The sequence below is a fragment of the Lactobacillus apis genome (genome assembly GCF_002837055.1).
Classification (GTDB): Bacteria; Bacillota; Bacilli; order Lactobacillales; family Lactobacillaceae; genus Lactobacillus; species Lactobacillus apis.
This window is the reverse complement of the sequence record NZ_PDKP01000001.1, coordinates 692,055-749,069: the sequence shown is the minus strand read 5'-3', so window position 1 is coordinate 749,069 and position 57,015 is coordinate 692,055. Positions and strand designations below refer to the sequence as shown.

General features: G+C 37.0%; 62 protein-coding genes and 2 other annotated features (2 of these 64 running past the window's edge). Of the genes, 54 read left to right on the top strand and 8 right to left on the bottom strand.

Annotated elements, in window-relative coordinates:
- Positions 1 to 384: the end of a 3'-5' exoribonuclease YhaM family protein gene (locus tag CRG87_RS03615; RefSeq protein ID WP_046307314.1), read on the top strand. 594 nt of this gene lie to the left of the window's left edge; only the last 384 of its 978 coding nucleotides appear in the window; its start codon lies off the left edge, out of view; its stop codon occupies positions 382 to 384.
- A 42-nt stretch (positions 385 to 426) separates the two neighbouring features.
- Here CRG87_RS03615 and CRG87_RS03610 read toward each other — a convergent pair whose 3' ends face one another.
- The 3 genes from CRG87_RS03610 to CRG87_RS03600 all read right to left on the bottom strand — a co-directional run bounded on the left by CRG87_RS03610 (position 427) and on the right by CRG87_RS03600 (position 2,220).
- Positions 427 to 1,326, bottom strand: a complete 900-nt coding sequence (locus CRG87_RS03610; RefSeq protein ID WP_074425028.1) for a peptidylprolyl isomerase PrsA — start codon at positions 1,324 to 1,326, stop codon at positions 427 to 429.
- A gap of 126 nt (positions 1,327 to 1,452) precedes the next feature.
- Positions 1,453 to 1,779 carry a hypothetical protein gene (locus CRG87_RS03605; protein WP_074425030.1) on the bottom strand — a complete coding sequence of 109 codons (327 nt, stop codon included), beginning with the start codon at positions 1,777 to 1,779 and terminating at the stop codon, positions 1,453 to 1,455.
- A 9-nt stretch (positions 1,780 to 1,788) separates the two neighbouring features.
- Positions 1,789 to 2,220 carry an HIT family protein gene (locus CRG87_RS03600; RefSeq protein ID WP_074425032.1) on the bottom strand — a complete coding sequence of 144 codons (432 nt, stop codon included), beginning with the start codon at positions 2,218 to 2,220 and terminating at the stop codon, positions 1,789 to 1,791.
- Positions 2,221 to 2,310: 90 nt separating this feature from the next.
- Here CRG87_RS03600 and CRG87_RS03595 point away from each other — a divergent pair, with 90 nt between their 5' ends.
- The 31 genes from CRG87_RS03595 (at position 2,311) to CRG87_RS03445 (ending at position 31,382) form a co-directional block, all read left to right on the top strand.
- A complete protein-coding gene (locus CRG87_RS03595; RefSeq protein WP_074425034.1) occupies positions 2,311 to 3,051 on the top strand; it encodes an ABC transporter ATP-binding protein in 741 nt (246 codons plus the stop codon).
- Entirely contained in the window at positions 3,044 to 4,243 is a 1,200-nt protein-coding gene (locus tag CRG87_RS03590; protein WP_074425035.1) for an ABC transporter permease, read from the top strand. Before CRG87_RS03595 ends, CRG87_RS03590 begins: the two co-directional genes overlap by 8 nt.
- A 2-nt stretch (positions 4,244 to 4,245) precedes the next feature.
- The gene (trmB, locus tag CRG87_RS03585; RefSeq protein ID WP_074425037.1) at positions 4,246 to 4,905 is read left to right on the top strand and encodes a tRNA (guanosine(46)-N7)-methyltransferase TrmB; all 660 of its coding nucleotides are present in this window, start codon (positions 4,246 to 4,248) and stop codon (positions 4,903 to 4,905) included.
- Between the two features lie 36 nt (positions 4,906 to 4,941).
- On the top strand, positions 4,942 to 5,262 hold the full coding sequence (locus CRG87_RS03580) for a thioredoxin family protein (RefSeq protein WP_074425038.1): 321 nt from the start codon (positions 4,942 to 4,944) through the stop codon (positions 5,260 to 5,262).
- Positions 5,263 to 5,283: 21 nt separating this feature from the next.
- Positions 5,284 to 5,931, top strand: coding sequence for a YtpR family tRNA-binding protein (gene ytpR, locus CRG87_RS03575; protein ID WP_074425039.1), 648 nt, complete (start codon positions 5,284 to 5,286; stop codon positions 5,929 to 5,931).
- Positions 5,932 to 6,096: 165 nt separating this feature from the next.
- The gene (gene murC, locus CRG87_RS03570; protein ID WP_074425040.1) at positions 6,097 to 7,407 is read left to right on the top strand and encodes a UDP-N-acetylmuramate--L-alanine ligase; all 1,311 of its coding nucleotides are present in this window, start codon (positions 6,097 to 6,099) and stop codon (positions 7,405 to 7,407) included.
- 96 nt (positions 7,408 to 7,503) lie between these two features.
- The gene (locus CRG87_RS03565) at positions 7,504 to 8,745 is read left to right on the top strand and encodes an SLAP domain-containing protein (RefSeq protein WP_074425042.1); all 1,242 of its coding nucleotides are present in this window, start codon (positions 7,504 to 7,506) and stop codon (positions 8,743 to 8,745) included.
- Between the two features lie 151 nt (positions 8,746 to 8,896).
- Positions 8,897 to 10,171: an SLAP domain-containing protein gene (locus tag CRG87_RS03560; RefSeq protein ID WP_074425044.1), complete on the top strand. Its 1,275-nt coding sequence runs from the start codon at positions 8,897 to 8,899 to the stop codon at positions 10,169 to 10,171.
- Between the two features lie 160 nt (positions 10,172 to 10,331).
- Entirely contained in the window at positions 10,332 to 13,007 is a 2,676-nt protein-coding gene (polA, locus tag CRG87_RS03555; protein ID WP_074425045.1) for a DNA polymerase I, read from the top strand.
- A gap of 12 nt (positions 13,008 to 13,019) precedes the next feature.
- Positions 13,020 to 13,850: a DNA-formamidopyrimidine glycosylase gene (gene mutM / locus CRG87_RS03550; RefSeq protein ID WP_074425047.1), complete on the top strand. Its 831-nt coding sequence runs from the start codon at positions 13,020 to 13,022 to the stop codon at positions 13,848 to 13,850.
- Positions 13,847 to 14,449, top strand: a complete 603-nt coding sequence (gene coaE, locus CRG87_RS03545; protein WP_074425048.1) for a dephospho-CoA kinase — start codon at positions 13,847 to 13,849, stop codon at positions 14,447 to 14,449. Before mutM ends, coaE begins: the two co-directional genes overlap by 4 nt.
- 1 nt (position 14,450) lies before the next feature.
- Positions 14,451 to 14,918, top strand: coding sequence for a transcriptional regulator NrdR (nrdR, locus tag CRG87_RS03540; RefSeq protein ID WP_046307290.1), 468 nt, complete (start codon positions 14,451 to 14,453; stop codon positions 14,916 to 14,918).
- 2 nt (positions 14,919 to 14,920) lie between these two features.
- Entirely contained in the window at positions 14,921 to 16,267 is a 1,347-nt protein-coding gene (locus tag CRG87_RS03535; RefSeq protein WP_074425049.1) for a DnaD domain protein, read from the top strand.
- Between the two features lie 8 nt (positions 16,268 to 16,275).
- Complete coding sequence (gene dnaI, locus CRG87_RS03530) at positions 16,276 to 17,178, top strand: primosomal protein DnaI (protein WP_074425051.1); 903 nt, start codon at positions 16,276 to 16,278, stop codon at positions 17,176 to 17,178.
- Positions 17,179 to 17,522: 344 nt separating this feature from the next.
- A complete protein-coding gene (gene thrS, locus CRG87_RS03525) occupies positions 17,523 to 19,460 on the top strand; it encodes a threonine--tRNA ligase (protein WP_074425053.1) in 1,938 nt (645 codons plus the stop codon).
- 198 nt (positions 19,461 to 19,658) lie between these two features.
- On the top strand, positions 19,659 to 20,396 hold the full coding sequence (locus tag CRG87_RS03520) for an amino acid ABC transporter ATP-binding protein (protein ID WP_046307278.1): 738 nt from the start codon (positions 19,659 to 19,661) through the stop codon (positions 20,394 to 20,396).
- A 10-nt stretch (positions 20,397 to 20,406) separates the two neighbouring features.
- Entirely contained in the window at positions 20,407 to 21,228 is an 822-nt protein-coding gene (locus CRG87_RS03515) for a transporter substrate-binding domain-containing protein (protein ID WP_228150045.1), read from the top strand.
- Complete coding sequence (locus CRG87_RS03510; RefSeq protein WP_074425057.1) at positions 21,225 to 21,863, top strand: amino acid ABC transporter permease; 639 nt, start codon at positions 21,225 to 21,227, stop codon at positions 21,861 to 21,863. The genes CRG87_RS03515 and CRG87_RS03510 overlap by 4 nt, the downstream gene beginning before the upstream one ends.
- 13 nt (positions 21,864 to 21,876) lie before the next feature.
- Positions 21,877 to 22,533, top strand: a complete 657-nt coding sequence (locus CRG87_RS03505) for an amino acid ABC transporter permease (protein WP_074425058.1) — start codon at positions 21,877 to 21,879, stop codon at positions 22,531 to 22,533.
- A gap of 102 nt (positions 22,534 to 22,635) precedes the next feature.
- Positions 22,636 to 22,746 (top strand) — a sequence feature (ribosomal protein L20 leader region).
- Positions 22,747 to 22,783: 37 nt separating this feature from the next.
- Positions 22,784 to 23,293 carry a translation initiation factor IF-3 gene (gene infC, locus CRG87_RS03500; RefSeq protein ID WP_046307269.1) on the top strand — a complete coding sequence of 170 codons (510 nt, stop codon included), beginning with the start codon at positions 22,784 to 22,786 and terminating at the stop codon, positions 23,291 to 23,293.
- Between the two features lie 26 nt (positions 23,294 to 23,319).
- Positions 23,320 to 23,520 (top strand): 50S ribosomal protein L35, encoded by a 201-nt coding sequence (gene rpmI / locus CRG87_RS03495; protein WP_046307267.1) that lies wholly within the window; start codon positions 23,320 to 23,322, stop codon positions 23,518 to 23,520.
- Positions 23,521 to 23,556: 36 nt separating this feature from the next.
- A complete protein-coding gene (rplT, locus tag CRG87_RS03490; RefSeq protein ID WP_046307264.1) occupies positions 23,557 to 23,913 on the top strand; it encodes a 50S ribosomal protein L20 in 357 nt (118 codons plus the stop codon).
- Positions 23,914 to 24,019: 106 nt separating this feature from the next.
- Complete coding sequence (locus CRG87_RS03485; RefSeq protein WP_046307262.1) at positions 24,020 to 24,544, top strand: YqeG family HAD IIIA-type phosphatase; 525 nt, start codon at positions 24,020 to 24,022, stop codon at positions 24,542 to 24,544.
- Complete coding sequence (gene yqeH, locus CRG87_RS03480; RefSeq protein WP_074425060.1) at positions 24,537 to 25,652, top strand: ribosome biogenesis GTPase YqeH; 1,116 nt, start codon at positions 24,537 to 24,539, stop codon at positions 25,650 to 25,652. Before CRG87_RS03485 ends, yqeH begins: the two co-directional genes overlap by 8 nt.
- 8 nt (positions 25,653 to 25,660) lie before the next feature.
- Positions 25,661 to 26,302: a nicotinate-nucleotide adenylyltransferase gene (locus CRG87_RS03475; RefSeq protein WP_074425062.1), complete on the top strand. Its 642-nt coding sequence runs from the start codon at positions 25,661 to 25,663 to the stop codon at positions 26,300 to 26,302.
- Positions 26,295 to 26,894 (top strand): bis(5'-nucleosyl)-tetraphosphatase (symmetrical) YqeK, encoded by a 600-nt coding sequence (gene yqeK, locus CRG87_RS03470; RefSeq protein ID WP_074425064.1) that lies wholly within the window; start codon positions 26,295 to 26,297, stop codon positions 26,892 to 26,894. The genes CRG87_RS03475 and yqeK overlap by 8 nt, the downstream gene beginning before the upstream one ends.
- A gap of 9 nt (positions 26,895 to 26,903) precedes the next feature.
- On the top strand, positions 26,904 to 27,251 hold the full coding sequence (gene rsfS / locus CRG87_RS03465; RefSeq protein WP_074425066.1) for a ribosome silencing factor: 348 nt from the start codon (positions 26,904 to 26,906) through the stop codon (positions 27,249 to 27,251).
- 6 nt (positions 27,252 to 27,257) lie between these two features.
- Entirely contained in the window at positions 27,258 to 28,412 is a 1,155-nt protein-coding gene (locus tag CRG87_RS03460; RefSeq protein WP_074425068.1) for a nucleotidyltransferase, read from the top strand.
- Position 28,413: 1 nt separating this feature from the next.
- On the top strand, positions 28,414 to 28,980 hold the full coding sequence (locus CRG87_RS03455; RefSeq protein WP_074425069.1) for a DUF177 domain-containing protein: 567 nt from the start codon (positions 28,414 to 28,416) through the stop codon (positions 28,978 to 28,980).
- 142 nt (positions 28,981 to 29,122) lie between these two features.
- Complete coding sequence (locus tag CRG87_RS03450) at positions 29,123 to 29,836, top strand: response regulator transcription factor (RefSeq protein WP_046307250.1); 714 nt, start codon at positions 29,123 to 29,125, stop codon at positions 29,834 to 29,836.
- Positions 29,814 to 31,382, top strand: coding sequence for a HAMP domain-containing sensor histidine kinase (locus CRG87_RS03445; protein WP_074425071.1), 1,569 nt, complete (start codon positions 29,814 to 29,816; stop codon positions 31,380 to 31,382). Before CRG87_RS03450 ends, CRG87_RS03445 begins: the two co-directional genes overlap by 23 nt.
- A gap of 143 nt (positions 31,383 to 31,525) precedes the next feature.
- On the opposite strand, the gene yidC is transcribed toward CRG87_RS03445, so the two are convergent.
- Positions 31,526 to 32,497 (bottom strand): membrane protein insertase YidC, encoded by a 972-nt coding sequence (gene yidC / locus CRG87_RS03440; protein WP_074425073.1) that lies wholly within the window; start codon positions 32,495 to 32,497, stop codon positions 31,526 to 31,528.
- A 36-nt stretch (positions 32,498 to 32,533) separates the two neighbouring features.
- Complete coding sequence (locus CRG87_RS03435) at positions 32,534 to 32,863, bottom strand: acylphosphatase (protein WP_046307244.1); 330 nt, start codon at positions 32,861 to 32,863, stop codon at positions 32,534 to 32,536.
- A 103-nt stretch (positions 32,864 to 32,966) separates the two neighbouring features.
- On the opposite strand from CRG87_RS03435, the gene CRG87_RS03430 reads away from it, so the two are divergent.
- From CRG87_RS03430 to greA, 5 genes are all read left to right on the top strand, one after another.
- The gene (locus CRG87_RS03430) at positions 32,967 to 33,734 is read left to right on the top strand and encodes a TrmH family RNA methyltransferase (protein ID WP_074425075.1); all 768 of its coding nucleotides are present in this window, start codon (positions 32,967 to 32,969) and stop codon (positions 33,732 to 33,734) included.
- Between the two features lie 76 nt (positions 33,735 to 33,810).
- Positions 33,811 to 34,161 carry a winged helix-turn-helix transcriptional regulator gene (locus CRG87_RS03425; RefSeq protein ID WP_046307240.1) on the top strand — a complete coding sequence of 117 codons (351 nt, stop codon included), beginning with the start codon at positions 33,811 to 33,813 and terminating at the stop codon, positions 34,159 to 34,161.
- A 48-nt stretch (positions 34,162 to 34,209) separates the two neighbouring features.
- Positions 34,210 to 34,417 (top strand) — a binding site (T-box leader).
- Positions 34,418 to 34,456: 39 nt separating this feature from the next.
- Complete coding sequence (pheS, locus tag CRG87_RS03420; RefSeq protein WP_046307238.1) at positions 34,457 to 35,506, top strand: phenylalanine--tRNA ligase subunit alpha; 1,050 nt, start codon at positions 34,457 to 34,459, stop codon at positions 35,504 to 35,506.
- On the top strand, positions 35,506 to 37,923 hold the full coding sequence (pheT, locus tag CRG87_RS03415) for a phenylalanine--tRNA ligase subunit beta (RefSeq protein WP_074425076.1): 2,418 nt from the start codon (positions 35,506 to 35,508) through the stop codon (positions 37,921 to 37,923). The genes pheS and pheT overlap by 1 nt, the downstream gene beginning before the upstream one ends.
- A gap of 77 nt (positions 37,924 to 38,000) precedes the next feature.
- Positions 38,001 to 38,477: a transcription elongation factor GreA gene (gene greA / locus CRG87_RS03410; protein WP_046307234.1), complete on the top strand. Its 477-nt coding sequence runs from the start codon at positions 38,001 to 38,003 to the stop codon at positions 38,475 to 38,477.
- Between the two features lie 54 nt (positions 38,478 to 38,531).
- Here the strand turns inward: greA and CRG87_RS03405 are convergent, their stop codons facing one another.
- Positions 38,532 to 39,446 carry an N-acetylglucosamine kinase gene (locus CRG87_RS03405; RefSeq protein ID WP_046307233.1) on the bottom strand — a complete coding sequence of 305 codons (915 nt, stop codon included), beginning with the start codon at positions 39,444 to 39,446 and terminating at the stop codon, positions 38,532 to 38,534.
- A 302-nt stretch (positions 39,447 to 39,748) separates the two neighbouring features.
- On the opposite strand from CRG87_RS03405, the gene CRG87_RS03400 reads away from it, so the two are divergent.
- The 12 genes from CRG87_RS03400 to CRG87_RS03345 all read left to right on the top strand — a co-directional run bounded on the left by CRG87_RS03400 (position 39,749) and on the right by CRG87_RS03345 (position 51,167).
- Entirely contained in the window at positions 39,749 to 41,776 is a 2,028-nt protein-coding gene (locus tag CRG87_RS03400) for a peptidoglycan D,D-transpeptidase FtsI family protein (protein ID WP_222710185.1), read from the top strand.
- 84 nt (positions 41,777 to 41,860) lie between these two features.
- The gene (gene rpmG / locus CRG87_RS03395; RefSeq protein WP_046307229.1) at positions 41,861 to 42,010 is read left to right on the top strand and encodes a 50S ribosomal protein L33; all 150 of its coding nucleotides are present in this window, start codon (positions 41,861 to 41,863) and stop codon (positions 42,008 to 42,010) included.
- Positions 42,011 to 42,063: 53 nt separating this feature from the next.
- On the top strand, positions 42,064 to 42,636 hold the full coding sequence (locus tag CRG87_RS03390; protein ID WP_074425080.1) for a 5-formyltetrahydrofolate cyclo-ligase: 573 nt from the start codon (positions 42,064 to 42,066) through the stop codon (positions 42,634 to 42,636).
- 10 nt (positions 42,637 to 42,646) lie between these two features.
- Entirely contained in the window at positions 42,647 to 43,327 is a 681-nt protein-coding gene (locus CRG87_RS03385; protein ID WP_074425082.1) for a rhomboid family intramembrane serine protease, read from the top strand.
- On the top strand, positions 43,327 to 43,545 hold the full coding sequence (locus CRG87_RS03380) for a YqgQ family protein (RefSeq protein WP_074425084.1): 219 nt from the start codon (positions 43,327 to 43,329) through the stop codon (positions 43,543 to 43,545). The genes CRG87_RS03385 and CRG87_RS03380 overlap by 1 nt, the downstream gene beginning before the upstream one ends.
- A 59-nt stretch (positions 43,546 to 43,604) precedes the next feature.
- Positions 43,605 to 44,009, top strand: coding sequence for a rhodanese-like domain-containing protein (locus CRG87_RS03375; RefSeq protein WP_074425086.1), 405 nt, complete (start codon positions 43,605 to 43,607; stop codon positions 44,007 to 44,009).
- An 83-nt stretch (positions 44,010 to 44,092) separates the two neighbouring features.
- Positions 44,093 to 45,013 (top strand): tRNA (adenosine(37)-N6)-dimethylallyltransferase MiaA, encoded by a 921-nt coding sequence (miaA, locus tag CRG87_RS03370; protein WP_074425087.1) that lies wholly within the window; start codon positions 44,093 to 44,095, stop codon positions 45,011 to 45,013.
- Positions 45,006 to 46,256, top strand: coding sequence for a methionine gamma-lyase family protein (locus tag CRG87_RS03365; protein WP_074425089.1), 1,251 nt, complete (start codon positions 45,006 to 45,008; stop codon positions 46,254 to 46,256). The genes miaA and CRG87_RS03365 overlap by 8 nt, the downstream gene beginning before the upstream one ends.
- Positions 46,257 to 46,449: 193 nt before the next feature.
- Complete coding sequence (gene glnA / locus CRG87_RS03360; protein ID WP_074425091.1) at positions 46,450 to 47,787, top strand: type I glutamate--ammonia ligase; 1,338 nt, start codon at positions 46,450 to 46,452, stop codon at positions 47,785 to 47,787.
- Between the two features lie 165 nt (positions 47,788 to 47,952).
- The gene (locus tag CRG87_RS03355) at positions 47,953 to 48,972 is read left to right on the top strand and encodes a linear amide C-N hydrolase (RefSeq protein ID WP_074425093.1); all 1,020 of its coding nucleotides are present in this window, start codon (positions 47,953 to 47,955) and stop codon (positions 48,970 to 48,972) included.
- A 268-nt stretch (positions 48,973 to 49,240) separates the two neighbouring features.
- The gene (locus CRG87_RS03350) at positions 49,241 to 50,425 is read left to right on the top strand and encodes an MFS transporter (protein ID WP_074425095.1); all 1,185 of its coding nucleotides are present in this window, start codon (positions 49,241 to 49,243) and stop codon (positions 50,423 to 50,425) included.
- A 46-nt stretch (positions 50,426 to 50,471) separates the two neighbouring features.
- Complete coding sequence (locus tag CRG87_RS03345; RefSeq protein WP_074425097.1) at positions 50,472 to 51,167, top strand: CPBP family intramembrane glutamic endopeptidase; 696 nt, start codon at positions 50,472 to 50,474, stop codon at positions 51,165 to 51,167.
- A gap of 95 nt (positions 51,168 to 51,262) precedes the next feature.
- On the opposite strand, the gene pyrE is transcribed toward CRG87_RS03345, so the two are convergent.
- Together pyrE and pyrF are read right to left on the bottom strand one after the other, a co-directional pair.
- Entirely contained in the window at positions 51,263 to 51,898 is a 636-nt protein-coding gene (gene pyrE / locus CRG87_RS03340) for an orotate phosphoribosyltransferase (protein ID WP_046307214.1), read from the bottom strand.
- Positions 51,899 to 52,606, bottom strand: a complete 708-nt coding sequence (pyrF, locus tag CRG87_RS03335) for an orotidine-5'-phosphate decarboxylase (protein WP_074425099.1) — start codon at positions 52,604 to 52,606, stop codon at positions 51,899 to 51,901.
- Between the two features lie 244 nt (positions 52,607 to 52,850).
- Between pyrF and CRG87_RS03330 the strand changes: the two genes are divergently transcribed.
- From CRG87_RS03330 to CRG87_RS03310, 5 genes are all read left to right on the top strand, one after another.
- Complete coding sequence (locus CRG87_RS03330; protein WP_074425101.1) at positions 52,851 to 53,774, top strand: dihydroorotate dehydrogenase; 924 nt, start codon at positions 52,851 to 52,853, stop codon at positions 53,772 to 53,774.
- Between the two features lie 236 nt (positions 53,775 to 54,010).
- Positions 54,011 to 54,550 carry a bifunctional pyr operon transcriptional regulator/uracil phosphoribosyltransferase PyrR gene (pyrR, locus tag CRG87_RS03325; protein WP_074425102.1) on the top strand — a complete coding sequence of 180 codons (540 nt, stop codon included), beginning with the start codon at positions 54,011 to 54,013 and terminating at the stop codon, positions 54,548 to 54,550.
- A gap of 159 nt (positions 54,551 to 54,709) precedes the next feature.
- Positions 54,710 to 55,666, top strand: coding sequence for an aspartate carbamoyltransferase catalytic subunit (locus CRG87_RS03320; protein ID WP_074425104.1), 957 nt, complete (start codon positions 54,710 to 54,712; stop codon positions 55,664 to 55,666).
- The gene (locus CRG87_RS03315; protein WP_074425106.1) at positions 55,666 to 56,940 is read left to right on the top strand and encodes a dihydroorotase; all 1,275 of its coding nucleotides are present in this window, start codon (positions 55,666 to 55,668) and stop codon (positions 56,938 to 56,940) included. The genes CRG87_RS03320 and CRG87_RS03315 overlap by 1 nt, the downstream gene beginning before the upstream one ends.
- Positions 56,941 to 57,015, top strand: partial view of a carbamoyl phosphate synthase small subunit gene (locus tag CRG87_RS03310; protein WP_074425108.1) — the start only. Its footprint extends 1,011 nt past the window's final position; 75 of the gene's 1,086 nt are visible here — the first part of the coding sequence; it begins with the start codon at positions 56,941 to 56,943; its stop codon lies beyond the right edge, outside the window.

The window sequence follows — 57,015 nt, the reverse complement described above, 5'->3', positions numbered from 1 at the left end:
TTGGAATTGTCTGGTCCAGTGGCAACCCAATATACTACGGAAGGTAACTTGATTGGGCATTTAGTTTTAATTGATGAGCAAATAATGCTTGCTGCAAGAGAACTAAATTTTGATCTTGAATCAGAAGATGTTTTGTTGTTACGCCACATGGTATTGTCGCACCACGGTAAATTTGAATATGGTTCACCAAAATTGCCGGCTTTATTAGAAGCTGAGCTATTACACAGAATTGATGACCTAGATGCATCGCTTTATGCAATAACGAACGCGCTGCAAAATACGCGTCCTGGTAATTTTACAGATAACATTATGAGCCAGGGTGGAAGACGCTTTTATCGGCCGAAGAATGATGAGGCGCTGACGAAGTTTAAAAAATTAGAGTAAAAAAAGAAGTTCATTTTCTAATGAACTTCTTTTTTATTGCTTTTATTTCTTAGAATCTGAAGTAGAAACGTAAGATGATAAGACGTTCTTCAAGTCGTTATCCTTAATTGAAACGTCAGCCTTCTTTAGAACAGTTGAAATAACGCTACGCATTGTTTCCTGATCTTGGGACATTGAACGATAAATTTCATCATCAATTTCCTTCTTGTGAGAAGCAAATGTACCCTTAGCTGGGTGTTTAATCATTCTAATTACGTGGTAACCAGATTGAGATTTAACTGGGCTACTAGTAGTTTCACCAGTCTTAAGCTTAAATGCTGCTTTCTTGAATGCAGGATCTAAAGTTGCATCAGTTGAATCAAATGCAGGAAGCTTACCTTCATCAGCCTTAGTACCAGGGTCTAATGAGTACTTCTTAACTAAGCTCTTGAAGCTCTTACCATTCTTTAATTCTTTAATGATGGTGTCAGCCTGTGATTTCTTAGAAACCAAGATGTGTTGAACAGTAACCTTAGGTTGATATTCTTTCCAAGCCTTGTCTTCTTGACTCTTGGAAATTTTCTTAACATCTTTTAATGCAGCTTCACTGAGCAAATTAGTCTTTAAGTTTTGCTTGAAACTTGAAACTGTCATGCCATTTTGTTGTAAAACGGCATTAAATTGAGAACCATATTGCTTTTTGTAGCTGTTGAATTGTTTATCAACTTGTTTCTTAGAAACTTTACTACCATATTGTTGTTCTAAAACATGGTTAATAATCATGTTTGCAAGAGTAGTTTGACCCGCTTGTGATTTCTTCATTTCGTCGTAGTAATCATTTTGGGTAATCTTGCCACCCTTATAGGAAGCAACTGTTTTACCACCGTTAGAACAAGCAGTGGTTGATAGTGCAATACCAGCTACAGCAGCTACTGTAGCTAATTTTTTAATATATTTTTTCATAAAATATTTCTCCACATCCTTAATTAAATAAGTCACCGACAATTAATATAACATAAACTCGCAGAACAAGTTTTTAAATTTACAGAATTCATTCAAAAAACAAACTTTCTTTAACAATTTTTAGAATTATTTGTTCTTTGGTGTACTTTGAACCAGTTTATCAAGTTCTTGCTGTAAACTATCAACTATGCGAGAAACACTAAGTTGGTAATACTCAATTTCTTTTTCTACTTCAGTCAATCCCTGTTTAGCAATCGGCGTTGCATCTTTTAGTTCTTGTTGAGCGGTTTTTAAATCAGCGATAGCATTAGTCAGACTCGTAACATCATCTTTCACACCACTAAATTGCTTTTGAACTGGTTTAGCTAAGCGATTGCCATTTTTATCTTCAAAAAGAGAGAGGACCATCCCGAACCCTGCACCTACGGCAAGTCCTAGGCTAAAATGTTTCATTTTTTCTCCTTAAAATTGTGCTTTAATCTGATCAGCAATCTTTTGATAGTCGTCAGGAGTGTATTTATCTTCATTATTCCGAGTGGCAAGTTTTAAGCCATCGCCTTCAAAACGGGGAATGAAGTGAATATGTGAGTGCATTACAACTTGACTAGCACTTTCACCATTATTGGTGGTAATGTTCATTCCAGTAATCTTAGGATCAAATTTCTTAATTGCGTTGGCAATTGCCGGAATGTACTTTAAGTATTTTTCTGCATCTTCGGCAGTATAATCAAACAAGTTTGTGAGATGTTTTTTGGGCACCATTAAGGTATGTCCTGGATTAACCTGTGATAAATCTAAAAAAGCTTTAACGTCATCATTTTCGAAAACGGTATAACTAGGAACTTCACCACGAATAATTTTGCAAAATAAACAGTCTTTATCTAATTCATCCATTTTTAAACCTCTTGATTTTGAAATTTAGTTTCCATTAATATCATGCTATCATATAAAATAAGTAAATTCACTAAAAGAAAGATAGGAATTATGGTTCTAAAAATAGAGCATTTGACTGGTGGCTACACTGGTGTGCCAGTCATTAACGATATTAATATTGAAATCAAACCAGGAGAAGCATTAGGCATTATTGGACTTAATGGTGCTGGAAAATCTACTACAATTAAACATATTTTAGGATTGTTACGTCCGCAAAAAGGGAAAATTAGTTTAAATGGAATAGAATTAACTAAACAACCAACTGAATTTAAGCGACAAATTGCTTATATTCCGGAGATACCAGTTTTATATCCTGAACTGACCTTAAAAGAGCATCTAGATTTAACAATTTTAAGCTATCAACTGGATGAAGATAAGGCTTGGCAAAGAGCGAATAAGCTGTTAACGATATTCAGGTTGGAGGACAAGCTAGAGTGGTTACCAATTCATTTCTCCAAAGGGATGAAGCAAAAGGTGATGATTGTCACTGCATTTCTAGCAGACACACCACTCTTAGTGATTGACGAACCATTTACTGGTCTGGACCCACTTGCTGTAGCTAATTTAATTGAACTGATTAAAGCAGCGATAAGTGACGGTAAAATGATTTTGATGTCGACTCATATCCTAGCTGATGCGGAGCAAGCAATTTCAAATTATGCGGTATTAAACAATGGTGTAATTGATGTTGTAGGTAATCTGACTGAGATTAGGCAGCATTATGGTCTAAACGATAGCGATTCTTTCGACAAGATTTACCAAATCTTAAATCAGGAGCAACGTCATGCGTGAGTTAGCTCAAAAAAGATTACGCAAAAATTTACAGCAGTCGCTTAAGTACTTGGTGTTAGTTTTTAATGATTTCTTTATTCTGGCTCTGATTTTTCTATTCGGCGCCTTAATGTTTTGGTACGCCCAGAGTATGAAAAAGATGCCAACCGGATTATGGTTTTACCGCCCGCTAGTTGGAGTAATTATTTGGTTGCCCTTAATTTCTGGAAAACTAGTAACTTTACTTGAGCCAGCTGATTTGCATTTTCTCTTACCGCAGGATAAGCAAATGCGTGACTATTTAAAACCAATGCTAAATTATAGCTTGATTGTACCCACAATTATTTTGGTACTTATTGCGGGAATCTTGTTTCCCTTCGCGACACTTAAAGCTGAAATATCTCCAGTAGCATATGTTGTACTTGCAGTAGTAGTTTTATTGGCAAAAGTTCTTCAGTTGAAATTAGAAGAATATAATTTATATTCGAGTCATAAGCTTTCATTGCCACTACTCAGCTTGCTACTTTTACTTGGCTTAATTTGCAGTGCAACTTGGACAATCTGTAGCTATATTGCTGTCATCTTGATTTTAGGTGCTTTTTTTATGCTTGCACAAAAGCAAAAAAATGTTGCGTTATTTGATTGGCAATATGCGGTTAACCAAGAACAAGGTAGGAAAAATCGTGTTTATAGTGCCTTTAGCATGTTTACTGATGTAAAAGAAAAGAAAATCAGTATAAAGCGACGTAAATATTTAGACTTTTTGCTACCTAAATCATTGGCAAAAGAAAAACCAAATCGCTTCTTATACCGTCGTTCTTTATTGCGTAATCCGGAGTACCTTAATTTACTGGTAAGAATGACTGCATTTGCAATTTTAATCTCATGGTTAGTTCAGAACTGGCTTTGGGCGTTTGGTTTGTCATGCTTAGTTATTTTTCTGACCGTTTACCAGTTATTACCCTTGGTATCTGAATTTGATGATAACGTTATGTATCGAATTTATCCGATTGAACGCGAAAAAAGGGGCCAAGATTTAGTAGCAGTACTTAAATTGGCGCTAGGCCTGCAATGGCTTATCATTAGCTTATTTTGGTTAATTATCTTGCCAATTAATTTGCAGCTAGCTGAGGCAATCATTGGTCTATTAATTTTTAGTATAATTATTTTGTGGTTATACTTACCAATCAAAATCAAGAAAAGGAAGATTTAAAAGTGAGATTACGGAATAAGCCGTGGGCAGTTAAGTTGGTACAGGAGCATCCAGAAAGTGTATTAGATCGTCCTGATCCTGAAAAACAGATTGATTGGTCACAGCGTTTTGCAGACTGTTCTAGACCGTTGGAAATTGAAGTTGGGTCAGGCAAAGGACATTTTATTACCACTTTGGCTGAACAAAATCCTGATAAGAATTTTGTTGCACTTGAACTGCAAGTGACAGCTGCCGGAATGATTTTGCGAACCAAACTTGAAAAGAAGCTGGATAACTTGCAAATTTTATGTGCTGATGCAGCTGACATTACGGCATTTTTCGCTGCAAATAGCGCTGATACACTATACTTAAACTTCAGTGATCCATGGCCTAAAACAAAGCATGAAAAAAGGCGTTTAACTTATAAAACCTTTTTAGAAAAGTATAAAAAGATTTTGAAGCCTGTAGGTCAAATTGAGTTTAAGACTGATAACTCAGGATTATTTTCATATTCAGTCGCCAGCATGAACAATTATGGTATGCATTTTGACTTTGTCTCTGTTGATCTTCATCATGAAAATGAGGAGATTGTAGCAAAAAACATTGAAACTGAGTATGAGCACAAATTTGCTGCTAAAGGTAATCCAATTTACGCTCTTCATGCAGATTTTGGAGTAGAATAGATTAGATATTTATCTAGATGAGTGAGGCTTAATGATATGGAACAAATTAAAGAATTAAACAAAGAAAAACTATCAGAGATAACTAAAAGTGGTCGAGTAGTTTTAGAATTTTCAGCTGACTGGTGCCCTGATTGTCACTTTTTAGATCCATTTTTACCTGAAATTGAACAAGACTTTTCTGAAAGTAAGTTTTACCAAATTGACCGTGATGGTTCAATTGATGTGGCTAAAGAGTTAAATATTATGGGAATACCATCATTTGTGGTCTACCAAGATGGCGAAGAAATTGGTAGACTAGTTAATAAGGATCGTAAAACCAAAGACCAAGTTGAAGACTTTTTGAGGTCATTGGACTAAGTGAAAGAGGATTGAATTTTGATGATTACTAGTATTAATAAACGTAGCTATCCCAATACTTTGATTGTTATTTTAGGTCAAGATCAAGGTAAGAGTGAATATGAAGAAAAAGGTGATATTACTCGTATCACTGATGAAAAAGGGAACGTCACTGGCTTCAACTTTTTCAACGTTGATAAAGTTATTGACTACGATAAGTTACCAGACGGTCAAGTTAAATTATCCGATGCAGATTTAAGTGCATTGAATAAAGCATTAGCAGATGCCGGTTTTGCTGAGGAACTTGCATATGGTAAACCAACATTGGTTTACGGCTATGTTAAGACTTGTGATAAGCACCCTGATTCTGATCATTTACATGTCACTACAGTTGAAGTTGGTAACGGCGAAGAACATCAAATTGTTTGTGGTGCTCCTAATATTGCTCAAGGACAAAAGGTAGTTGTTGCCTTACCAGGAACTTTAATGCCTAACGGACAAATGATTTGGCCTGGTGAATTACGTCATGTTGATTCATACGGAATGATTTGTTCAGCACGCGAATTAGGCCTTGAACATGCTCCAGAAAAACGTGGCATCATGGTTTTACCAGATGATTTTCAAGTTGGAGACGAATTTGATGCTGCTAAATGTGATGAATTATTAGCTAGCGGTAAAATCAGCCTATAAATAAACATAAACTTCACGGTTAACGTGAAGTTTTTTATGGTTAAAAACGTACAACGGTAATTTGAAATTTATTTTTTATAATTAACTGTTTATTTGAATTCTGCTTTTTTTACTGCAACAATGGTAAAATAATAAACGATGAAAAATAGATTTTGGAGCTAAGATATGTTAGACAAGAACAAGCAAATATGGTTTATTGGAATTAAGGGAACAGGAATGGCTGCCCTAGCATTATTACTTAATGATCTAGGTTATGAAGTGAGCGGTAGTGATATTGAAAAATATACATTCACGCAGGAACCACTCGCAAAAGCTGGGATTAAAATTGCTCCTTTTAGTGCTGACAATATCAAAACTGAAGGTCAAGTAATTGTTAAAGGGAATGCGTTCAAAAACGATAATGTTGAAGTTAAGGCTTGTGAGGACAAAGGGATTAGCTGGCAAAGCTATCCTGATACGGTTGAAGAAGTTGTTGCGATGCATACAAGTATTGGTGTTGCAGGAACTCATGGCAAGACCTCAACAACCGGAATTCTTGCTCGCGTAATGAGCGAAGCAGCGCTAACTTCATATCTAATTGGAGATGGTGAAGGAAAAGGAATCAAGAATTCACGCTTTTTTGTCTACGAAGCTGACGAATATCGCCGTCACTTTTTGGCCTACCATCCTGACTATCAGATTATGACAAATATTGATTTTGATCATCCTGACTACTTTAAGGATCAAGCAGATTATACTTCCGCCTTTCAAACTGCTGCAGATCAGACAAAAAAAGGTTTATTTGTTTGGGGTGGAAATGAACGTTTACGTGAACTCAAAACAGCAGTCCCTAAATATACTTACGGGTTTGAAGCTAATGATGATTTTCAAGCAGTAGACGTCAAGCGAACAACAGAAGGATCCACCTTCAGTGTTTTGGATCACGGTCAAATGATTGGTGAATTCACAATTCATTTGTTTGGCGATCATAATATCTTGAATGCAACGGCTGTTATTGCTGTTGCTCACACAGAGAAGATACCTTTGGAAGATATCAAGCAAGGGCTCCTTACGTATCAAGGTGCTAAACGCCGCTTTTCCGAAAAGGATTTTGGCGATATTAATATTATCGATGATTATGCTCACCACCCAACTGAAATGCGGGCAACGATTCAAGCAGCTAGACAGAAGTTTCCTGATAAGAGACTTGTAGTTGTCTTCCAACCGCATACTTTTTCGCGAACCAAGAAGTATGCACATGATTTTGAAGAAATTTTAAGTGGTGTTGATAAAGCATACGTTACCCCAATTTATGCTTCTGCCAGAGAAGCAAGTGGCGACATCTCGAGTGAGGATCTAGTAGCTAAGATTCCTGGATCCGAAGTAATCAACCTCGACAACATTGCTGACCTGGCTCAAAATAAAGACAGTGTGATTGTCTTTATGGGTGCAGGTGATATTCAAAAGTATGAAGACGCTTTGGAAAAATTGATTTAATTAAAAAATGGCCGTTACTTATTAGGTAATGGTCATTTTTTATTTATTAAAGTCGTAAATAGTATTTAGGACTATAATTAATAATGAGGTGATATTATGAAGTTAAAGAAAAGAATTGCATTAGGTGCCATAGCAAGCGTTTTGGCGTTAGGATCTTTTGCAACAGTAAGTTTAAGTCAAACAAATGAAGTGTTTGCAGCAACGACAACTACGAATACAATGAAATTAGTGCATGGCGCTTACGTTTATAATAAAAATGGTAAACGACTCAAGAGATTTCAGGGCAGTAGATACAAGACTCATTTGTATAAAGGAACAACTGTAAAGTTTGCTGATAAGCTTGAATCAATCGAGCCCAATACTAAGCAGTACTTCCTTTTAGATGATGATAATTATCACCAAACATGGTTACCATATACTAAGATTGGCAAAAGCTATTATTACAATATAGGTTCTGGTGGTTATATTAATGCGGCCAATGTTGGCCAGATTAATCAAAAACCGCTTTATACTGCTGAAGCAACCGTTAAGGTAAAAACTCCTAATTCTTTTCCTGTTGGTCGCGGAAAAGACAGCATGATGATTAAGAATAAGCAAAATATCAGGGTAGATCGTACCACGTTAAAGCAGGAGGATCCATCTGCAGTTCCTTCTTACCGTATTAGTGGTACAAAGACTGGCTTTTTAGCAAAATCAGTTGTAGTAACGCCACCAAGACAGAAATTACTGACTTTTAGTGGTTACACCTATGTTTTAATTAATGACAGTATCAATACTTTTAACAATAAAGGTGAAGTTAGAGAAAATCAACAGCCACCATTTGAAGCCTATAGACCTTTTGGTAAGGGTGATAAACTACCAGTAGATGAATTACTTTATATTTGGTTACCAAAAGAAAATAAGGCTGAGTTGTTTTATCATTTGCTAGGTGATTCAGGTATGGGTGATATTGTTTACGTGGACAATTCTAAAGATAATTTGAGCTATCTTAAAGCAGATGACTGTAAATATATCGGTGGGCCATTCTTGACACCAGTTAATACGCCTGAGCAGGCTAAAGATGATACCCAGCTAGCAACAAGCACTGAAAAATCAGACTTGCAGAAACTAATTGATCAAGAAAATGTAGTTAAGAATTCAGAATCTTACAAGGAATTTAAACATGACGGTTATGATGCAGCGTTAGCAACTGCCAAAAAGCTTGTTACTTCAGATACTGCAACTGTAATGGAAGTCAAACAAGCAACCTTTGTCCTAAAAGGACAGCAAGAAAAAGAATTGAAGTCGCCTGACGAACTTAGTCTTCTAGATTATGTAACCGATACGAAGCCATATTAGGTGTTGATTTAATAGTTTTTATTAAGCATTAGAAATTCTGTAGTTAATTTATGAACCAAACTAAAAATTTTAGTTTGGTTTTTTCTTTATTAATTTTATTTTTCAGCTAAAATAGAGATTAAAATTTTAAAAAAAGTAGTTTGAGGTAATTATGAATTTACAAAAAAAGATGCTTAAAGGCGCAGTAGCTGGAATGATAACGCTTAGGCTTGTAAGCCAGTTAGCAAGTTTTAACGCTGCAACTGTTAAAGCAGCAACAAAAAATAACAGTCTTGAATTAGCGCATAATGCCTATATTTTTAATCAAAAGGGTAAAAGGATTAAAAATTATCATGGGCAAAAGAATAATGCATATTTGAAAAAGGGCACGAGTATAAACTTTTCTGGTTCTATTAAAGAAGTTAAGCCTAACACTAAAAATTTCTATTTGTTAAATGAAGATCGTGAAAAGCAATCTTGGTTACCATATAAGATGATTAAGGGCCAATGCTATTACAAACTTAGCTCCGGTGGATATGTTAAAGCAAACAATGTTTATCGAATTGCTGGCCAACCCTTATATACTGATCAAGCAACTGTTAAAATTGCCAATTTAAAAAAGAACGAATCATACAAAATCGGTGTTGGGAAAGACAGTATTAACTTAAAAAATGGTAAAATCTATCAAGTTGACCGTGTGACTGGTATGCCAGGCCAATCAGGTCTTTCGATTGAATATCGTGTTCGCGGAACTAAGACTGCCTTTATTCCAGAAACCAAAATAAAGGCTAAACCTAAGCAACAGTTGCAAACTTATACGCAAGCTAGTTACATTATATTTACCCAAAAAGCTGGAACTTATAATGTGGATGGTTCAGCTCGTCCTACAACTGATCCTAACTCAACTTTTGCTGCTTACGATGTTTATCCAGTTGAAAGTGCAACTTATTTGTGGAATGCTAATGACAATAAGGCAGAACTATTTTACTTGTTAAAGGATTCCTGGAACGAGCCTCGTTTTTATTCATTAGCTAATTATCATGCACAAGATTTTGCTGGGTTAGTTTATGTTAAGGCAGATACAACTGAATATGAATCAGGTCCAGTTTTAAAACCAATTAACACACCTGAGCAGGCTCAAAAAGATGCTAAGATAGCAGTCAAAGAAGACAAACAGGAATTACAAGATTTAGTAGATCAAGAAAACATTACGCCATACCAAAGCTCGTCTTTGAGTAATCTTGAAAATCGCTTTAAGGCTGCACTGAAGTTAGCTAAAACTACACTAAACTCTGATAAGGCAACAATTTCAGAAGTCAAAGCGGCAAAAGCAATCTTGGTTAAGACCCAAAATGATTTATCTCATTATGATAAGTCACAAGCCGAAAGTGATGCTATTTTAGGTGCTACTACACCATGTATTATATGGATTAGTACAATGAACTAAATAGAAAACAACAAAAAAGACTGAGTTTTCAGTCTTTTTTTGCTGTTCAAAATTAATAAGTAAAGTAAATTGCAAGATAGATCAGTATTGTGCCAGAAAAAAGGAAAAACTGGTAAAATGATTAATGAATACTAGACTAGTTTAACTGTGAGGAGATCTAATGGCTAACCAAAAACTACTTTTAATTGATGGTAATTCTGTTGCCTTTCGCGCTTTTTATGCATTATACCGTCAGCTTGAGAACTTCAGAAATCCTGAGGGATTACATACTAATGCCATTTATACATTTAAAAACATGCTCGATGTCTTACTTAATGATGTTAAGCCTGACCATGTGTTAGTTGCTTTTGATGCGGGCAAAACTACTTTTAGAAATAACATGTACGCTGATTATAAAGGGGGACGTCAAAAAACACCAGGTGAATTGTCCGAGCAATTACCGTATATTCAAGAATTGCTGCATGACTTAGGTATATCGACCTACGAGCTGGAAAACTATGAAGCGGATGATATCATCGGTACTTTTTCTAGAATCGGTGAAGAAAATGGTTTCGATGTAACAATTGTGACTGGTGATAAAGATTTAACCCAATTAGCTACTGAAAAGACTACGGTCATGGTGACTAAGTCAGGTGTGATGAACTTAGAAGCTTACACACCGGAACACATGAAAGAAGTTAATGGTGTTACGCCAACTGAATTTATCGATATGAAGGCCTTGATGGGCGACAATTCCGATAATTATCCTGGAGTAACCAAGGTAGGTCCCAAAAAAGCTTCGCAATTGGTCCAAGAATATGGTTCAGTTGAAAATCTTTATGATCATATCGACGAAATGAAGCAGTCAAAATTAAAAGAAAACCTGCTGAGCGATAAAGACAAGGCTCTTTTGGGTAAAAAACTTGCGACTATTGATTGTCAAACTCCAGTTACGATTGGAATTGATGATATTAAGCGTAAGGATATCGACTATCCAAAATTACGACGTTTTTATGAAAAAATGAATTTTAGAAAGTTTTTAAGTGAACTTGATCCTAACGCTGCAGATTCAGAAAATCAAAATGATGAAAATGAAAAAGTTTTGATGGAATACACAGAATTGACAAAAGATAATTTGGCAAAAGTTGATGCTAAAGAAGGCGACACCATTGTCTTTTACCTAGGGATGCTCGGACCTAATTATCATTTAGCTGATTTTGTTGGTTTTGCATTTAAAATTGCTGGTCAAATTTATGTCAGTCGCGATGTTGACCTATTAAAAGAGCAAAATCTGCAACATCTATTAGAAGATGAAAAAATCAAAAAGGATGTTTTTGATTTAAAACGTACGACAGTTGGACTTAACCGACTTGGAATTCATGCACATGGAATCGATTATGATATGCTCCTTGCTTCATACTTGATTAACAATGAAAATAATTCGGATGACATGGCTGAAGTTTGCCGGATGTATGGTAATAACTCTGTTAGAAGTGATTTGGACGTCTACGGCAAAGGAAAAAGTGAACAAATTCCTGAAGATGATAAGGTTTTGTTTAATCACCTTGCAACCAAGGCTGAAGCAATCGAAAGCTTGAAGGAAACCTTACTTGCTAAACTTAAGGAGCATGAACAGGATGATCTTTTTGCTAGCATCGAGATTCCCGTTGCGCGCGTTTTAGCAAAGATGGAAATTAATGGTATCAAGGTATTACCTGATACATTAACCCAATTGCAAGATGAGTTTGCTGGCGAATTGTCCAAAATGGAGAAGGAAATTTATGAAGAAGCTGGCGAAGAGTTCAATATTAATTCGCCAAAACAGCTTGGTCATATCCTGTTTGAAAAAATGGGCCTTAAACCAATCAAAAAGACCAAAACTGGCTATTCAACTTCAGTTGATGTTTTAAATCAACTTAAGGATGAGAATCCAATTATTGAAAAGATTCTTTCTTATCGTCAAATTGCAAAAATCCAGTCAACTTATGTTAATGGTTTGCTCGATGTCATTCAAAAAGACGGACGTGTACATACACGTTATTTGCAAACTTTGACCGCAACAGGACGTCTTTCTTCAGTGGATCCTAACTTACAAAATATTCCAACTAGGACAGAGGAAGGAAAGCAGATTAGAAAAGCGTTCGTTCCTAGTCAACCTGATGGTTATATTTTCTCTTGTGACTATTCACAAATTGAATTGCGGGTTTTAGCTCAGGTTTCAGGTGACGAGCAGATGCAAGAAGCATTTAGAACGGGTTACGATATCCACGCTCATACTGCAATGAGAATTTTTCACTTAAAGTCAACCGATGAAGTAACACCATTAATGCGTCGCCGTGCAAAGGCAGTTAACTTTGGTATTGTTTATGGTATTTCAGATTATGGTTTGTCAAAAAACTTAAATATTAGTCGTAAGCAGGCAAAAGAATTTATTGATAACTACTTTGAACAATATCCACAAATTAAAGATTATATGGATAAAGCGGTGAAAGTTGCGCGTGAAAAGGGTTATGCGGAAACCATTATGCATAGACGTCGGTATCTTCCTGACATTCATGCGAAGAATTTTAATGTCCGTTCTTTTGCAGAAAGAACTGCAATCAACTCACCAATTCAAGGATCTGCCGCAGACATTATTAAAATTGCAATGATTAATATGCAGCAAAAGTTAGATGAAATGCACTTGAAGACTAAGATGGTTGTCCAGGTTCACGACGAATTGATTTTTGATGTTCCAAAAGATGAACTTGAAACAATTAAGAAGATTGTGCCTGAAGTAATGCAATCAGCAGTTAGATTAGATATTCCTTTAGTTGCTGATTCAGGTTATGGTCACAACTGGTTTGATGCCAAATAAGGAGTATAAGTAATGCCAGAAATGCCAGAGGTTGAAACGGTACGTCGTACCTTATTACCACTGATTAAAGGAAAAACAATAAAAAAAGTTACGTTGTGGTACCCCAAAATTATTGCCAGTGATCCGCAAGAATTTGAACAGCAATTAGTTAATAAAAAAATAGAAACGATTGATCGCTATGCGAAGTACTTGTTGATTAGGTTGAGTGGGAATTTGACGGTAGTTTCTCATTTGCGCATGGAAGGCAAGTATCGCTTAGTTAAAGAAAATACGAAAAAAGATAAGCATGATCATGTTCAGTTTGTTTTTACTGATGGTTCAGCTTTGAGATATAACGATGTTCGTAAATTCGGTAGAATGCAGTTAGTTAAAACTGGAACGGAAAAAGAAGTAACTGGTATCAGTAAACTTGGCCCAGAACCTAATTCACCAGATTTTACAGTTGCTGTTTTTACTAGGGGACTGGCCCGCAAGAAAAAGAGTATTAAGAACACGCTTCTTGACCAGTCTGTGGTTGCCGGACTAGGTAATATCTATGTTGATGAAGTTTTATGGGAAACCAAAATTCATCCTTTGAGTATGGCCAATGCTCTGCCCAAAACTAAAATCAAACAGCTTCACGATAACATTAATTCTTTAATTGAATTGGCGATTGAAGAACGAGGAACTACGGTTCATACATACCTTGATGCTAATGGAAAAACCGGTGGTTTTCAGGAAATGCTCAAAGTTTATGGTCATAAGGGAGAGCCATGCGTTCGTTGTGACGCACCACTAGAAAAAATAAAAGTTTCGGGCCGAGGGACTACATTTTGTCCCCACTGTCAGGTAATTTATAAATGACTTTAGTACTTGGCTTAACAGGTGGAATTGCAAGTGGGAAAAGCACGGCAGATGCTTTTTTCCTTAAGCGCAATTTACCTGTTATTGACAGCGATGTGATCGCAAATGACATTTTAAATATCGGTCAGCTAGGTTATAAAAAAGTGATTAGTTACTTTGGCCAAGATATTTTAAATTCTGATCGGACACTTAATCGCAAAAAGTTAGGACAAATTGTTTTTAATGATCAAAGTAAGTTAAATGTGCTTAACCAGATAACACATCCATTGATTTTTAGCGAAATTGAAGATAAAATTACGCAAAATAAACTTTTAAAGAAACCAGTAGTTATTGTAGATGCACCTTTGCTATTTGAAACTAAAGTAAAAGATTATTGCGATAAAACCTTGTTAATTGCGGTTCCAGAGGAGTTGCAATTGCAGCGATTAATGGCACGTGATCGCCTAAATAAAACTGAGGCTTTAAATAGAATAAAAACACAGATGCCACTATCGCAAAAGGAAAAATTAGCAGATTATGTCATCACAAATACTGGTACAATAAAAGGGCTAGAAACTAAATTAGCAAACCTGCTATGTGAACTAAAAGAGGAGGACTAAGATGGAATGTCCTAATTGTCGGCAAAATGCCTCACGTGTAATCGATTCGCGTCCAAGTGATGAAAATCGTGCAATTAGACGCAGAAGAGAATGTGAAAACTGTGGCTTTCGCTTTACTACTTTTGAGCGAATTGAAACAACGCCATTATTAGTAATTAAGAATGATAATACCAGAGAGCCGTTTAATCGTAAAAAGATTCTGCATGGTGTAATGGCAGCTGGACAAAAGCGTCCAATTACCAGCGCACAATTTGAAGAACTAGTTGATCACGTTGAAAACAAGGTTAGACAGCAAGGTGTAAGTGAAATATCTTCGAAAAAAATTGGTCAGTTGGTAATGGATGAATTAGCTGAACTAGATGATGTTGCTTATATTCGTTTTGCATCGATTTACCGCGAATTTAAAGATATGTCGAGTTTTATGAAGACAATGGAGGATATGATTGCTAAAAGAGAGAAAGGAAATTAGAAATGTTTGAGACAGATAATCCCAAACAACCTTTTTTTATTGCTAATCATATTGACCTATATCCAGCTGATCTTCGCATTTTAGTAAAGCTTTATCAGCCTTTAATTGGCTCTCTTGCTCTTTCCATGTACCTTAGTCTGAATGAAGACTATAAATCTGGTGCAATGCTATCTGATTCAACCGGCTTATACACGTTACAAGAACAGCTTGATTGCAACCTTAAAAGTCTTTTTATTGCGCTGCATAAGCTTGAAGGTACTGGTTTGATTCAAACACGCATGATTGAAAATGAAATTATGGGTCAGGTACTAGTTTTTCAGCTAGCAAAGGTGCCAAGTAGTAATGAATTTTTTGCTACTCCTCTTTTAGCCAGTTTGCTTAAGGAAAAAATTGGTGTTAGCGCATTTCAAAAACTGGGTCATGTCTTTGCCCAAGAAGGTAGTCAGAACTTAAACCAACCTAATGGCTTAGCGACCGCAACTGATGTTTCTGCCTCATTCATGGATGTCTTTCGTTTACCCGATCAAGAAGCAATTGAACCTTCAATTGAAGTGAAACAGGCTGCTCAAGAAAACCAGATTCCTAAACCTGTTCAGGCAAGTATCAAACAAGATGACAAGATTGACTGGGATTTTATGAAGCAGCAGTTTGAGATTTATCAGATTCCGGAGACAGAAATTGATCGCAACCGCCAAGCAATTCGGGCCGTTATGCGCACCTATGGTTTGTCCGAACAAGAATTTGTTGATGAGGCTTTGTCGTGCTTACACGGAGACTATCAGCTTGATATGTCCTTAATTAAAAAGACAATCGCAAACAGTATCCATGCTCAAACAACACGTGATCAACTTAAAAGAGTTACGCGTACTGAAGAAACTAGTCCTTCAAATGCGCATTTTAGTGAACAAGAACAAAAACTTTTACAACTTGCGAAGAGTAAATCTCCAGCTCAGTTTTTATATTATCTAAAAACTGAACGTCATGATTATGTTGATGCTAGCGAATATCATGTCCTTGACAGTTTATATAATGAAAAAGGGATACCAGCTGAATTGCTGAATCTTTTGACCTACGCTTGTCTAAAAAGCGCACCGAATATTTCCTATCGTTTAGCGAATAAAATCCTGCATGATTGGTTGCAACATGGTGTCAAGACAGGTGAGCAAGCACTTGACTATATGAATAAACGTGAGCAAAATAAAGGAAAATATCCTCGTTATACTCAGGCAAAAAGGGTTGAAAAAGCAACGGACTGGAGCAAGAAAAAAGCTACAGTTAAATCAGACGTTTCTTCGGCAGATTTAAAGAACTTTTTCAAGAACTTTGAAGACCAAAATGGCATGAAGTAGGTGAATCTATGGAACCGATTAATAAATTTATTTCTGGAAAGAATCATCCAGCAGCTAAAAAAATTGATCCAGCTCAGATTAGGCAACAAGTTTTAGCTGAACCGGCTGTCAGTCAGTTCATTAGCGCTCATCAGGACAAAATAACGGATGAAATGATTGATAAGAGCATGTCTGCTCTTTTTGAATTTTATTTGTTTCAACAAAATAAAAAGGATCCAGTCACACAGGGTTTTAAACCGAAATTGATTCTAAATACTAATGCGATTGATATTACTTACGTTCCTGAAGACAGTAAGATTGAACATGATCGGGAAATTAGTGCCAGAAAGAATCTGCGTTTAATTGATCTGCCAACCAGTTTGCATGATATTAAACTCAGTCAAGTTGAGATAACGCCTGAAAGAAAGCAAGCAATGGCTGATATTAGTCAATTCTTGAGTGCGTACTCTAAGAATATTCAGCAAAAAGGTCTATTTTTATCAGGTAGTTTTGGAGTAGGTAAAACTTTCATTCTTGCTGGCTTGGCAAATTCGCTTGCAATGATGAATAAGCGTGTTGTTTTCATGCATGTGCCTAATTTCATTGCCGGTCTTTCAAGTCATTTTAATGATAATAGCCTGCCGGAAGAGGTACAGCGAATTTCAAATTGTGATGTACTAATTTTGGATGATATTGGTGCTGAAAATCTCAGTCAGTGGTCTCGTGACGAAGTTTTAGCAGTAATCCTGCAATCACGGATGGACAATCAATTGCCGACTTTCTTTTCTTCCAATTTCTCGATGAACGATTTGGAAGAACATTTTAAGGAGACTAAAAATGCAATAGATCCAGTTAAAGCTGCAAGACTAATGGAAAGAGTACGGACTTTGGCTAAAGAGGTCGTTGTTTCTGGTCCTAATAGACGACGCTAAATTAAAAATAAGTTAAAACAAAAAGCACTTAACTAAAAAGTGCTTTTTGTGATTTTTATTAAAAAAGTTCTTGCAAAAAAATGTTAGATATGTATAATTATCTTAATTGAATGAACATGATGCAGCTCAAGTCAGAGAGAATCACATTATTCTGGAAGTGGTTCAATGTAGATGTACCCCACTCATTCAAACTTAAAAAGTAATTAAAATGGGTGAGTTCCATTATCAACTTAATTTGAGAAGTTAGATTCGTATATCTGACTTGAAATTTGGGTGGAACCACGCTAATAACGTCCCAGTGCAGTGATGCACTGGGGCGTTTTTTTATATTTTCGGAGGTATAGATGAGTTTTTCAGTTATTTTGCCAGATGGATCAAAACGTGATTTTGATCAAGCAATTACAATTAGTGATTTGGCACATGGTATTTCAACATCACTAGGAAAAGCAGCACTTGCTGGTAAAGTAGACGGACAATTACAACCGGTTGATTATCAACTCGATCGTGATGCTAATGTAGCAATTATTACTGATAAAGATGAAGAAGGCTTGAACGTCTTACGTGATACAGTAGCATTTGTTTTTGAAGCAGTTGCTAAAAAAGCATATCCAGAATTACGTTTTGGTGAACATGCTGCAGGCGAAGATGGCTTTTTTGTTGACACCGATAAGGAAAATCAAATTAAAGTCAATGAATTACCTGAACTTGAAAATGCTGTTAAGAAAGCAGTTAAAGCAGGCGAAAAAATTGAAAGTGTTGTTATGCCTAAGGCTGAATTGGAAGAAATCTTTAAAGATGATCCATTTAAGCTTGAGCTATTAAATCAAGAAACTAGCGACGAAGTTAAGGCCTACAAGTTAGGTGACTTTGTTGACTTTGGGTTTGCCGCACTTTTACCAAACACTGGCAAAATTAAACAATTTAAGCTTTTATCTGTTGCTGGTGCATATTGGAAGGGCAAGTCATCCAATCCAATGCTGCAAAGAATCTCAGGTACAGCATTCTTTAAGAAAGCAGACTTGGATGCAGATATTAAACGCCGTGAAGATATTAAAGAACGTGATCACCGGACAATCGGACGTGATCTTGACTTATTCTTCGTTGATCCTAAAGTTGGTGCTGGCTTACCATACTGGATGCCAAAGGGTGCAACTATTCGCCGTGTTGTTGAACGTTACATTATTGATAAAGAAGTTGCCGATGGCTATCAACACGTATATACCCCAGTTTTGATGAATGTCGATGCATATAAGACTTCTGGACACTGGGCACACTATCGTGATGATATGTTCCCACCAATGGATATGGGTGATGGTGAAATGCTCGAATTACGGCCAATGAACTGTCCTTCACATATTCAAATTTACAAGCACCATATTCGTTCTTACCGTGAATTACCAATCAGAATTGCTGAATTAGGTATGATGCACCGGTATGAAAAATCAGGTGCCTTATCTGGACTGCAACGTGTTCGTGAAATGACTTTGAATGATGGTCATACTTTCGTTGCACTTGAGCAAGTTCAAGAAGAATTTACTAAGATTCTGAGACTAATCATGGAAGTATATAAGGACTTCGATATTACTGATTACTACTTTAGACTTTCATATCGTGATCCAAAGAACACTGAAAAGTACTTTGCAAATGATGAAATGTGGGAAAGAAGTCAATCAATGCTTAAGAAGGCAATGGATGACATGGGACTTGAATATGTTGAAGCCGAAGGTGAAGCAGCCTTTTACGGTCCTAAACTTGATATTCAAACCAAGACTGCTTTAGGTGCGGATGAAACCATGTCAACCATTCAACTTGACTTCATGTTGCCAGAACGCTTCAACTTGTCATACGTTGGCCAAGATGGTGAAGAGCACCGTCCGGTTATGATTCACCGTGGAATTGTTGGAACAATGGAACGTTTCATTGCTTACTTAATTGAAATTTACAAGGGTGCGTTCCCAACTTGGTTAGCACCAGTACAAGTAGAAGTGATTCCAGTTAACCTTGATGCACACTCTGAATATGCGAAAAAGGTACGCGATGAACTTAACAAGCGCGGCTTCAGAGCTGAAGCAGATTTAAGAAATGAAAAATTGGGTTACAAGATTCGCGAGTCTCAAACCCAAAAGATTCCATATACCTTAGTTTTAGGTGATGAAGAAATGTCTTCTAACAGCGTTAACGTTCGTCGTTACGGAACTGAAGAAGAAATTGTAAAGAGTTTTGACGAATTTATTGCAGAAATTGATCAAGATGTTAAGTCATACTCAAGAAAAAATAGGTAGTTAGAAATTGAAAAAGTATTTATCGATAAATCAAAGATTATAGGGTGACAACATAAACATTTAATTTTTAATATACTGGAACTTTGCAAGTCGGGTAACAAACGTAGTGTTGACGGGGATGCACTTTTGATTTTTTAAATCAATTGATAAGAAAAGTATGATGTGTTTTTTGTTGATCGAACACAAAGGAGCATTTATATGTCAATGATAGAATTCCACGACGTGCAAAAATATTATGGTAAATTTCACGCCTTACACGATATTAATTTAGAAATAGACAAAGGTGAAACGGTCGTTTTAATTGGTCCTTCGGGGTCAGGTAAGAGTACGCTAATTCGGACAGTAAATCGATTAGAATCGATTCAAGGTGGAAAGTTGATTGTTAATAATCAAGATTTATCCAATCCTAAAACGGATTCCAATCGTTTACGTCAAGATGTCGGGATGGTTTTCCAACACTTCAATCTTTATGCAAACAAAAATGTACTAGAAAACATTATGTTGGCACCAAGAATAGTTAGTCATATGCCTGAAGAGGAAAACAAAAAGCAGGCGATGGAGCTATTAGACATGGTTGGTCTTGCAGATAAGGCCCAAAACATGCCTGCACAAATTTCTGGTGGACAGAAGCAGCGTGTTGCAATTGCTAGATCCTTGGCAATGAAACCTAAGTTATTGCTGTTTGACGAGCCAACTTCTGCACTTGATCCTGAAATGATTGATGACGTTTTGCAGGTTATAAAAAAGGTAACCTCTGCAAGTGAAATGACATCATTGATTGTTACGCATGAAATGGGTTTTGCTAAAGAAGTAGCTAATCGCGTGATTTTTATGGATCAAGGACATCTTGTTGAAGATGACGAAAGTATAGCCTTCTTTAAGCAACCTAAGACAGTACGTGCACAACAATTTTTGAGTAAAATCATTTCGCACTAAGGAGGTTGGCATGATGAAAAAAATTATCTGGCCAATTGCTCTATTATTCAGTGCATTAATGCTCACTGGTTGCGGGAAAAGCGTAACAGATCAATCCGCTTTAAAAAATGTCCGTTCATCTAACACAATTACATGGGCCGTCGAAGGTGACAAAAAGCTTTTCAGTCTAATTGATATTCGTGATGACCAGGAAAAAGGTTTTGATATCGATATGGCTAAAGCCATTACTAGAGAGATTTTGGGACCGAAGGGCCAAGCAAGATTTACTTTAGCAACATCGCAATCAAGAATCCCACTTTTGAAAAACGGTAATGTTGATGCAGTAATTGCAACTTTGACGATTACGCCTGAGAGAGCAAAAATCATTAGTTTTTCTAAGCCATATTTTAGGGCTGGTAAATCATTGCTAGTTAATAAGGACTCTGATGTTAAAAGTGTGCGTGACCTAAATGGTAAAACTGTGATAGGAATCGTCGGTGACAACTCGGTTGAAGTAATTAAAAAAGTTGCACCTAAAGCTAAAGTTGTTGCAATGCAAGATTACGGTCAAGCTGTTTCTGCCCTTAAATCACATCAAGGTGACGCCTTAACTAGTGATAATGGTATTTTGTATGGACTTGCTGCGCAAAGTGCAGGGAGTTTAGAAGTAAGAGGTGGAACTTTTACGAAAGAACCTTATGGTATTGCGGTTAACCAAAATCAGGAACCTTTTCATCGCGCAATTAATCGCGCAGTTGATAAAATCCAACGCAGTGGTGAATATAATCGCTTAATTAAAAAGTGGTTTGGCCAAGTTCCCGGTTTCAACTATAAGGAGATGTATTACAAATGATTAACATATTAAATCACTTTAGTAACGAACTTTTTGTGGGTTTTGGCTGGACACTTTTAGCTAGTTTTTTAACCTTAGTTTTCAGTTTGATTTTCGGTATATTTATTGCTTTATTAGAAGTAATTCCTCATAAAGTTGCTAACAAAATTGGACGTGGTTATGTAGAAATTTTTCGTAATATTCCTTTGTTGATTATTGTGATGTTTTTCTATCTAATAGTTCCAAAGTATATTATTCAATTAAATGGTTTTACAGCAGGTACAATTGGACTGTTCCTTTACACTTCAGCTTTTATTGCTGAAATAATTCGTTCAGGTATTCAATCAGTATCTGGTGGTCAAATGGAAGGTGCCAGATCGACTGGCATGACTTATAAACAGGCAATGCAGTACATCATCTTGCCGCAAGCAATGAAGATTGTCATTCCACCATTAGGTAATCAGTTCGTTAACCTTATTAAGGATTCCTCAATTTTAGCCTTTGTAGCTGGCTTTGATTTAATGTATCAAGCCAATGCAATTGCATCCGTAACTTTTGACACAATGAATAGTTACTTCATTATTGGAATCCTATATTTAATCATCACGATGCCGTTAAGTTACTACATGCGGTATCTTGAAAAGAAATTAGCGTAGGGAGGCGACTGATATGCAAACATGGATAGACGCATTATCTTGGCTAAACTTTGGCTTCTTGCTTAAAGGTTTGGCTGTTACATTATATATTTCATTAGTATCGATTGTTTTAAGTTTTATTTTGGGTTCGGTATTAGGGATAATACGGTATTCAAAAATCAAATTTATTTCAGCCGCTGTTGGTTTTGTAATTGATCTGGTTCGTAACCTTCCTTTATTGTTAATTATTTTCTTTACTTATTTTGGAATGCCTAAAATTGGCTATCGCCCTAGTGCAATTACTTCGGCAATCATTGCAATGACAATTTTTGAATCAAGCATGCTAGCTGAAATTGTTAGATCTGGTATACAGTCAGTTTCTGAGGGGCAAATGGAAGGAGCAAGATCGACGGGGATGAGTTTTGTCCAAGCATTGTGGTACATCATACTGCCACAAGCATACCGCCATATGATCCCAACGATTATTGGTCAATTTGTATCTTTAATCAAGGACACTTCTCTTGCTACAATTATCGTTGTTCCAGAATTGATGCAACATGCTCAAGTCATCTATGGTCAAAATGCTAATTACATTGTTCCAATGTTTGCAGCATTAACCTTGCTGTATTTTATTATTTGTTTTACACTTTCAATGGCAGGAAGCTATTTGCATAAGCACATGGCTAGTTAACAATTTTGATTTTTTGATAAAAGGTCTTTCCTCAAGACTAAGAACATTTTTAGACAGATTATATTGACTAATTGAATACTAACGCGTATAATCACATTAGTTGAGAACAAGAAGAAGCTCCCGCTTCTCGCCTATGTTAAGTTGACCTCTGGGCTAATCGATATTTTCTGTTGATTAAAGGCGGGTACGTTTTACCCGCCTTTTTCTTGTCCTCAAATTAACACGGAGGTGAAGAATTATACCAAAGAATTTGATATTAAACGATCAAATACGTGCTCGTGAAGTTCGTTTAATTAATGAAGATGGTGAACAAGTTGGTGTTGTAACAAAGACTGAGGCTTTACGCCAAGCCAGTGCTGCAAGTTTAGATTTAGTTCTAATTTCGCCTAATGCCAAGCCACCAGTTGCCCGCATTATGGATTACGGTAAATACCGCTTTGAACAACAAAAGAAGGTTAAGGAATCTCGTAAGAAATCTAAGACCGTCAGTGTCAAAGAAATCCGTTTGAGCCCAACAATTGAAGGCAATGATTTTAACACTAAATTAAAGCACGCTCAAAAATTCCTCACTAAAGAGGGAGCAAAAGTTCGTGTTTCAATTAGGTTCAGGGGTCGAGCTATTACTCATAAGGAATTAGGTCGCGAAGTATTGGAAAAGATGGCTGAAGCCACTTCGGATATTGCTACTGTAGTAAGCAAACCGAAAATGGAAGGTCGTTCAATGTTCTTAATGCTTGCTCCCAAGAGTGATAAAAAGTAAATTAGTTAATTTGGAGGAATTAGAAAATGCCTAAAATGAAAACCCACCGCGCTTCTGCAAAGCGTTTCAAGAGAACAGGTTCTGGTCAATTAAAACGTCATCACGCTTTTACTGGACACCGTTTCCACGGTAAGACAAAGAAGCAACGTCGTCATTTGAGAAAGGCTGCATTAGTTTCACGCAGCGACTTGAAGCGCATCAAACAGATGCTCTCTCAAATGCGTTAATTAATTGTAAGAGACGATATTTAGGAGGAATTTTAGATGCCAAGAGTTAAGGGTGGAACTGTTACACGTAAACGTCGTAAGAAGGTTATGAAGCTTGCCAAGGGTTACCGTGGCGCAAAGCATATGCAATTTAAGGCTGCAAGTACACAATTATTTGTATCTTACAGATATGCATTCCGTGACCGTAGAAGACGCAAGAGCGACTTTAGAAAATTATGGATTGCCAGAATCAATGCAGCTGCAAGACAGAATGATATTTCATATTCTAAGTTAATGCACGGCTTGAAAGTAGCTGGTGTTGACATTAACCGTAAGATGTTAGCTGATATTGCTTATAACGATTCAAAGACCTTTGCACAATTAGCTGAAACAGCTAAGAAGGCTTTAAATTAATTTAAAAATGGCGCATTGGCGCCATTTTTTTATGTCAAAAATTATCACTTTACTGAGTTTTTTTGATATATTAGATGAGTGAAAACTTAAATAAAGGGGAAGTTGAATGTTATTCAGGCCACGTTATACAATTGATACGATTTATCATTTAGATACTGATGTGCTTCAACAAATGAATGTCAAAGCAGTTTTTTCAGATTTGGATAATACATTACTTGCATGGAATGAATTTGAGACTGCCAAAAAAATGGATGAACTCAATCAACGTTTGGCCAAAGCTGGCATCAAATTGGTTGTAATATCCAATAATAATGCAGAAAGAATCGGTAAGGTTCTGAACCCATATCAAATTGACTTCGTTGCGAAGTCAAGAAAGCCGCTTCCTTTTGCAATAACTAAAAAAAGAGAACAACTTGGTTTGGCAAAAGATCAGGTAATGATGGTTGGCGACCAGTTGATTACTGATATTCAGGCTGGAAATTTGGCTGGTGTAGAGTCAGTTTTGGTGAAACCATTGGTTGAAACGGATAAATGGAATACTCGCATTAATCGCTTCTTAGAAAAAATAATTTTTTTCTTTTTAGCAATTTCGCATAGAGTTACCTTTAAGGAGACATTAGAAAATGGATGATGAGTTAATTTGTATCGGTTGTGGAGCAAAGCTGCAATCAACTGATCCGGAAGAAGCAGGCTTTTTACCAGCTCAACGTTTGAAGAAAGCTATCGAAAATCAAGACGAAGATAATGATACATATTGCCAACGCTGTTTCCGCTTGCGTCATTATAATGAAATTATGCCTGTTAATGCGGATAACGATGACTTTTTAGCACTGCTAAATTCATTGGCAGAAAAAAAGGCGTTAATTGTTAACGTGGTGGATTTATTTGATTTTACTAATTCATTATTATCTTCTCTCAAACGTTTTATCGGCGATAATGACTTCATTTTAGTAGGAAATAAATTTGATTTATTCCCGCTAAATTCTCGCCAAAGCAAAATTAAAGATTGGATGCGTCAAGAGGCTAATCGAGTTGGCCTATTTCCAAAGAAAATCTTTTTGGTTAGTGCCAAAAAACAAAAGAACTTAGAAACTTTAATTTCGTATTTAGATAAAGCTTCTAGAACAGAAGATGTATACTTTGTTGGTATGACTAATGTTGGAAAATCAACTTTGTTAAATGCAATTATTGACCAAATGGGTGACATTAAGAATCTGATTACAACTTCTCGTTTCCCTGGAACTACATTAGATAAAATTGAAATTCCGTTGGAAAATGGACACTTTTTAGTTGACACTCCAGGTATTATGACTGAAAATCAGTTGGCAACGCGATTAAATGCTAGTGAATTAGCAGTTATTTCGCCACAAAAGCCATTAAAACCTATGACATACCAATTAAAGCCAGGTAATACATTATTCTTGGGAGGACTTGGGAGAATAGACTTTATCAAGGGTGATCCGGCTAGCTTTACAGTATATGCGGCGCGTGGATTATACATTCATCGCACCAAGACTGAGAATGCTGATACTTTTTACGAAAAGCATGTTGGTGAATTGTTGAATCCACCAGAAAAAGAAACAGATCTTCCCGAACTAAAAGGGCAAGAATTCCATACTTCAAGTAAAAGTGACTTGCTATTTGGTGGTATAGGCTTTGTAACAGTGCCAGCAGATTGTTTGGTTAAGATTTATACTCCTGATAAAATTGGTTTAGGTATTAGACGCGCACTAATTTAGAGGCAAAAATGATCGCTATTGCTAAGGATTTAGGAAAAATTCCGTCAGTTGAAATTAAAGAAGAAAAAATAGAGCCTAAGAAGGGTAAACAAATTGGAATTTTAGGCGGAACGTTTAATCCCGTTCACTCGGCTCATTTAATAGTAGGTGAACAGGTATATAATAAGCTTCATCTCGATGAAGTTTGGTTTATTCCAACTAATATTCCGCCTTTGAAGGATTCCCCAACTGTTTCACCGCAAGATCGTGCTAATATGTTAGAATTAGCAACTCAGGACAATCCTCATTTTCAGGTGAAGTTATTTGAACTCTATCGAGGTGGAGTTTCATATACAGTCGATACATTGCGATACCTACATGAAACTCAACCTGAAAATCATTATTACTTGATTATGGGCAGTGATCAGGTAAATAATTTCAACGAATGGAAAGAACCGACTAAAATTGCGCAATTGGCAACCTTGGTTGGAATTAAACGCGCGGGCTATCCCACTAAAGCAGAATTGCCAATGATCTGGGTTGATGTGCCAAGCTTAGATGTCAGTTCGACCTCAATACGCCAAACTATTGCAATGGGTGGCTCAATCAGGTATCTTGTACCTGACACAGTGAGAAACTATATACAAAAAAAGGAACTATATCATGAGTGATTTATTTTTTAATGAAACGTACTCACCGCTATCTAGCGCTGAAATAGTTGCTAAAGAAAGAAGCAATATGGATCAAAAGCGTTTTACCCACTGTGTAGGAGTGAGTGAGACGGCTCGTAAGCTTGCTAAACTAAATTGTTATGATGAGGATAAAGCCGCACTTGCTGGCTTTATTCACGATTATGCCAAGCAAGTGCCAGTAGAAGAATTTCGTCAAGTAATTAAAACCCAGGGATTTGATCAGGATTTACTTAATTGGGGTCCTGCAATCTGGCATGGAATAGTTGGTACTTACTTTATTGAACGTGATTTAAAAATTACTGATGCGGAAATATTAACCGCTGTACGACGTCATACAACTGCTGATACAGAAATGACCACCTTAGATAAGATTGTTTATATGGCTGATTATATTGAGCCTGGACGAGATTTTGCGGGTGTTGAACAAGCACGTGATGTCACCTATGCCAACTTAAATGAAGGTGTAGGCTATCAACTTGCACATACACTTGAATATTTAGTCCATAACAGAAGTAAAATTTATCCACGCACTTTAGAAGCATACAATGTGTGGAGTGTCAAAAAGCAATAAGGAGAAAAATTGACTAGTAAAGAAATCTTAGCTTTTACATTAAAAGCAATCAGTGACCGCCATGGTGAGGATACTGCTGCATATGACATGCAAGGATACAGTATTTTAGCTGATTATTACGTTGTTACCAGTGCAGGTTCTAATAGACAGTTGCACGCAATTGCTAATGCAATTATTGATGAGGCACATAAGGCTGACTTCTATGATTATCGAGTTGAAGGAAGTAGCGAATCAAATTGGCTGCTTTTAGATTTAGGTGATGTAGTCGTCAATGTCTTTACTGAAGAAGCCCGAGACTTTTATAATGTCGAAAAACTATGGGCAGACGGTAAAAAATTAGAGTTAGAGGAAGATTAGCTGCTAATGAGTGTTGTTGGGATCATTGCTGAATACAATCCCTTTCATAGTGGACACGAGTTTTTGATGAATCAGGCTCGCTATCTGGCAGGAGACAAAGATCCAATCGTGATTGTTATGTCAGGTAACTATGTTCAAAGGGGCGAAATGGCAATTATGGATAAGTGGTCGCGTGCTAGGGCTGCACTTGAAAGTGGTGCGGATTTAGTATTTGAACTACCATTTTCAACTGCGGTTCAACCAGCAGACCTCTTTTCGCTTGGAAGCATCGACCAATTAGTTAAAGTTGGTGTTACTGACTTAGTTTTTGGCGTTGAAGATGCAACCCAAAATTTTGCTTACTTAGGAAGCAAAATTGCAGAAATTCCACAAAGTCATATGGACTTTAATGATTATAGTCAGACATATTCAACACAGTATAATCAAATGGTTGCACGTGAAGTTGGGCATGAAGTTAATGAGCCTAATGCAATTTTGGCGTTGGCCTATGCTGTTGCAAATCACAATTTAGGTACACCTTTAGCACTACATCCAGTTAATCGAATTGGTGCTGGGCATGATGATTTGTTACAAAATAATGGTGTAGTTCAAAGTGCGAGTGCAATTCGCAATATTATTTTGCATAACAAAATAGATTCGGAATTAGAGCAATGGCTGCCCAAAAAAGAAGTTCAAATGCTTGATGCCCAAAGCGAGTATCCAAACTGGAATATATTGTTCCCATTTTTAAAGTATCGACTTGAATCTACTAGTGTAGAAGAACTACGTCAAATATATCAAATGAGTGAAGGCCTTGAATATAAAATGAAACAAGAGATTCACTTGGCCCATGACTTTACTGAGTTTTTACGTAGAATCAAGTCGAAACGGTATACCTATGCGCGTTTGAGAAGATTATGCTTGTATACTCTACTGAATGTAAGTCAAGACGATATGATTGAAAGCTTTAACCATGAGTCGTTGTTACTATTGGGTTATAGTAAGCTTGGGCGCAATTATTTGAAGCAAATTAGAAAAGATACTTCTGCCAATATTATTTCAAAGGTTGATCAGAACAATGCTAAGCATGGTTCATTGGGCTTACAGGTTCGCGTTGATCGTTTATTTGAACAAATAATGCAGAAGGATCAAAATTTTGGCCGTCGTCCGTTGGAGGTTTAGAATGCTATCAATTAACTTTTCACAAATCAAAAATAGTAATGAAGTTTTGACGAAGATTGATCAGGAAGTTCAAATGAGGCCAGAATTTTTTGACCGGAGCAAAAACTTAGTTGATCAAGTAAAAAAGGTGCAGTTAACTGGTTCACTTTTTTACAATGAACCATATGTAACTGGCGATTTTCATGTTAAGGCTTCCTTGGTTGTTCCGTCGAGTCGAAGTTTAGAACCTGTCGATTACCAACAGGACTTTCGGTTTACGGAAAACTATACTGATGAAGAAGTACCGAAGGAAAAGATTGATGAAAGTGAAATTCCAATCGTTAAGGTTGAAGATGATTTAATCGATTTGCAGACTGCAGTCGAAGATAATATTATTCTTAATATTCCAATCACAATTTTGACACCTGAAGAAGAAAAAGAAGATATCTATCCTCAAGGCAATGGCTGGTCTGTTATTTCAAAAAGTGATTATGACCAAGGAAAGAAAAATCAAGTTAATCCCGCACTTGCCAAGCTTAAATCCTTGCTTGAACAGGATGAACATGATAAAAATAATAAGCAAAAATAAAAATAAGTAATGCAAAAACTTTGAGTTATTCTTAACTCAGTTTTTTAATCTTGTTTTAAAACCTCTTTTAAAGTATGCTTATCTTAATTAAAAGGTTTTAACTTGATTTAGCATTTGATAGTTAATATAAAGGATGATAAAAATGGCAAAAATTTTAATTGTTGAAGATGAAAAGAACTTAGCTCGCTTTGTGGAGCTAGAATTAAAACATGAAAAATATGATACTGTTGTTGAGAGCAACGGTCGTAAAGCATTGGATTTGGCTTTGAAAGAAGACTTTGATGCTATTTTACTCGACCTAATGTTGCCTGACTTAAATGGTCTTGAAATTGCTCGTCGTGTTCGTCAAGTTAAGAGTACACCGATAATTATGATGACTGCACGTGATTCTGTAATTGATCGTGTTTCTGGTTTAGATCATGGTGCAGATGATTACATTGTTAAACCTTTTGCCATTGAAGAATTGTTAGCTCGTCTACGTGCCGTTTTACGTCGTGTCAAGATTGAAAAAGATGCGTCAGATGATACAGTTGAAAAGAAGGTAGTTAAGTTTAAGGACTTAACAATTGAAACTGCAAATAGAATTGTTCGTCGCGGGGATGGTAAAGCAGTTGACTTAACCAAACGTGAATACAATCTCTTAATGACTTTAATTAAGAACAAGAACAATGTTGTTAGCCGTGACCAACTACTTTCTAAGATTTGGGGACCAGGTTCAAACATTGAAACTAATGTTGTTGAAGTTTATGTTCGTTACTTGCGTAATAAGATTGACATCCCAGGTCAACAATCATATATCAAGACTGTTCGTGGTACCGGATATATGGTAAGAGATGAAGATGATGAAAAGAAGTAAAGTCAAAGGTAAAAAAGAGACCAAGCACTCATCGTTAATTGTACGCTGGGTCAGTATCGTTGCTTTAACGATCATGGTCTCTTTTATTGTATTTTCAGTTGTTATTTACTCTGTTGTTGGACAGCAATCATTCGTGCAGCAGAAAAAGACCTCAACTGAGATGGTTGTTAAGCTAAATGAAAGCTTAAATAGAATTCCACATGAATTACAGATTTCTAATGTAGTTCCTGCTCTAACGCCATCAACCAGAAATGTTTTAGAAGGCAATCCGCCTATTACTAATGATGACCATCCTGGAAGTGCATTTAATGATGACCTCCTTTCATCACTAACAAACCCTGATTTGAGTGTTGTTGTTTATAACTTGGAAAAAGAAGACGTTTTTGATAACGGTGGACCAATCCCTAAGTTTAAGCATATTAAGGGTGATTATTCGATGGAGAGCGTCTATGTTAAGGGCCATCGGCGCCAAATTATTACCTATCAGAAAGTTAGAGCAGCACATAGTGGCAAACTCACAGGCTACATTGTTGTTGCCAACAAGATGTCCTACTACAATGAGTTGATGCACGATCTACTTAAATGGATGGTACGGATTTCTGCTATTGCGATTGTGGTCTTTATTTTGATTTCGTATATGATTGTGCGCGGCGTTGTTCGGCCAATCAAAGAAATGTCTAAGGTTGCCCGTGAAGTTAATGCAGATCCAAACAGTACTGCTCGAATAAGAAGATTTCACCGAAATGATGAGCTGCAAGAGCTTGCAGTTTCTCTGAATCAAATGCTTGATCGAATGCAGCGATACATTGACCAGCAAAAAGAATTTGTTGGCGACGTTTCACATGAGTTGCGCACACCAGTTGCGGTAATCGAGGGACATTTGAACTTGTTAGAACGATGGGGCAAAGATGATCCAGAAATTCTGGAGGAATCGATCAATGCTTCATTACAAGAAGCCAACAGAATGCAGCATCTAATTCAAGAAATGCTTGACTTAACCCGTGCGGAACAAATCAATGTGCAGTATCCAAATGCTGTAACAAACGTTGCGGATGTTTTGAAGCGTGTCGCTGGAGATATGGCAATGGTCCATCAGGACTTTTCAATCGGTTTGGAAATGGATGATTTACCTCAGGATACTGAAATTCAAATCTACCAGGGGCACTTGGAGCAGCTACTTGTAATTTTGGTTGATAACGGAATAAAGTATTCAACTACGCGAAAAGAAATTAACATTTCTGCTGGGTTGGCTCAAACTGACGTACACATCATCGTACAAGATTTTGGTGAAGGAATATCTAAAGAAGATCAAAGCAAGATTTTTAACCGTTTCTACCGTGTTGATAAAGCGAGAACACGTGAAAAGGGTGGTAATGGTTTAGGTCTGTCGATTGCACAAAAACTGGTTAACAGCTATCATGGTAAAATTAGTGTTGAATCAGTCGAAGGTCAGGGTAGTCAGTTCATTATTGAGTTCCCAGCCCTCACAAAGAAGCAGGCACAAACTTTGCGTGAACGTGCTCAAAGTCAAAAAGAAGCAGAGTAATAGAGGAATATATGAAACAGCAAAAGAAAAGCTTTTGCTGTTTTTGTTTTAGCTTAATTTAGGTAAGTAAAAAGGCTAATTCTATGTACTGGAATTAGCCTTTTAGGAGTTCTATATTATTCAGTAAAAATCTTGAGTGATCATTATTTATGATGCTTTTGTTGTTTACCTTTATTACGGTTGCGCAAGTTTTCGTGCAATTCCTTTTCTTTTTCAGAGACAGCTGAACCTGAAGTTTTTTGATTTAGTAATTCATCAATTTTCTCTTTCGTTACAATCGCCTTAATTGGTTCGTTCTTAAGGTGTTCATCAACGTCCCTCTTAACTTTTGGCATGATGATAAAAGTAACGATCAACTGTTGAATGACCGAGAAGAAGTTTCCGGCAGCCCAGTATAAAGCTACTGAACCAGAAACGGATAGAGAAATAAACAAAGTCATGATTGGGTTCATCAACATCATTGATTGCATTTGTTTCTTTTGCTCTTTAGGGACACCGATAATTGACAGGTACCCTTGGATGAAAGCAAACAGTGTTGCAATGATGGTAACCGAAATGGATCGTTCACTAAGTGAGATACCAAAGAAAAACGAGTTTGCCAGTGGTTTGGAATACATTACGGCTTGATAAATTCCAATCATGATTGGAAACTGAATAATCAAAGGCAAGCAGCCCATACCGCCTGTTAAAGAAATGTTGTTTTGCGAATAAAGTTCTCTTTGCCAGCCTGCCAAAGTCATTTGTTGGTCTTGAGTTAAATCTTTACGCTTCATTGCGTCCTGGATTAACAGCATTTGAGGCTGAACTCGCGTCATTTTTTCCTGTTGTGTAGTTGATTTCTTTTGTTGGCTTAGCATTAAAGGCAGAAGAACTACTCTAACAACTAACGTCATTAAAATGATTGCCCAACCTGCGCCATTTGCTCCACCAATCATGTGCGAGAACGACAACATGATATTTTGAAGTGGTTTCCCAATAAAGCGATAGATATTGCCATAGAAAAAGCCTGTAGGGGGCTTAGTAGCAGCATTACCATTTTGGGCACATGCTGTAACAGTTAGCATGACCACAAAACAAAGAGCAATTAATCCAATATATTTACGAAATTTTTTCATTAAATTCACCAAGTTATTTTTTTAAAAAGTCAATACTTAATATAATACATGAAAACCATGGAGTTTGGCTACATCTGTCAGTTTTTCTTTTTTTATTGTAGAAATACGTGCAGAAGGTGAAACATTACGAGGCAGTTCCTTGATAAATTGATTGACGCAATCAAGGTTAGTCTGTAAAGTAATGGTGACTGTGCTGTCGCTATTATTACATACGTTACCAGCAATATTCATCTGCTTGGCAAGGTTCATAACACTCCAGCGAAAGCCAACACCTTGGACAATACCAGAGGCAGTTAACTGCCACGTTTCAACTGGTGAGTCAGTCGTTTTTTCACTATTGTGGTTGTGATGATTAAATAAGCCCATAATGATTTTCCTTTCTAAAAGCATATCATCTTGATTTTACCATTTTCTTCATCGAATATTACAATTGGCGGGTACTAAATCTAAATAAAAAGAGGACAAATAAATGGAACAAATTACTTCGGTAAATAATCAACTTATTAAAAGTTTAGCTAAACTAAAGCAAAAAAAGTATCGTGAGCAAACCGGTACTTACATGATAGAAGGTTTTCACTTAATAGAAGAAGCACTTAAAGCAAAGCTAAGTTATGTTTATTTACTAGGAACAGAAGATGCTTTGGAACGCGCAGAAGAGGAATTAAATGTAGATTTAAGCGCCAAAAACGTTTTTTTGATAAATACAGCAATTACACGAAATTTAACTAGCACTAAAAATTCACAAAGTATTTTTATGGTTCTTAAGATGACTCAGCCGAAGAACTATTCATTTAACTTTGGTAAGTGGGTATTGCTTGATAATCTTTCTGATCCTGGAAATGTGGGGACAATTATCAGAACTGCCGACGCTGCCGGCTTTGATGGTGTTATTTTGTCACCTGAAAGTGTTGACCTATATAATCCTAAAACGCAGCGTGCAATGCAGGGTAGCCAGTTTCACCTTAATTTAATAGTTAAACCACTATCCGAAGTAATTAATGAATTGAAGTTAAATTCTATCCCTGTCTACGCCAGCTTATTAGACAAAAATGCGAAGCAATTACCAGAATTTGAGCATGTTGCTCAATTGGGCTTGGTAATTGGGAATGAAGCACACGGTGTAAGTGAAGAAGTTGCTAATATTTGTGATGAAAAGCTCTATATTCCGATTAAAGGGCAAGCAGAATCACTTAATGCTGCAGTTGCGGCTGGAATTATGATTTATTATTTTGCCTAGGTCTGGTACTTGTTTCTAGTAAGTGTTTTTTTTATAATAAATTCATGACATTGCTTTGCTGTAGGAGGAAAGTAGGATGGCTTCAAGTAGTAAAACCAAGGAAGGTACTGACTATATTGGCACAGACAACGAGATGTGCCAGCACTATATAAATGCATTTCAAATAATTGGTAAAAAGTGGAATGGCTTAATAATTAGTTCCCTCTGTGCCGGAAATTACATGCGCTTTAAAGACTTAACACGTTGTGTCAGAGCCTGTTCCGATCGTGTTTTGGTTGAACGTTTAAAAGAACTAGAAAAAGAAGGAATTGTTAAGCGATCAGTTGATAGTGATACTAAAATTATTTCTTATGGTTTAACGAGAAAGGGTGCAGATTTAAAGCCAGCTTTAGACAAAATACATGATTGGGCCGACAAGTGGGTCTAATTTTTAATAATTGCTTGCATGTTTTAGCAAAAAGAATTATTCTAATAGTTAATTACATGGAGTAAGACTAGTAGCAGTAATCGTTTATTGCAGAGAGACTTTTTTATTAGCTGAAAGAAAAGTCTAAATAGAGCTGTGAATTTCATCTTACTAGTAGGATTTAATCAATTCCGGTATTCACCGTTATCGAAGACTTGAGTGTAGACTCTCTTTGTGAGTCTAAACCAGGGTGGTACCGCGAAGCTTCGTCCCTTGATATTGGGGGATGAAGCTTTTTTGTTTGAAAGGAAAAATTATGGATTTGTTTGAGAAGCTGCAAGAACTTCGCGACCAAGGATTATCAGAAATTGATAAGGCAAAAACCGAAGAAAAGCTAAACGATGTACGCGTTAAGTTAGTAGGTCGTAAAAGTGAATTAACCGAAATTTTGCATTCAATGAAAGACGTTGAACCTGAAAAAAGACGTGAGATTGGTCAAAAGGTCAACAAAGTGCGCGATCTGTTTAATCAAAAATTAGATGATGCCAAAAATGAAATTGTTGAAAAATTGGTTAAGGAACAACTGGAAAAGGAAGCAATTGACGTGACGCTTCCTGGACGTGAGGAGCATCTTGGCACTAAGCACCCAATCAATATTATTTTGGATGACTTAGAAAAATACTTTATTGGCATGGGTTTCAAGGTAGCACAGGGTCCTGAAATTGAAACTGATCACTACTGTTTTGAAATGATGAACTTACCAAAGGATCATCCAGCACGTGACATGCAGGAAACCTTTTATATTGATTCAGAGGATTTGCTTCGCTCGCAAACTTCAGGTGATCAAGCCCGTGAATTAGAGAAGCACGACTTTTCAAAAGGTCCACTAAAGATGGTCGGGCCTGGTAAGGTATATCGTCGTGATGATGATGATGCAACGCACTCACACCAATTTATGCAAATGGAAGGCTTAGTAGTCGATAAAAATATTACAATGGGCGACTTAAAAGGCACATTGGAGTTAATGGCTAAGCATGTTTTTGGTCAAGACCGCGAGACACGCCTTCGTCCTAGTTACTTCCCATTTACTGAACCATCAGTTGAAATGGATGTTTCTTGTTTCAACTGCAATGGTAAAGGCTGCTCAATTTGTAAATATACTGGCTGGATTGAAGTTTTAGGTGCCGGAATGGTTCACCCTAATGTTTTGGAAAATGCTGGGGTTGATTCTAATGTCTATGGTGGTTTCGCCTTCGGTGTAGGATTAGACCGCTTTGCTATTCTTAAATATGGCATTGATGATATCCGTGACTTCTATACTAATGATGTTCGTTTCTTAGAACAATTCAGCAAGGAGGAAAGATAATGTTAGTTTCATATCAATGGTTACAGGATTTTCTTAAATTAGATCAAGAGCCACATCAATTAGGCGAAAAAATCACCCGTACTGGGGTTGAAATTGCTGAAGTAAAGCATCCTGAAGAAGGACTTAAGAAAATCGTTATCGGTCACATTATCGACTGTGAGCCAATTGAAGGCACACACTTGAACCTAACTCATGTTGATGTTGGTGACGAAGAACCCCATCAAATCGTCTGTGGTGCTCCAAATGTTGCTGCAGGTGAGGACGTTGTAGTTGCATTGCCAGGTGCGCGTATTGCGGATAACGTTAAAATTAAAAAGGGTAAATTGCGTGGATACGAATCCAATGGCATGATTTGTGGCTTGCAAGAGATTGGTTTTGCCGACAATCTCGTTCCAGAAAAATACGTTGATGGTATTTTTGTCTTCCCTCAAGATGCTGATGTAAAACCTGGTCAGGATGCTTACGAACCTTTAGGAATGGATGACTATATTTTTGATTTTGATATCACACCTAACAGGGCAGATACATTATCAATGGAAGGTGCTGCTTATGAAGTAGGTGCAATCGTTGATGAACCAGTTAAAATTGAAAATGTCGCTTTAAAAGCAGACGGCGAATCTTGGACTGACAATTTCACTGCCGAAGTTGACCCTAAGCTCGCACCAAAATTTAATTTGCGTAAAATCAGTGGTGTAAAGGTAGCAGATAGTCCTCTTTGGATGCAAAAGAGACTTTGGAATGCTGGTATTAGACCGATTAATAATGTCGTTGATGTGACAAACTACATCATGCTTTTAACTGGTCAACCTATGCACACTTATGACGCTCGTGCATTTGAAAACAACAAGTTAGTAGTAAGAAAAGCAAATCAAGGTGAAAAGTTAACTCTTCTAAATGACAAAGAGATTGACCTTGATGAAAATGATATCGTTATTACTAATGGTGAACGTGTTGTCATGATGGCCGGTGTTATGGGTGGCCTTAATTCAGAAATTGAGGATGACACAACCGATGTTATTTTGGAATCAGCAATTTTTGATCCAACTCTAATTCGCAAAGCAGCTTTACGTCATGCTAATAGAACTGAAGCTTCAAGTCGTTATGAAAAAGGTGTTAACTGGGATGCTACTGAGCGTGCGCTCGACATGGCAGCTTTACTTCTTCGTAACAATGCTTCTGGTACAATTGACGAAGGTGTGATTACTGCGGCTGATGAAAAACGTCAACCTGATGTTATTCACACTACTGTTTCTTATTTAAATAAAGTGCTGGGAACAGAAATTTCGAATGATGAAGTAGGTCATATCTTCGATCGACTTAACTTTGAATACGAACTTGATGGTGATAATCTAACAGTCAATGTACCTGCAAGAAGATGGGACGTTTCTATTCCAGCAGATTTGGTTGAGGAAGTTGGTCGGCTTTATGGTTATGACAAGATTAAATCAACTCAACCAGTTTTAGCGGAAACACATGGGGGTTATTCTGAAACAGAGGAAGCAATTAGGAGAATTAAAGCAATTGTTCAAGGTCAAGGACTAATTGAGGCAATTTCATATTCACTGACTTCCCCTGAAAAGGCTGTTTCATACACTCACAATCCCAAAAAATTAGTTCAAGTACAAATGCCATTAAATTCAAGTCGTTCAACTTTACGTCAAAACTTAATGACTGGACTAGTTGATGCAGCAAGTTATAATATGGCACGTAAACAAAATCAGCTTGCACTTTTTGAACAGGGACGAGTATATGATTTTGAAAACGACACATATAATGAGCACGAGCATTTAGCAACGCTATATTCTGGGAATGTCTATTTTGATAACTGGCAACATGAAGAAGAACAAATCGACTTCTTCTATGTCAAAGGACAATTAACCAACTTGTTTAAAGCCATTGGTGTTAATTTAAGTAAAGTTGAGTATAAAGCAGAAGAAATCGAAGGAATGCATCCAACAAGAACAGCTGGTATTTATATCGATGGTCAATACGTTGGAATGATTGGAATGATTAGTCATGCTATAACCAGAGCAAGCAAGGCATTAAACGGCAGTGAGATTTACGGCTATGAAATCGATCTTGATACTTTAGTTCCAATGATTATTAGTCCTAAGACTGTTTCTAAAAATGCACCTAAGTTCCCTGCAATTGAGCGTGACCTATCAATCTTGGTTGAAGAAAGTGTCTCTAATCAAGCCATTGAAAATGTCATCAACGATAATGGTGGCAAGTTCTTAGTTAATTTACGTGTTATTGATGTATATCAAGGTGCTCATATTGATGAAAATAAGAAGAGTCTGGCTTACCGTCTTACTTTCCTTAATGAACAAGACACCTTGACTGATGAAGTAGTTAACAAAGCGATGGCTGCGATTGATGCAGAACTGAAGGAGCAACTTGGTGCTGAAATTCGGTAAAGGTTGACTTTAGAAGTAGAAATCAATATCATAAACCAGTGCAAATAGAATTTTAACTTTAAGGAGTAGAAAATTTCATGCCTGAGAAATCATATCCAATGACTGCTGAAGGAAAAGAAAAACTTGAAGCAGAACTTAAGAATTTAAAATTAGTAAAACGTCCTGAAGTAATTGAACGAATCAAAGTTGCTCGTTCATACGGTGATTTATCTGAAAACTCAGAATATGATGCCGCTAAGGATGAACAAAGTCACTTAGAAGACCGAATCAATGTCGTTGAAGAAATGTTGAAATATGCACACGTTGTTGATGCGAATTCAAGTGACCCAGATGAAGTTGCTGTCGGAAAGACTGTTACTTATACTGAAGTTGGTGAAGATGATCCAGAAACATATACTATTGTTGGTAGTGATGAATCTGATCCAATGAATGGTAAAATTTCTAACGATTCACCGATTGCTCAAGCCATTCTTGGTAAGAAAAAGGGTCAAACAGTGACCATTACAACACCAGGTGGTAAATTTGACGTTGTTATTAACAAAGTTGAAGAATAATTATAATAAAAAACCAGTTACATAGAAGTAACTGGTTTTTTGTATGGTAAATTACTAGTGACTAGTAAAGTAACGATAATCTTTACTCTTATCAAAAACAACACCGCGGGCATTTTCTCCATTAGAGATTGAAAATACAGCTTTTGGATAGCGCTCATGAACTTTAGCTTCCAAGTAATTTCGCATCATTTCATTGTTTGCAAGAACTGAACCTGTCAGAGCAATGCGCATTGGCTTTGGTTCCTCGTAGCGATCCATACCAATGATAATATCGCGGGCGAGTAACTCAGCCTGTTCTTTAATTACTGCAGTTGCATTTTCATCGCCACTGTCAGCTAATTTTGCAACGCTAACAGCCATTGAAGCAACTTCTGGATTAGTCATTTGGTAGAACTTGGCAGTCCCATCAACGATGTTATCAGTCTTAAATAAGTCATTAAACATTGGAATAAGTTTGTTATCTTCGCGCTTATCCCAGCTTAATAAGGCAGACTTAAGTGCAGTCAAGGCAATTGCATAACCGGAGCCTTCATCTCCCAAAGTGGCACCGTATCCGCCAGTAGTGATGATTCGCCCATTTTGTAAACCGTTAAATACTGAACCGGTTCCTGCAATAACCAAACCGCCGTCTTCGCCTTCAAGACCACTATAAAGTGCTAATAATGAGTCTGTAACTGCACGCGTTGGTAAGTTATTAACTTTAGCAGAAATTTCTGCAGCCACTTCGGAGGCATGTCCAATAACTGATAGGCCTGCCATACCGCACAAAATGCGTTGGCAATCACCATCAATTTCATCAATTAGGTGGTTAATGGCACTAGTGATGTTCTTGATTGCAGTGTCGTAATCTGTATTGACTTGACCCGGGCCAGCTTCACTACGTTTAATTTCGTTACCGGTTAGATCATAAGCAATTGCGGTAGTATGTGTACCACCAGCATCGACACCAATTTGGTATTCAAGTGTCATAGTTTTATCTTCCTTCCATTAATTACTCTTTTCACTATCTATTCTATTACAAAAAGCTTAAATGCAGAAGATGTTTCAGTAAATAAAGAAGTAGATAATTGCTTTTTAAAAAGAGTGATTCAGCAAATTTACTATTTTGCTGTTCTCTTTTTAAATTTTGTCAAAGCAACAAGCAAGTGATGGAATTACAACACTGCATTTGATAAAATAGCCTTAGTTTAGTGAGGTTGGATTACGTGAAATTTTTTAAAAAGGATCAAAAATCAAATAGAAATAAGACAGAATCGTCAACACCACTCAGAATGAAGTTAATTCTGGGCATTATTTTTGTGCTTTTTGCTACATTAATTGGTCAATTAGCTTATTTACAAATCGGTTATGGGTCCCGGTTTAAAGCAGAAGTACAAAAATCAAATTCTGCTGTTGTCTCTAGCCAGGTTCCGCGTGGTGTGATGTATGATAATAAGGGACGAGTTTTAGTTGGTAACACCGCCAAAAATGCGATTACTTATACTAAGAGCGTTTCAACGACTATTGATGATGTCTACTCAATTTCTAATAAGCTCAGCAATTATATTTTGATTAAGAACGAGAAACCAACTGAACAACAAATCATTGATTACTATTTGGGTAATAAGGAGAATAGTAAGCGAGAAGCTGCTAGAGTTCCTAAATCTATCCGTGCTACCGAAGATGATGAAAAAATTAATAAAAGTATTCAACAACAGGTTCAAGCAAAGCATTTAAAACTATCTAAACGGCAGGAAACAGCAGCGTTAATTTATAACAAAATTTCCGGTGCGTATACACTGTCAACCATTTACGTCAAAAATGATGGTTTAACCGATAAGGAAATTGCTGAAGTAGGTGAGCACTTATCTGAATTGCCAGGAGTTGGAATTGGAACTGACTGGCAAAGATCATATCCTAATGGTTCTTCTATTCAAAGTATTATTGGCTCGGTTTCCACCCAGAAGGCTGGTTTGCCGAGTGATAACTTGCAATACTATTTGACCAACGGTTATTCAAGAAATGATCGGGTTGGTACTTCATATTTAGAAGAAGAATATGAGCCACTGTTAAAAGGAACAAAATCAACCAGTAAAGTTTCAACGACAAGTTCCGGTAATATTGAGCAGACTAAATCAGTTTATTCTGGTCAAGCTGGAGCAAGTTTGGTTTTAACGATTGATGCACGCTATCAAAAAGAAGTACAGAAATCACTTGAACAGATTTATTCTTCCGCGATTGCATCTGGAGCTGCTCATTATTCAAACGGTGCCTATGCCGTTGCAATGAATCCTAAAACGGGTGCACTTCTAGCAGTTGCTGGAATTAGTCGAGATCCAAAGAAAAATAAAACAACTAATAATGCCTTAGGCGTCATCAATCAAGCCTTCGTTATGGGATCTGCCGTTAAGGGAGCAATGGTTAGTGGTGGCCTAATTAACAAGATTATTACGCCAACAGACAACGTGATGCCCGATGTTCCAGTTTATCTACCCGGAACACCGATTAAGAAATCAGTATATCCAGTGGGAACGTTTGGCTCATTGGATGCCTCAACAGCACTGGAAGTTTCTAGTAACATTTACATGATGCGTTTGGCAATGAAATGGGTTAACGCTAAGTATGTTCCTAAAGAATTTATTAGTATGCCTAATACTGCCTTTGATACAATCAGACATAATTTTAATATGTTTGGCTTAGGGCAGAAAACTGGTGTTGATTTACCAGGCGAAATTTCAGGTATTCAAGGTAAGTCCTTTAATGAACACGGGCAGATTTTATCAGGGTCAGTTCTAGACTTGTCTTATGGTAACTATGATGCATATACACCAATTCAAATGGTGCAATACGTTTCAACAATAGCTAATGGCGGCTATCGAATGCAACCATATATCGTCCAGTCAATTGGTCGAACTTCCAGAAATGGTAAAAAGGTTTATATTGATTATGACAAAAAACCTAATGTTCAACTAAAAATTCCATGGACACCAAGTGAACTGGATGTAGTTCGGCAAGGATTTTGGCGTGTTGTACACGGTACTAACTCATGGGGTACTGCGCATAAGATAAAGAATGTTAAACCGTCAATTTCCGGTAAATCTGGAACAGCGCAAACCTTTTATTATGATCCAGATAACCCTAATCAAAAGAATCCACCAGAGTTAGTCAATGCAACGTTTGTAGGATATGCACCATCGGACAATGCAAAGATTGCGACTGCCGTTGTTTTCCCAGGTTTAGACCCTGATTTGGAAGGCTCTTACACACTGCAAATGACTAAAGCAATGGTTCAAGATTACTTTAAACTCTATAAAAAATAGAAAAAAGATAATAATTACTGGTAAAAGTGAAAGAGAAATGCTAAACTTATACAGTCAGAATAAAGAATTTAGGTGGTGAAAGAAATGGCAGATAACATCATTTTGGAATGCACCGAATGTGGCGATAGAAGTTACTTATCTAAGAAAAACAAGCGTAAGCATCCGGATCGTTTAAGTTTGAAGAAGTATTGTCCAGTTGAAAGACACACTACTCTTCATCGTGAAACTAAGTAATAAACCAATATGGCAGGAGCCTATGCTCCTGCTATTTTTTGTATAGGGAAGACATGGACAAAAAAGAATTTAGGCAACAACAAATAAAGATTTTAGGTGAATATGCGGACAGTGAGCAAAAGATAAATGAAGATCAAGCTTTGCTTGAGAGCTTTATTAATACTGAGCTATTAAAAAATAGTCGTAGTATTGGAGTCACTTCTTCTCTATCCTATGAAGTAGATACTGCTAAGCTGATTGCTTATCTGTGGGATTTGGGCAAAGAAGTTTATCTTGCACGTGCGAATAACGATAAAGAACACACGCAAGATTTTGTTCTATATAACTATATGACAAGAGTTTCGCGCTCAAAATTTGGTGTAGAAGAAGTAAGTGATCCGCACGCTAAAATTAATAATGAACTCGATTTGTTGATTGTTCCTGGATTAGCTTTTGCCGAAGATTCCCATCAACGTTTAGGCTTTGGTGGAGGCTATTATGACCGTTTTTTGGCTAAACATACTGCCACTGAGACTGTTGCCTTAGCGAATACAAAAATGATTTTTAGTTCTGCTCAGTGGGAAATTGAGGCAACAGATATTCCGATTGAAATGATTATTACGCCTACTTCAATTTTACAAAATTAACGAGGTTAAGATGGATCAACGACAATATTTAAAAAATTGCTACGTAACTGTTGGCATTTTGGTAGTACTACTACTTACCTTTATTGTAGAAACAGCTCTTGGTGGCTCTGAAAATACGGCTGTTCTGGTTAAAATGGGCGCCATGAACAATTATGCTGTAGTTGGTGGAAACCAATGGTGGCGGCTCTTTACAGCCCAATTCTTACACATTGGCATTATGCACTTGGTTTCAAATGCGGTAATGATTTATTATATCGGTTACTACATGGAACCACTTCTTGGTCACTGGCGCTTTTTATTGCTTTACCTGCTTTCAGGTATCGGTGGTAATTTGTTAAGCTTGGCTATGGGAAGCGACAGTTCTCTTAGTGCCGGTGCTTCAACAGCATTGTTTGGCTTGTTTGGTGCAATGACTGCGGTGGCTTTAAAAAATCGTGCTAATCCAGTTATTTCATATTTGGGCCGCCAGGCTTTCTGGCTAGCAGCCATTAATATTGGATTGGATTTATTTGCTCCTAATATCGATATTCAAGGTCATATTGGCGGTTTTGTTGCAGGAGTACTTGTGGCAATTATCTTAGGAGACCACACGACACATCATTACTCGGTTAAAGAAAGAACTGTTGCTGCAGCTGTCTTAATTGTTTATTGTGTTGCCACAGTCAGAATGGGTATGGTCATAAAGCTATAATGAAAACACTATATGATGTACAACAGCTTCTTGAAAAATACGGCATATTTGTTCATGTTGGTAAGCGGATCTGGGATATTGAACTCATGGCGCTAGAACTCGATAATATTAATCATGCCCATCTAATTAGTCAGCACGATTACTTAGTGGCAAAACTAATTTTAAATCGAGAGCATGAATACGAAGAAAAGCATCAAAAAGATAACCATAGCTCTTAAAGAAATTTAGGAGTATATTATTTTTATGAACATTTTTACTAGAGGAGAAATCGATTTTTATGTCAACTTTTATAATTATTGTAGATATAGTATTAATAGTTATCATCTTGGCTTTTGTCGCTGTTTGGCTGTGGAATAAAATTCAAACAAAACGATTAGGCAATGGTGACTTAACCAATGAAGAATTTAATCAAGGAATGAGAAAGGCACAAATTGTTGATTTACGTGAAAAGGAACCTTTCAAAAGAAAGCACATTGATGGTGCCCGTAATCTTCCATACACTATGATGAAATACCAATACTCAGAGTTAAGACCAGACTTACCTGTTTATTTGTATTCCGATTCTTTGTCGGTTACTCTTCGTGCCGCTAGATTTTTGCAAAAGAAGAACTTCTCTTCAATTAAATGGCTAAAAAACGGCTTTGATGAATGGGATGGCCGTACCAAATCATCTAAATATTAATCTAAAAACATGTTTGTACTCTTTTTCAAACGTGTTTTTTTAATATATAATTAAAATCGATATGCAAAAAAGGGAAGCGAAAGATGCAAAAAGTATTAGCAATTGTTGGGCCAACGGCTATCGGTAAGACAAGCACAGCGATTAATCTAGCCACTGAGCTCAATGCGGAAATTATCTCCGGCGATTCAATGCAAATTTATCGTGAAGTTAAGGTGGGTACTGCCAAGCCGACGAGCGAAGAACAAGAATTAATTAAGCACTATTTGGTCGATGTGCAGTCGGTTTATGAGCCCTATTCAGTTAAGGATTTTGTTGACCAAGCACAGCAGGCAGTTTCAGAGATTGCACACAAAAGCAAGTTGCCAATTTTGGTAGGGGGAACAGGTTTTTATGTTAATGCCCTTTTAAACCGGATGCAACTTGGAGAAGTAAATGAACATACGCAAGCAGTAGACGATTATTGGCAAAGCTATTTAGATAAAAACGGTGAGGCTGCTTTGTGGCAAGAATTGGCTAAGCAAGATCAAGTGACTGCGTCTAGGATTCCAGTTACAAACTCAAGAAGAGTTTTGCGTGCTCTGACAGTTATTAAGCGCACGGGGAAGAAGTTTTCTGAACAACAAACACAAATTAAGCCGCGTTATGATTATCTGATTTTTGGCCTAAATTCTGATAGACAAGAAATTTATCACAGAATTGATTTACGAGTTGATCAGATGATGGATGCGGGTCTACTTGATGAAGCTAGGTTTATTTATGACAATCGGCAAAAAGAGTACCAAGTATTGCAGGCAATCGGGTATAAGGAATTTTTTCCATATTTTGAAGGTAATAAAGAACTTGATGATTGTGTTAAAGATTTAAAGACAGCTTCACGTAGGTACGCTAAACGTCAGCTGACCTATTTTAGGCATCAACTGCCAATTATATGGGTCGATCCCCTTAATGATCAAGATTATTTAGTAAAAATGAAACAGAAAGCAGAGGAATGGTTAAATGAATAATTGGCCAAAAGAATTACAACAGATTGTTAGTGAGATTGATAAGCAAATTGCTCCGCAGTTGGCAAAAATTGACGATAATATTTTGTATAATCAAAACAAAGTATTACAAGCATTTAAGGATAAGGCCGTAGCAGAAGCCGACTTGATTGGTAGTACCGGTTATGGTTCAGATGATAGTGGCCGTGATAAACTTGATCGTATTTATGCGCAAATTTTTCATACCGAGGATGCGCTGGTTCGTTCGCAGTTTGTTTCCGGAACGCATACTTTAGCTACTGCAATGGCAGGTAATTTACTTCCAGGGGATGAGTTAACTTATCTAACTGGAATGCCTTATGATACCTTGCAACAAGTTATTGGAATTGCAGGAGATGGTCGAGGGAGTCTGAAATCATACGGAGTAAAATTTTCTCATGTTGATTTGCTTGAGGATGGTAGCGTTGATTTTGACAGTGCACGTAGTTTGCTAGCTGAGCATCAGCCAAAAATGGTGGTTATTCAACGTTCACGTGGTTATGATACGCGTAAAAGTTTTACGATCGAAAAAATCAAGCCAATGATTGAAATGATCAGAGAAGTGAGTCCCGCCAGCATCATTTTCGTCGATAACTGCTATGGCGAATTTTCTGAAAAACATGAACCAACAGAATATGGCGCAGACCTAATGGCTGGCTCTTTAATTAAAAATGCTGGTGGTGGTTTAGCTAAAGTCGGTGGTTATGTTGTTGGAAAGCATGAGTTAATTGAAAATACGGCTGCACGTTTAACAGCTGGTGGTATTGGACGTGAAGAGGGTGCAAGTCTAAATAATAATTTGGATTACTTTGAAGGTCTGTTTATTTCTCCAAGTGTAACGGGAAATGCGATTAAAGGTGCAATTTATTCTTCTGCTATTTTAGAACGAATGGGAGCAGAAGTTTCTCCAAAATGGAATGACGATCGAACTGATTTGATTCAGGCAGTAATTTTCCATGACAAAGATAAAATGATTCGCTTTGCTAAAGCACTACAGGAAAATTCACCAATTAACTCGTTTGTTGATCCTGTGCCAAGCAATGATACTGGCTATGAAGATAAGGTTATTATGGCTGATGGATCTTTTGTTGAAGGTGCAAGTATCGAATTTTCTGGGGATGGACCAATTCGGCCTCCTTACGCAATTTACATGCAAGGTGGGTTAACTTATGCTCATGTTAAAATTGCGATTACCAATGCAGTTAATGAACTATTCTTCAAAAATTAATTTTTGTGCTCTAACGGCTTTATATAAGTAAAGCTTTTGTAAAGATTAGCAAAAAAATGGTTAGACCACTTTGACAATCATTTAATGTTTTGCTAATCTATTAATCAAGTTTTGAGCAAGGTTTGGAAAACTGTGTTCGGGCTATACCAATTGTTAGTTATTTATAGTTGTTTATATTTTTAGGTGGAAAAGCATGACAAAGAAAATTACAGCAGATGATATTAGAAAGAGCGTTATTGATGATGACGTTCGCTTTATTCGATTGGCTTTTACAGATATTAATGGAACTCTTAAAGCAGTAGAAGTTCCAACTAGCCAATTAGACAAGGTTTTGACTAATGATGTTAGATTTGATGGTTCTTCAATTGATGGCTTTGTTCGTCTAGAAGAAAGTGACATGATTTTGTTCCCAGACTTTTCAACTTGGTCAGTACTACCTTGGACAGATAGTCGTGGTGGTAAAATCGGTTGCTTGATTTGCTCCGTTCATACAACAGATGGTGAACCATTTGAAGGTGATCCACGTAATAATTTGAAGCGAATTGAAAAGCAAATGAAGGACATGGGCTTTTCTGCATTTGATATTGGTTTCGAAGCAGAATTTCATTTATTCAAATTAGATGAAAAAGGTGATTGGACTACTGAAGTTCCAGATCACGCTTCATACTTTGACTTAACTTCAAATGATGAAAGTGCAAGTTGCCGTCGTGACATCGTCGAAACTTTGGAAAGTATCGGTTTTGAAGTTGAAGCAGCTCACCATGAAGTTGGTGACGGCCAACAGGAAATTGACTTTAAGTTTGACGATGCTTTGGCAACTGCTGATCGTGTACAAACTTTCAAGATGATTGTTCGCGAAATTGCTAAAAAGCATGGTTTGTTCGCAACATTCATGGCTAAGCCATTACAAGGCCAAGCAGGTAATGGTATGCATACTAACATGTCATTGTTCAAAGATGGTAAAAATGCTTTCTACGATAAGAATAATGAGTACCACTTATCAAATACTGCACTTTACTTCTTAGACGGAATTCTTGAGCATGCTCGCGCAATTACAGCGGTTGCCAACCCGACAGTTAACTCTTATAAACGACTTATTCCTGGTTATGAAGCACCAGTTTATATTTCATGGGCATCTAAGAATCGTTCTCCAATGGTCAGAGTACCTTCGGCTGAAGAAGTTAATACTCGTTTGGAAATGCGTTCTGCTGACCCAACTGCTAACCCATATCTATTGTTAGCAGCATGTTTGGAAGCTGGTCTAGATGGTATCAAACGTGAAAAGATGCCAATGGATCCTGTAACTTGCAACTTGTTTGAAGTTAGTGAAGAAAAACGTAACGAAATGGGTATTAAACCTTTGCCTTCAACCTTGCACAATGCACTTAAGGCCTTCAAGAAAGACAAATTAATTCAAGAAGCACTTGGTGAACATCTTACCCAAAGCTTTATCGATTCTAAAGAACTTGAATGGGCACAATATGCCGAAACAGTTTCAGATTGGGAAAGAAATCGCTACATGGGCTATTAATTAACAAAAAATATAGTAAAAGCGAAACAAGCGATTGTTTCGCTTTTTATTTGCTGTACTATCTTCGAGCTGAAAAGCTGGTTAAAATAACAACTATTTTTTAATAATAAATGTATGATAAGATATATTCATCCTTAGTATTTATTGAGTTATAGGAGATAAAAAATGTGTACAAATATTTCAATTACTGCAGATAACGGAGATGTATTTTGGGGTCGGACAATGGACTTCACTTTTGATCCATTTAAGCCTAGTGCTGACAGTAAAATGACCTCTTATCCTGCAAATTATGAATTAGAAGGTTTGCATCAAAGTTGGTCAACTAAATATACTTTTATGGGAATTAATGTTAATGATTCTCTATTTTTTAATGATGGTATTAACAGTGCTGGTATTGTAGGGGACGCACAATACCTAGAAGAAGCTTCTTGGGATACAGTTGATAATCTCAAAAAGCGTGGCTTAAAACCAATCATCGGTGAAGAAGTAGTTGCCTACGTTTTAAGTAATTTTGGTAGTATTGCCGAAATTAAAGAAGCTTTTCAAAAGATGGGCCAGGAAAAAACAACTTATCCTGACTGGGAAGCTGCTGATACTGGCATCCCAACGCCAATTCCAATGCACTATACTTTCAGCGATTCAACTGGTAAAAGTGTCATTTTAGAGCCGGTAAATAATGGTGCTTTCAAAATTTATGATGGCATTGGGGTAATGACTAACAGTCCAGAGTATCCATGGCACTTGGATAACTTACGTAACTATCTTCAGCTTACAAACCACAATCTAGGTCATAACCAAATTACTGATCAACTTGATATCAAGCAAATTGAAAGTGGTTCTGGATTGATTGGCTTACCTGGGGATTATACAGCACCATCTCGTTTTGTTCGTAGTACTTACCTATCAAAATTCCTTGCACCTTTTCATTCTGATCAAGGAATTACACAGCTTTATAATGTCTTTAAAGCATTAATGATTCCAAGAGGGATTGAGCATCTTAGTGCAGAAACTGATAACTGTGATTACACTGGCTATTGGGCTGGTTATGACGTGACACAAAGAAGTCTATACATTCAACCTGAGGACTGTCCAACAATGACTAAATTTGTACTTGATCCGAATATAACTACTAAGGTTACACAGCCTATTCAGCACGAATTTAAAGTTTTAGAGACCAAAAACTAATTATTACTAATAAAGAAGGCATTTCAATAAATGGAGTGTCTTTTTTGATTGTTAAACTTTGCTGCAGTTGGTCCTAGCATAGAACGAGGGACATGCTTGAATAAAACTATCTTTTTAAAAAGCTTGAGTACCTAGCTAATGTTAGTTATGCAAAAACAATAGCTTTTTGTAATAGTAAAAATTTGCATGCAATTCGTAGTTAACTCAAAATGTTATAAGTGATAGAATAAAAACATTAATCTATTTTTAAAACTAAGTGAGAGATTAAATGGCTAAAGAAAAATCAATTTATACCAAAGACGTAATTCTAGTGATGGCAGCTTCGTTCTTTTTTATGTTCAGTACAATGTTTGTTAATCCACTAATTAACGGTTATGCCAAAAGTCTTGGAGCAAGTAGTGCATTTGCAGGCGTTATAGTCGGCATTATGAGTATTGCATCAATGTTTCTAAGGCCAATAGCAGGGAATTTAACAGATAAACTTTCTAAATATTGCTTATCATTGATTGGCGGTATTTTAATCATGATAGGTGTGATTGGCTATGTCATAGCTCCTGCTAGCAACTGGTTATTAATTTTTCGCTTGATTAATGGCGCCGGGTTCGTTCTATGTACTGTTTGCATGTCTACGTGGCTAGCATTTTTAGTTCCTCGGGCTCATGTCGGTCAAGCTATGGGCTTTTATGGCTTAATGAATGCTTTGGCAATGGCGGTTGCTCCGGCCTTGGCAATTAATGTTTATCAAAAAACTGGTTACCGGCTGGCACTAATTGCTTCTGCAATTGCAGCTTTTATGATGGTCATTATCATTCAATTTGTTGGTAATCGTGCAAATCCTAAAAAAGGTACGGCTAAGAAAAAGTCCGGTTCTTCGCATCAGTTTAAAATTATTCAAAAAAACGTTCTGCCAATCGCACTGCTGACGACATTATTTGCTTTTCCTTATTTTGCCACGCAAGCTGATTTGGTTACTTATGCTCAAGAACGTCATCTGAATGTTAATGTGGGATCATTCTTTTTGATTTATGCTGTGGTTCTACTAGTAATTAGAATCTTTCTAAAAAACTTTTTCGATACAGTCAAATTTGGTATCTGGTTTTGGGTTAGTATTGGAGCCACTTTGATTTATCTGCTTTTATTATCAACTATGAAGAATAATTTGATGATGGCCTTAGCTGCTGCTTTTATGGCAGTTGGCTATGGGGTAATCTATTCAATTTTGCAGTCAACAGCACTTCTTTTGGCGCCAATTAGTGAGCAGGGACTAGCAAGTAGCACTTTTTACTTGGGATTAGATATTGGGATGGCATTTGGTCCAATTATTATGGGATTAATTAGCGATCTTTTGCCAATTAAATTTTTCTACCCAATTCAATTGCTGTTATTACCACTGATGTTGATTGTGTACTGGCGTTACCATACCCGATTGAATGGGGCAATTAATCATCATTAAAAGTATGATAAGACCTAGGGAGAAAAATAGACTAGAGGTATGTAACATGGACAATTTTTCGCAAAAACTTGGTAAGTATTTAATTTGGATTATAGAGGGCATTGGTATTTTCTTTATTGCTACTGTAGTTTTTTTACTTATACAATCACCAACTTTAACTATGAGATTTTTCAACCATGAATCACCCCGTAATATCAATTACATACAACACTTATTAGTACTGGTAATTGGAACTATTGTTGGTTACGCATCAATTAATTTGCTATGTAAATTAATAAAAAGCAATATAAAAGGCAAAATGCGAACCAAAATAACTTTGAAAGGTACTATACTTGCGTTGGTGTTTTCAGTTATAGATATAGTACTTGATGTTATTTTATCTACAATACTAAAAACTAGTTCAAGCGATGGTGATCTCGTTCCATTATTAAAAACAGGTTTAGCACCTTTTTTAATAGTAACCATAATTATAGTTTCACCTATTTTGGAAAACCTTTTCTTTCAAGGATTTTTACAAGACGGTGTTTTTAAGAAATTGCCACCACTTTTTTCAATTGCTTTAACTGCTGGGCTTTTTGCACTTGCCCACGGAATCATACCTTCTTGGTCGACACTTGAATTTTTTATCGGCGGAATTAGCTTTGCACTTGCATATTATCTGACGGATGACTTTAAAATGTCTGCCTTGAGCCATATCTTTTATAATTTTCTTGTTTTAATAGTACACTTGCTTTTTGGATAAGGAGTCAGATTAAAAATTTGCGTGTAAATTACGATTGTAACTAAAAAAGTGCAACTAAACGATTGTTTAGCTGCACTTTTTGTTAGCAAGATTAATTATTGGAACTTTTTACCCCATTCCCATGGATCTTCGTGCCATGTCTTTAATGCTTCATATTCATCAGAACTAATGTAGTTCATTTCTTTTTCTTTTTGAAGTAGTTGGGGATAGGTGAGTAGAGGACTGAAGTCTACACCTGCATCAGCAAAGTTCTTTTTAGTATCACTGAGGTAGTATGTGAAAATTGAACCTACACCGATGACGTTGCCACCTTCATTTTCAGTCGCCTTAACGGCGTTGATGACAGAACCACCTGTTGTAATTAAGTCGTCGATTAAAACAATTTGATCATTTTCAGTAAAGCGTCCTTCGATTTGGCGACCTTTTCCGTGATCTTTAGGTTTTGGTCTAACGTAAATCATTGGCAAGCCTAATTTGGTAGCAACCCAGGCTGCATGAGGGATTCCAGCAGTAGCAACACCACCGATTACAGATACATTAGGATATTTTTCTTTAATCAATGCGGCTAAGTCGGTAGCAATCCAATCGCGTAAATCCGGATAAGAAACCGTCAATCTTAAGTCAGTGTAGATTGGTGATAACATACCACTGGCATAGGTATAGGGTTTGTCAGGTGAAATAGTAATAATTTTTTCTTCAACAAGTTTGTTAATGATTTGATCTTGATACATTTAATTGAACTCCTTTTTAATTTTTTGATATGTTAATTCTGGATTATCTGCTTGTGTGATTGATCGTCCAACAACAATCGCGCTAGAACCAAATTCTTTAGCTTTGTGTGGTGTTGCAACACGCTTTTGATCTCCATTGGTGTCACTTGCTAAACGAATGCCGGGTGTGACGTATAAAAAGTCATCTCCAACTTCTTTTTTCAGTTTTTCAACTTCAAGTGGTGAACAAATTACACCATCAGCGCCAGCTTTCTTAGCTGTTTGGGCAAGGCTAACAACTTGCTCAGCCATTGGTAATGAACAATTTTGTTCATTTGCCAAGATTGAATCCGAAATGGATGTGAGCTCGGTTACTGCTAGCAGTTTAGGAATTTCCTTTCCCTCAGGAGTTCCATCTGCCAATCCTTTTTGTGCTGCTGCAATCATTTCACTTCCACCAAGAGCATGGATAGTTGTACAAAAAATTCCAAGTTGAGCCAGCTGCTTAGCTGCTTGATAAACTGTGTTTGGAATATCGTGTAGCTTTAAATCCAAAAAAATGGGGTAACCTTGTTGAACTAGTTCTTTAACTAAGTCCGACCCGGCGTGATAGAAAAGTTCCATTCCAATTTTTAAATAAGTATTTTCGGGCTTGCCTAGTTTTGCCAGTAGCATTTGAACATCATTTTCATTGTCATAGTCCAAAGCTACAAATACCGCTTTTTCCATTAAAAACCTCCACAAGCAAAAAAGCCTATTCTGGTACAAGAGTGCAACAAAATAGACTTTTTATTTAATTTAAGTCATGTTCAACTTGCGGTCTCTCTGTACCGTTTAAAGTTTGTCAACATTGAGATTACCACCTTCATCAATAAAATACAACCAATTTTTAGTTTTTAAAAAATGAAAAAACGTGTAAAATAGAGCCAAAAATAATTGTAATGACTGAGAGCATTCATTTTTGGAGGAACTTATGACAAATATCAGCGTAAAATTACCAGGACTTAATTTAAAAAATCCAATCATGCCTGCTAGTGGTACTTTTGGTTTTGGCGACGTACCAGCAGCTAAGAAATTTGATTTGAATGAATTAGGTGCACTAGTAATTAAAACAACTACGCCAAAAGCGCGAGTTGGTAATCCGCAACCACAAATTGCCGTTTTAGACAATGGGGTACTTAACTCGGTTGGCCTAACAAATCCAGGAGTTGATCAAGTCGTAAGCGACAAATTACCTGAATTGAAAAAGAGTTATCCGATGCTGCCACTAATTGCAAGCGTAGGTGGTGAAAGTGAAGAGGGTTACGTTGAAGTAGCAACTAAATTAGCTAATTCAAACTTAGTTGATGCACTAGAAATCAACTTTTCCTGTCCTAATGTTGCTGAAGGTGGCATGACCTTTGGTGTTCATCCTGAACTCGTTGAAAGTTTAACTGCTAAAATTAAGGCTGCGGTTAATGTGCCAATTTATATTAAGTTAACGCCAAATGTAACAAGCACAACTGAAATTGCGCGTGCAGCAGAAGCTGGTGGCGCTGATGGATTGGCAATGATTAACACGGTAACTGGGATGCGGATTGATCTTAAAACACGTAAACCACTTTTAGGTAACAATATCGGCGGTTATTCTGGTAGCGCTGTAAAGCCAATTGCACTGTATCAGATTAATCAAGTGCGTCAGGCTACTAACTTGCCAATTATCGGAATGGGTGGAATTGAATCTGCAAAAGATGTTGTCGAATTTATGCTAGCAGGTGCTAATGCAGTCGAAGTTGGCAGTGCTCATTTTAAGGATGCATTAGCATGTCCACATATTGTACGTGATTTGCCAGCGGTACTTGAAGAACTAGGTGTCGGAGACATTAATGACTTAGTTAATCAGGTCGAGTTTAACTAAGTTTAACAAGTAAGAGCAAATTTATGTTTGATACTCTTTCTTGAATTCAGCTAAAACCTAAGATTTTTAGTTGACAAGTAGGAGTGGAACACGTATATTTAAATAGAAATATGTCCTTTAAATTAGTCCAGTGAGGCTAGCAAGGCAGGCTTAATTAAGTATCAAACTTTTTAGGAAGCACCTAGTCTCATTTAGACTAGGTGTTTTTTCATAGCAACGGTAATAGGAGAAAAATGATGGCAAAAGAAATCTGGGATGCGCTTGCAATGAAGCGTGCTTTGACACGAATTACTTATGAAATTATTGAACATAATAAAGGCACAGAAGATTTAGTTTTAGTTGGCATCAAAACTCGTGGTGTTTATTTAGCACAACGTATTCACGACCGGATTCAAAAACTTGAAGGCGTAGATGTACCTTTTGGTCAACTTGATATCACACTTTATCGTGATGACCGTCATGATGCTTCTTTAAAACAGGATCCTGTTGTTAACTCAGATGAATTGGGCGTTAATATTACTGATAAACATGTAATCCTTGTTGATGATGTTATTTACACTGGCCGAACAATTCGTGCGGCTATGGATGCATTGATGGACATGGGACGTCCGAGCTCAATTTCTGTTGCCGTGTTAGTTGATCGCGGTCACCGTGAGTTACCAATTAGAGCTGATTTTGTCGGTAAAAATATTCCAACTTCTTCAAACGAGCAAGTTGCCGTTAAAGTTGAAGAAATTGATCAAAAAGATAGTGTTGAACTGAAGCCACTATCGTGATAAAAGTTATGATTTAATTCAACCATTTAATTGACTCCAGAGAGGGTCAGAAGGGCTTGAGTTTCTTTTGTGCGGCACTGCATAAAATAAAATTCCCTTTTGATAAACCTGGAGTAAAAGCTTCCGGTTTATTTTTTTGCAAAAGAAAAGAGTTTTAAAATGAAAACGACCAATTTAGTCACTTTATCATCATTCGTCAGTGTTGAAGACCTGAGTGTGCAAGAAGTTGAAGCATTGATTGCGCGTGCACAATACTTTAAAAATGGTGGTGCTAGACCTTATTTAACTGAGCCTGTATATGTTACAAACATGTTTTTCGAAAATTCTAGTAGGACGCATACTAGCTTTGAAATGGCTGAAAGAAAGTTAGGATTAACGGTTATTCCGTTTGATCCATCTCATAGTTCAACTAAGAAAGGCGAAACGCTTTATGATACTTCACTAGTTATGCAAGCCGTCGGAATTGATCTCGAAGTGATTAGACATCCTGAGAATGAATATTATGAAGAGTTAATCCATCCTAAGGAAAATGAGCATTTAAACATTGGCGTAATTAATGCTGGTGACGGTAGTGGACAACATCCTTCGCAATGCCTACTAGACATGATGACAATTTACGAACAATTTGGTCATTTTAAAGATCTCAAAATTGCAATTGTCGGTGACATCACTAACTCAAGAGTAGCTAAGAGCAACATGGAGCTCTTAAATAAGTTAGGTGCGCAGGTTTACTTCTCTGGCCCAAGCTACTGGTACGACAGCAAATATGATCAGTATGGTCAGTTTAAAGAGCTTGATGAATTAGTCGACCAAATGGATGTCATGATGCTCTTACGGGTTCAACATGAACGTCACGCTGGTGATCCAAATGAAGCACAGTTTGATGCAAAGCAATATCACGAAGAATTTGGAATTAATCAGAAACGCTATGATCAAATGAAAGATGATGCCATTATTATGCATCCAGGTCCAATTAACCGTGGAGTTGAATTGGCAAGTGAACTGGTAGAAGCACCTAAATGCCGCTTTGTTCGCCAAATGGAAAATGGGGTATTTATGAGAATGGCAATGATTGAAGCTGTAGTGCGTGGGCGCAAGCTAGGAGGCCTTTCCTAATGTCAACTGTAATTAAAAACGGTCAACTTTTTATCGGGGACCGAATTGAGCCAGGTGATCTCTTAATTGAAAAAGGCAAAATAGTTGCTATTGGACAATCACTTACAGGAGACAATGAAATTGATGCAGGTGGAAAATTGGTTAGTCCTGGCTTAGTTGATGTTCACGTTCATTATCGTGATCCTGGCCAAACTAATAAAGAAAACGTGCAGACTGGTTCTAAAGCAGCAGCGCATGGTGGCTTCACTACTGTTGGTGCTATGCCAAATGTTATTCCAGTACCTAACACACCGGAATTAATGTCTGAGATGGTTAAAAATAATCAGGACCATGGTGTGATTCATATCATGCAGTATGGTCCGATAACGACAGATGAAATAGGCGATGAGATTCCGGATTATCGCGGCTTAAAAGAAGCAGGCTGTTTTGCATTAAGTAACGATGGTAAGGGTGTTCAGAGTGCACAAACAATGTACTTGGCCATGCAGCAAGCAAAGAAGAATAATCTAGTCATCGCTGAGCACGCGCAAGATGATTCGCTTTTTAATCTGGGTGTGATAAATGAAGGAAAAAAAGCAGAGGAGTTTGGGGTGCGGCCAGTTACTGAGTTGGCCGAGACAACACAAATTGCACGTGATCTATTGCTTGCACAAAAGACGGGTGTGAGATATCACATTTGTCATGTTTCAACTGAAAAGAGTGTGGCTTTGGTAAGACTTGCCAAGAAGGCAGGTATTAACGTTACTTGTGAAGTTGCACCACATCACTTGTTAATTGCGGATTACGACATCCCTGCAAATGACGGTAACTATAAAATGAATCCGCCACTTAGAAGTAAGGCTGATCAACAAGCGCTAATTGAAGGTTTACTTGACGGTACAATTGATATGATTGCAACAGATCATGCTCCGCATACCCAAGAAGATAAGGCAGGTGGTTTTGCAAAAGCCGCCTTTGGCATCACTGGGAGCGAAACTGTCTTTAGCGAACTATATACCCATTTTGTTAAAACCGGTGTTTTTTCACTAACGCAGTTATTGAAATGGTTAACTGCTAAACCTGCCGAAGCGTTTGGACTTAGTCAAGCGGGCAGGATAGCTTTAGGACAACCCGCAGATATTGCAATTTTTGACTTGAATAGTAGTCATAAAATTGCCGAAACTGATTATTTATCAAAAGGAACTAATACTCCTTTTACGGGGGATGAAGTTTATGGTCAAACATCCATGACCATAGTCGATGGTAAAGTTGTTTACCAAAAGGAAGGAAATTAAATGAGATACTTAATCTTAGAAGATGGCAGCATATATGAAGGCGAAGGCTTTGGCAGCAAAAGAGAAACCAAAGGT

What these genes read in the sequence shown, in the direction of transcription:
- CRG87_RS03520 (WP_046307278.1), top strand. Translation starts at nt 19,659, where the DNA reads ATGTCAATGATAGAATTCCACGACGTGCAAAAATATTATGGTAAATTT.
- CRG87_RS03475 (WP_074425062.1), top strand. Translation starts at nt 25,661, where the DNA reads ATGATCGCTATTGCTAAGGATTTAGGAAAAATTCCGTCAGTTGAAATT.
- dnaI (WP_074425051.1), top strand. Translation starts at nt 16,276, where the DNA reads ATGGAACCGATTAATAAATTTATTTCTGGAAAGAATCATCCAGCAGCT.
- CRG87_RS03605 (WP_074425030.1), bottom strand. Translation starts at nt 1,779, where the DNA reads ATGAAACATTTTAGCCTAGGACTTGCCGTAGGTGCAGGGTTCGGGATG.
- miaA (WP_074425087.1), top strand. Translation starts at nt 44,093, where the DNA reads ATGCAAAAAGTATTAGCAATTGTTGGGCCAACGGCTATCGGTAAGACA.
- polA (WP_074425045.1), top strand. Translation starts at nt 10,332, where the DNA reads ATGGCTAACCAAAAACTACTTTTAATTGATGGTAATTCTGTTGCCTTT.
- CRG87_RS03315 (WP_074425106.1), top strand. Translation starts at nt 55,666, where the DNA reads ATGTCAACTGTAATTAAAAACGGTCAACTTTTTATCGGGGACCGAATT.
- coaE (WP_074425048.1), top strand. Translation starts at nt 13,847, where the DNA reads ATGACTTTAGTACTTGGCTTAACAGGTGGAATTGCAAGTGGGAAAAGC.
- yqeH (WP_074425060.1), top strand. Translation starts at nt 24,537, where the DNA reads ATGGATGATGAGTTAATTTGTATCGGTTGTGGAGCAAAGCTGCAATCA.
- pyrF (WP_074425099.1), bottom strand. Translation starts at nt 52,606, where the DNA reads ATGGAAAAAGCGGTATTTGTAGCTTTGGACTATGACAATGAAAATGAT.
- CRG87_RS03580 (WP_074425038.1), top strand. Translation starts at nt 4,942, where the DNA reads ATGGAACAAATTAAAGAATTAAACAAAGAAAAACTATCAGAGATAACT.
- thrS (WP_074425053.1), top strand. Translation starts at nt 17,523, where the DNA reads ATGAGTTTTTCAGTTATTTTGCCAGATGGATCAAAACGTGATTTTGAT.
- CRG87_RS03445 (WP_074425071.1), top strand. Translation starts at nt 29,814, where the DNA reads ATGAAGATGATGAAAAGAAGTAAAGTCAAAGGTAAAAAAGAGACCAAG.
- CRG87_RS03610 (WP_074425028.1), bottom strand. Translation starts at nt 1,326, where the DNA reads ATGAAAAAATATATTAAAAAATTAGCTACAGTAGCTGCTGTAGCTGGT.
- CRG87_RS03455 (WP_074425069.1), top strand. Translation starts at nt 28,414, where the DNA reads ATGCTATCAATTAACTTTTCACAAATCAAAAATAGTAATGAAGTTTTG.
- yidC (WP_074425073.1), bottom strand. Translation starts at nt 32,497, where the DNA reads ATGAAAAAATTTCGTAAATATATTGGATTAATTGCTCTTTGTTTTGTG.
- glnA (WP_074425091.1), top strand. Translation starts at nt 46,450, where the DNA reads ATGACAAAGAAAATTACAGCAGATGATATTAGAAAGAGCGTTATTGAT.
- CRG87_RS03390 (WP_074425080.1), top strand. Translation starts at nt 42,064, where the DNA reads ATGGACAAAAAAGAATTTAGGCAACAACAAATAAAGATTTTAGGTGAA.
- CRG87_RS03385 (WP_074425082.1), top strand. Translation starts at nt 42,647, where the DNA reads ATGGATCAACGACAATATTTAAAAAATTGCTACGTAACTGTTGGCATT.
- pyrR (WP_074425102.1), top strand. Translation starts at nt 54,011, where the DNA reads ATGGCAAAAGAAATCTGGGATGCGCTTGCAATGAAGCGTGCTTTGACA.
- CRG87_RS03600 (WP_074425032.1), bottom strand. Translation starts at nt 2,220, where the DNA reads ATGGATGAATTAGATAAAGACTGTTTATTTTGCAAAATTATTCGTGGT.
- CRG87_RS03595 (WP_074425034.1), top strand. Translation starts at nt 2,311, where the DNA reads ATGGTTCTAAAAATAGAGCATTTGACTGGTGGCTACACTGGTGTGCCA.
- CRG87_RS03485 (WP_046307262.1), top strand. Translation starts at nt 24,020, where the DNA reads ATGTTATTCAGGCCACGTTATACAATTGATACGATTTATCATTTAGAT.
- CRG87_RS03565 (WP_074425042.1), top strand. Translation starts at nt 7,504, where the DNA reads ATGAAGTTAAAGAAAAGAATTGCATTAGGTGCCATAGCAAGCGTTTTG.
- pheT (WP_074425076.1), top strand. Translation starts at nt 35,506, where the DNA reads ATGTTAGTTTCATATCAATGGTTACAGGATTTTCTTAAATTAGATCAA.
- CRG87_RS03435 (WP_046307244.1), bottom strand. Translation starts at nt 32,863, where the DNA reads ATGGGCTTATTTAATCATCACAACCACAATAGTGAAAAAACGACTGAC.
- CRG87_RS03320 (WP_074425104.1), top strand. Translation starts at nt 54,710, where the DNA reads ATGAAAACGACCAATTTAGTCACTTTATCATCATTCGTCAGTGTTGAA.
- CRG87_RS03345 (WP_074425097.1), top strand. Translation starts at nt 50,472, where the DNA reads ATGGACAATTTTTCGCAAAAACTTGGTAAGTATTTAATTTGGATTATA.
- CRG87_RS03365 (WP_074425089.1), top strand. Translation starts at nt 45,006, where the DNA reads ATGAATAATTGGCCAAAAGAATTACAACAGATTGTTAGTGAGATTGAT.
- rplT (WP_046307264.1), top strand. Translation starts at nt 23,557, where the DNA reads ATGCCAAGAGTTAAGGGTGGAACTGTTACACGTAAACGTCGTAAGAAG.
- rpmI (WP_046307267.1), top strand. Translation starts at nt 23,320, where the DNA reads ATGCCTAAAATGAAAACCCACCGCGCTTCTGCAAAGCGTTTCAAGAGA.
- ytpR (WP_074425039.1), top strand. Translation starts at nt 5,284, where the DNA reads ATGATTACTAGTATTAATAAACGTAGCTATCCCAATACTTTGATTGTT.
- CRG87_RS03460 (WP_074425068.1), top strand. Translation starts at nt 27,258, where the DNA reads ATGAGTGTTGTTGGGATCATTGCTGAATACAATCCCTTTCATAGTGGA.
- CRG87_RS03405 (WP_046307233.1), bottom strand. Translation starts at nt 39,446, where the DNA reads ATGACACTTGAATACCAAATTGGTGTCGATGCTGGTGGTACACATACT.
- CRG87_RS03400 (WP_222710185.1), top strand. Translation starts at nt 39,749, where the DNA reads ATGAAGTTAATTCTGGGCATTATTTTTGTGCTTTTTGCTACATTAATT.
- nrdR (WP_046307290.1), top strand. Translation starts at nt 14,451, where the DNA reads ATGGAATGTCCTAATTGTCGGCAAAATGCCTCACGTGTAATCGATTCG.
- CRG87_RS03535 (WP_074425049.1), top strand. Translation starts at nt 14,921, where the DNA reads ATGTTTGAGACAGATAATCCCAAACAACCTTTTTTTATTGCTAATCAT.
- CRG87_RS03375 (WP_074425086.1), top strand. Translation starts at nt 43,605, where the DNA reads ATGTCAACTTTTATAATTATTGTAGATATAGTATTAATAGTTATCATC.
- pyrE (WP_046307214.1), bottom strand. Translation starts at nt 51,898, where the DNA reads ATGTATCAAGATCAAATCATTAACAAACTTGTTGAAGAAAAAATTATT.
- greA (WP_046307234.1), top strand. Translation starts at nt 38,001, where the DNA reads ATGCCTGAGAAATCATATCCAATGACTGCTGAAGGAAAAGAAAAACTT.
- CRG87_RS03425 (WP_046307240.1), top strand. Translation starts at nt 33,811, where the DNA reads ATGGCTTCAAGTAGTAAAACCAAGGAAGGTACTGACTATATTGGCACA.
- CRG87_RS03430 (WP_074425075.1), top strand. Translation starts at nt 32,967, where the DNA reads ATGGAACAAATTACTTCGGTAAATAATCAACTTATTAAAAGTTTAGCT.
- yqeK (WP_074425064.1), top strand. Translation starts at nt 26,295, where the DNA reads ATGAGTGATTTATTTTTTAATGAAACGTACTCACCGCTATCTAGCGCT.
- CRG87_RS03505 (WP_074425058.1), top strand. Translation starts at nt 21,877, where the DNA reads ATGCAAACATGGATAGACGCATTATCTTGGCTAAACTTTGGCTTCTTG.
- CRG87_RS03590 (WP_074425035.1), top strand. Translation starts at nt 3,044, where the DNA reads ATGCGTGAGTTAGCTCAAAAAAGATTACGCAAAAATTTACAGCAGTCG.
- CRG87_RS03515 (WP_228150045.1), top strand. Translation starts at nt 20,407, where the DNA reads ATGATGAAAAAAATTATCTGGCCAATTGCTCTATTATTCAGTGCATTA.
- CRG87_RS03380 (WP_074425084.1), top strand. Translation starts at nt 43,327, where the DNA reads ATGAAAACACTATATGATGTACAACAGCTTCTTGAAAAATACGGCATA.
- rpmG (WP_046307229.1), top strand. Translation starts at nt 41,861, where the DNA reads ATGGCAGATAACATCATTTTGGAATGCACCGAATGTGGCGATAGAAGT.
- CRG87_RS03355 (WP_074425093.1), top strand. Translation starts at nt 47,953, where the DNA reads ATGTGTACAAATATTTCAATTACTGCAGATAACGGAGATGTATTTTGG.
- CRG87_RS03330 (WP_074425101.1), top strand. Translation starts at nt 52,851, where the DNA reads ATGACAAATATCAGCGTAAAATTACCAGGACTTAATTTAAAAAATCCA.
- CRG87_RS03510 (WP_074425057.1), top strand. Translation starts at nt 21,225, where the DNA reads ATGATTAACATATTAAATCACTTTAGTAACGAACTTTTTGTGGGTTTT.
- pheS (WP_046307238.1), top strand. Translation starts at nt 34,457, where the DNA reads ATGGATTTGTTTGAGAAGCTGCAAGAACTTCGCGACCAAGGATTATCA.
- CRG87_RS03350 (WP_074425095.1), top strand. Translation starts at nt 49,241, where the DNA reads ATGGCTAAAGAAAAATCAATTTATACCAAAGACGTAATTCTAGTGATG.
- CRG87_RS03450 (WP_046307250.1), top strand. Translation starts at nt 29,123, where the DNA reads ATGGCAAAAATTTTAATTGTTGAAGATGAAAAGAACTTAGCTCGCTTT.
- murC (WP_074425040.1), top strand. Translation starts at nt 6,097, where the DNA reads ATGTTAGACAAGAACAAGCAAATATGGTTTATTGGAATTAAGGGAACA.
- mutM (WP_074425047.1), top strand. Translation starts at nt 13,020, where the DNA reads ATGCCAGAAATGCCAGAGGTTGAAACGGTACGTCGTACCTTATTACCA.
- CRG87_RS03560 (WP_074425044.1), top strand. Translation starts at nt 8,897, where the DNA reads ATGAATTTACAAAAAAAGATGCTTAAAGGCGCAGTAGCTGGAATGATA.